This is a genomic window from Lysinibacillus sp. A4, assembly GCF_024919535.1.
Taxonomy (GTDB): domain Bacteria; phylum Bacillota; class Bacilli; order Bacillales_A; family Planococcaceae; genus Lysinibacillus; species Lysinibacillus capsici.
The window spans coordinates 1-55,532 of the sequence record NZ_JANWTB010000017.1; the positions used below are offsets into that span (position 1 = coordinate 1).

Below are 55,532 nucleotides of genomic sequence, written 5' to 3' on the forward strand. Positions count from 1 at the left end.
AAGATGAGATTTCCCATTACGCAAGTAAGTAAGATCCCTCAAAGACGATGAGGTAGATAGGTTCGAGGTGGAAGTGTGGTGACACATGGAGCTGACGAATACTAATCGATCGAGGACTTAACCAAAACGTTTGAAACATTCAATGCACCGTTTATCCAGTTTTGAAAGAATAAATCTTTCAATTAAATACAAAGTCTAGTGATGATGGCAAAGAGGTCACACCCGTTCCCATACCGAACACGGAAGTTAAGCTCTTTAGCGCCGATGGTAGTTGGGGGCTTCCCCCTGTGAGAGTAGGACGTCGCTAGGCAAAAAAGTAACCACTGAGAAATCAGTGGTTTTTTTGTGTGTTTTGAAATTTGGAAAATGTTAAAGTTTAATAGAGTGATCAAAATATTCAAAGGGGTGTAATAGAATGGCAACAGGACAATATAGTAAGGTAATCAATATACAGAAAAATAAATTAGAGGGCTTTATTCATAATAAGGAACAATGGGCAGTTTTAATACCAGGTTACTTACATCACGAATTACTAAATGAAGATGATATGATCTGGGTCTTCCAAGGAGACTTTGGCATAATTCAGAAAGCTGTTAAAGTAAAACTTAAAGTACAAAAATCAGAAGTTCATCAAATACAGTTTGATTTAGAGGGTTTATCTGATCCGATAAATGGTAATGGCTCTTTTGAAATCATACAAGATCAAAATGATTCACTACAACTCACTGGTAATTTAACAATGAAAGCTAGTGGATTTTTAGCAGGAATGATGAATCCAGTATTAGATAATTTTGTACCTCGACTGGTTGAGCAATTAGTGGAAGCAATGGCCATTCAAGCATTACAAGATTAGTTATATGGAAATATTGGTGAACCGATTTTGACAGAGAACAGCAATAATCGGTTTTATTTTAATAAGTAAGTCTTACTGCTGCAAAAAAAGATGGTTTGGGTCTAGATGACTCTATTTTTGAGTGAGGCGTCAACGATAATGCCATCAAGCTGTGGTTAATTTTGATGAAAGGGTTTGTTTATTAAATAAAAAGTGGATTACCTAGCGGAGGGATAGCTTTTTTCTCTCCTTATAATTTCGTATAATTAAAAGAGAATCTAACGAAAATGGGTGTTTGTTTTGCAAAAGAAAAAACCAATTATAGAAGGGTTAGAACGTTTTCGACAGCAACAAAATATTTCTTTTCATGTCCCAGGTCATAAGCATGGCGAACTATCCCACCTTCCACAAGCATTTAAGGATGTAATGCGTTATGATGTAACGGAGTTATCTGGATTAGATGATCTACATTACCCTGAAGAAATGATATTAGAAGGCGAAAATTTATTGGCAGATACATATGGAGCAACAAAGAGTTTCTTTTTAGTAGGAGGGTCTACTGTTGGCAATTTAGCAATGATTTATGCTACTTGTAACAAAGGCGATACCATTATTGTTCAGCGTAATGCACATAAATCAATTTTCCATGCTATTGAACTTGTTGGGGCTAAGCCAATTTTTGTGTCTCCGCTATGGGATGAACGGACAATGTCGGCGACACATGTAACTTATAGAGATTTAAAAGAAGCCGTAGAAAATTATTCAGAGGCGAAAGCAGTCGTTTTAACATATCCTACTTATTATGGGATGACTTCGAATGAAATACAGCAACAAATTGCTTATTGTCATGAGAGGGGAATACCTGTATTGGTTGATGAAGCACATGGCGCTCATTTTAATGCATGTACGCTATTTCAGCTATCTGCATTGACACTTGGTGCAGACGTTGTTGTGCAATCAGCTCATAAGACTCTACCTGCTATGACGATGGCTTCATTTATGCATGTTAAGTCGGAATTGATAGAGGCTGACAAAATACATCATTACTTACGCATGTTACAATCTAGTAGTCCATCTTACTTATTATTAGCATCATTAGATGATGCTCGCTATTATGTACAGACATATATGGAGAGTGATGGGGCATATATAATAGAAAAAAAGAATCAATGGGTAGATGCATTACGAGCAATTGGAACATTAGAAGTAATTGAAGTAGATGATCCACTTAAAGTATTGTTACGTGTTAATGGTTATAGTGGCTTTCAATTACAGGAGGCATTAGAGGCAAAGCATGTGTATGGAGAACTTGCAGATGCCAATCAGGTTTTATTTGTGTTACCTTTGCTGAAGCAAGGACATACCTACCCATTTGCTGAAATCAGGGTTCGTATAAAAGAGGCTATAACAACGTTACTAAACACAGCTAAATCAGATAGCATAACGGCCTCTCAAACAGCCTATCATTTTGTACCGATTACTGAGCCTGTATATACTTTTAATGAGGTTGCATCATTAAAGAAAGAATGGTTACCATATATGCGTACAATGGGGCGAATTTCAGCGAATATGATCATTCCTTATCCACCTGGTATACCATTATTAGTACCAGGAGAAAGAATAACAGTAGCTAAGTTAAGTCAATTGGAAGAGCTACTAGCAGCAGGTGCAACATTCCAGGGGAATCATCGTTTAGCAGAAAAAATGATTCAGGTTATTAAATAGTTGGAGGCAATAACAGCATGAATAGCAATTTATTTATTACATTTGAAGGACCAGAGGGAGCAGGGAAAACAACGGTCATTCAAATGATAGCAGAGCGATTAACAAAAAATAATATTGAAGTTCTAGCAACAAGAGAACCAGGTGGAATTGAGATTGCGGAAAAAATAAGAACGATTATTTTAAATCCTGCACATACTGCTATGGATGAACGAACAGAAGCATTGTTATATGCTGCAGCAAGAAGTCAGCATTATTTTGAAAAAGTACGTCCTGCATTAGATGCAGGGAAGTTAGTGATATGTGACCGTTTTATCGATTCCTCTTTAGCCTATCAAGGATATGCAAGAGGTATAGGTGTCAATGAGGTGCTTTCTATTAATGAATTTGCTATTGGAAAGAAATTACCTGACGTGACCATCCTATTTGATCTTGCTCCAGAGGTTGGCTTAGCGCGTATTCATGCAACTGGCAATCGGGAAGTAAACCGCTTAGATGTTGAAAGCTTGGCGTTTCATCAGAAGGTACGTGAAGGATATTTACAATTAGTAGAGCAGTATCCAGATCGAATACGTGTAGTCAACGCGGATCAAGATATTGAAAATGTTGTGGAAGATGTATGGTCATTATTATTGGAAGCAATGCAGTAAATGCATGAAGTTGTCTACAACAATGTGATATAATGATACTATCCATTAATTTATCTTCACTAAGAGGGCATCATTGGTAAAAGTACCTCTTAGGTCTGACACGCCTTCGTGTAGATACATTATGTGTTTAGGGAACCTTGTAGATGTCTCTTTTAAAACTTTCTTATAGAGTTTTTGTGTCAACATGATGATGTTCCTCTAGTTTAACAGAAGTTTAAACTTCCGATGAACTAAGATAAATATTTATAAGCTAAGGCTTAAGAATAGAATTGAAATCTATCTAGGTGAATTTTATAAAAGGGGTGAGTGCGAATGAAGTTAGTCGTAGCTGTAGTGCAAGATCAGGATAGCAGCCGCTTATCAAATGCTTTAACGAAAAATCAGTTTCGCGCAACTAAATTAGCGAGCACAGGAGGATTTTTACGTTCAGGAAATACGACATTTCTTATAGGAACTGAAGACTCTCTCATACCCAAACTTTTAGATATTATTCGGGATAATTGTCGGGCAAGAGAGCAAATGGTTGCACCCGTTTCTCCGTTAGGAGGAAATGCTGATTCCTATATACCTTACCCTGTGGAGGTAGAGGTGGGAGGAGCTACCGTATTTGTTTTACCGATTGAACAATTCCATCATTTTTAAAAAGTAGCCTCCGAAGCTAAAGCATTGATTATTTGTTACTATTAAACATTTTATTTAAAAGCGATTATGCCTAGGAGAATAGATGAAAATTGTGGGGGCGAAACCAGCTTGAAGATTAATCAAGATATACGTGTCGGGGTAAATACAAATCGCAAAGAGCCACTACAAAATAATAATCAAAATAACCGATTTGGAGATATGGTCGTCAAGCAAGGTAATAAGCTGCAAACAGAACAACTCACACGTTTGTTAGGGGATATATCTACTGCAGGGGACCGAGTAGCTAGATCACGTAATTTACGAGAACTTGCTAGGTTTAAAATGCTTGTTAAACGATTTCTACAAGAGACAGTAGAACATGGTATGGAGTTAAAACAATCACATACTTGGAATCGTTTTGGTGAAGGAAGACGTCTGAAAATCATTGAAACCATTGATACACGTCTTGTCGAGCTTGCACAGGATCTCTTAGACGAAGAAAAAGAAGCAATAGATCTTCTTGATAAAATCGGTGAAATTAAAGGCTTACTAATTAATTTATATATGTAAAACCCGTGTCTCGTTCTCATTTAGGCGCGGGCTTTTTTCAAATGTTGATGTGGCTACTCGCCATTAAAGTAAACAACTGTAATGTTTCTTTACAAGAAGTGCAAAAATAGTATCACCTTTTGTTATAGAGACAGGAAGGAATTTAAATGTATGGCCAAGAATGTTGAAGAGCTACTCACACTGCAACCAGTCGTAATGAAGCAGCTTCAAACAATATTTGACAAGAATAGATTAGCACATGCATATATTTTTGATGGCGAAAAAGGGACAGGCAAGGCAGATATTATGCACTTTTTTGTCAAATTAATGTTATGCGAGCAACCAAGTGGAAATGTTCCATGTGAAACATGTCGAAATTGCAAACGTGTAGATTCGGGAAATCATCCAAATATTCATCAAATTTATCCAGATGGTCAATTCATAAAAATTGATCAGATGCGAGAACTTATCGGAGAAATGAAAATGGTGGGTGTAGAAGAAGGACGTAAGATTTATGTGCTTCATCATGCAGACCGTCTTAATACAGCCTCTGCAAATATGATACTTAAATTTTTAGAGGAGCCAGAAGGAGAAGTAACTGCCATATTACTAACTGAGCAAATGCAGTCAATTCTTCCAACTATCCGTTCTCGTTGTCAACATATCAAATTTCAAAAAATGCCACGTCATGTTTTGTTGAAGCATTTACAGGAAAATAATATTTCTCATTCAATGGCCTCAACAGTAAGCATGATGACAAATGAGCTCGAAACAGCGATATTTTTAGCAAATGATGAGCAGTTTGCACTCGCTCGAAAAACAGTGTTAAAATTAGTAGAGGCCATTCGGCAAAATGTACACGAAGCATTGCTTATTGTGCATGAAGAGTGGTTGCCTCACTTTAAAGAAAAAAGCGAGATGGAGCAAGCATTGGATTTACTACTATTTGCTTACCGTGATATAGTGTCAATAAAAGCTAATCCCGAGGCAGCTTGTACTTATCCAGACATGTTACCATTATTTAAAGAAGTTGCGTTATATTCCACTTATGAAAGATTATCAAATCAGATGGAATCTATTTTACAAGCACGCGCCTCTTTACAGCGTAACATGAATAGGACGTTATTGATGGAGCAGTTAATGCTAAATCTGCAGGAGGGATATACATTTGTATAATGTAGTAGGAGTCCGCTTTAAAAAGGCGGGTAAAATATATTATTTTGATCCGGCATCATTTCTACTAGAGGATAGTCAATATGTTATTGTAGAGACAGCCCGCGGTGTAGAGTATGGAAAAGTAGTTGTTCCTCAAAAAGTTGTGGGTGATAATGATGTTGTATTACCACTAAAACAAGTACTCAGACCAGCAGATGATCGTGATCGTATACAAGTAGAGGAAAATGCAGCGGAATCAAAGCGTGCATTTGAGCTCGCTAGTACTAAAATTATAGAGCATAATTTAGAAATGAAACTTGTAGATGTTGAATATACATTTGATCGTAATAAAATTATTTTTTACTTTACAGCTGAAGGACGAGTTGATTTTAGGGATCTAGTAAAAGATTTAGCCTCGGTTTTTAGAACACGTATTGAACTTCGTCAAATTGGTGTGCGTGATGAAGCCAAGCTTTTAGGTGGTATCGGTCCATGTGGTAGAATGCTTTGTTGTTCTACATTTTTGGGTGATTTTGAGCCCGTTTCGATTAAAATGGCTAAAGATCAAAACCTATCATTAAATCCTTCAAAAATATCTGGCCTTTGTGGACGTTTAATGTGTTGCTTAAAGTATGAAAATGATGAATATGAAGAAGCAAAAGAGGGCATGCCAGATGTTGGTGAGATAACAATGACACCAGATGGCCGAGGGAAAGTAGTAGGGCTAAATGTGCTGGAAAGACTTATTCAAGTATATTTACATGAGCAGGAACGCACAGTTGAGTATACACTAGAAGAACTGCTAGCATGCGAAAAAAATCTTATTTAAGATAGAGAATTTAACGAGGTGGCTTGGGTGAAGGACCGTAATTTCTTAGATACCGTTATGGAGTTCGAACAACAGCTCGAAGCAATGCAGGAGCAATTTGGTGCATTGAAACAATTTGTAGCGTTAATGATGGAAGAGCATAAGGCGCTTGAAACAGAAAATCATCACCTACGTACACGTCTAGAAGAACTACTTTCTAATACAAACTCCGTACAAGCTGCTGAAGTAAAGAAAGAGAGTCCGCTAGATATTGGTGAGGGATATGATAACTTAGCTCGCCTCTACCAAGAGGGCTTCCATGTTTGCCATGTTCATTTTGGAAGTTCACGTAAGGGTGAGGATTGTCTGTTTTGTCTATCATTTTTAAATAAACAAAATGTGTAATAAAAGGCTGATTCCCGCTACGGTGGTGTCAGTCTTTTGTTTTGTAGCGTAGGAGGAGTAAGCATGGAAAAATGGCTAAAAGGTGACGAGCGGTTAGATTATTTGTTGGCTGAGAATTTACGTATTATTCAAAGTCCCTCTGTCTTTTCGTTCTCATTAGATGCAGTATTGCTTTCGAAGTTTGTCAGTATTCCTTATCATAAGGGAAAAATTGTTGATTTATGCTCAGGAAATGGTGTGATCCCACTTTTTTTAAGTGCACGTACAAAGGGACAGATAACAGGAGTAGAAATTCAGCCACGTTTGTTTGAGATGGCAGAGAGAAGTATCCGTTACAATCAGCTAGAACAGCAAATTCAAATGATTCTTGGAGATGTTAAAGAAATACCGAAACAACTTGGCATTGAAAAGTATGATGTGGTTACCTGTAATCCACCCTATTTTTTAGCACATGAAGCAAGTGATAAAAATCTTAGTGAGCATCATGCCATTGCACGCCATGAATTGTATTTAACATTGGAAGAAGCGATTCAATCAGCAAGTAAATTATTAAAGCAAGGGGGCAAGGCCGCATTTGTCCACCGACCAGGGCGATTATTAGATATTGTGACAGCTATGCGAGCAAATCGCATAGAGCCTAAACGGATGCAGCTCATTTATCCAAAGGAAGGAAAAGAGGCGAATACATTATTAATAGAAGGAATAAAAGATGGCAAGCCTGATTTAAAAATTCTGCCGCCGTTGTATGTTTATGATGCCAATAATGAATACACGACAGAAGTGAGAGAAATTCTTTATGGAAAAGAGCAATAATCACTACTTTTATGTGTTAGAGTGTGCTGATCAAACTCTTTATGCAGGGTATACAAATAATATAGAAAAACGTGTTGCTGTACATAACGCTGGTAAAGGAGCAAAATATACAAGAGCTAGAGGTCCAGTGAAATGTATTTACAAAGAAATATTCGAGACAAAGCAAGAAGCAATGCGTGCTGAATATGCCTTTAAGCAATTAACAAGAACACAGAAAATTAATTATATAAGGAGGGGTGAATCGTGAAATCACAAAAAAGTACAATACACGATCAGACAGGTTGTTTATATCTGGTAGGAACACCTATTGGTAATTTAGAGGATATGAGTGTGCGTGCACTTCGCATTTTAAAAGAAGCAGATATAATCGCTGCAGAAGATACTAGAAACACCAAAAAGCTGTGTAACTACTTTGAGATTGACACACCACTAATCAGCTACCATGAGCATAATATAGCTGTAGGTGGAGAAAAATTATTAACATTACTACAAGAAGGAAAAACAATTGCATTAGTAAGTGATGCAGGTTTACCTTGTATTTCTGATCCAGGTGCAGATATAGTGGAAAAAGCAATTGCCCAAAACTTTTCTGTTGTACCAGTACCAGGGCCTAATGCAGCAATTTCAGCATTAATTGCATCTGGGTTATCGCCACAACCATTTTTCTTTTATGGATTTTTGAATCGCGGAAAAAAGGAACGTCGCCAGCAATTAGAACAATTAAAAAAACGCCAAGAAACGATTTTACTATATGAGGCACCACATCGCTTAAAGGATACATTAAAAGATATGGAAGCTATACTCGGAGAACGTCGTATTGTTTTAGCTCGAGAGCTGACAAAGAAGTTTGAAGAGTTTTTACGAGGTACTTTGTCTGAAGCTGTAGAATGGTCACAAACTGAAGAAATACGAGGAGAGTTTTGTATTGTTCTTGAAGGTAATAGCTGTGTAGAAGAGGAAGATCGTGAAGAAGCCTATTGGCAAAACATGTCCATTGTTGAACATGTGGATTTCATTATCAATCAATCGAATGTATCTTCAAAAGAGGCCATTAAAGAAGTAGCTAAGTTAAGGCAAGTGGCAAAGCGAGATGTTTATAATGAATATCATAGTGAATAATAGTAAAGAGTTACCTTATTAGGGTAGCTCTTTATTTTTATTTGTTAATGACACCGAAACTTAAAAGTTGAAAAGTAATAATTTTGAGACACAATTTTAAATTGATAATAATTGTAAATAATAGTAATCTTAAAATAGAAAGGTCTGACATGGACATTATAAGGGCTTAAGAATTTGGTTATATTAATAAACAGAAACACCTAAATCACTGTTTTGATTTAGGTGAGTAACTAATTATTTTTTTAAGTTAGATTGAATTTCTTTAACTAACATTTCAGCGCCTTCTGGACTTAAAATTAATTTGCCTCCAACTAGACGGAAGTTATCATCTGAAACTTCACCAGTAACAGCACATGTCATATTAGGCATATATTTTTTTAAGATGATTTTATCATCATCCACATAGATTTCTAAAGCGTCCTTTTCAGCAATACCTAGCGTACGGCGTAACTCGATAGGAATTACTACACGACCTAACTCATCGACTTTACGAACAATCCCTGTTGATTTCATAATAGATTTCCTCCTAATTTATAAAAGTTATATTGGTATTTCGTCAAATTTCGACATTATTTCGTTGTCTGATAGTTATCATACCAAGTAATGCCATAAACGTCAATTAATTAATGCACTAATATTATGGTTTTTAAAAAAAATTTTTGAGAAGAATGCAGGTATTTTAATTTTTTTAAAAGGTTTTTAATAAATATTTTTGTTAATAGTAAAAAAGGTTCTTATTTAAGTCATTTAATGGATTAAATATATTATTCGACATTTTTCGCGTTTAATAAACTTTCATTGAAACGAATTTCGTACTTCGTTAGAATAGAAAGTATATTGTAAAACAATGGAGGCAGTTCTTGTGAGTGAACAACAAAAAACATTCTATATAACAACACCCATTTACTATCCAAGTGGGAAATTTCATATTGGTACGGCATATACAACAGTAGCATCTGATACTATTGCACGCTATAAACGTTTAAAAGGTTATGATGTACGCTTTTTAACAGGAATGGACGAACATGGCCAAAAAATTCAAGAAAAAGCAGCAGAAGCGGGTAAACATCCTCAAGATTATGTAAATGAAATTGCCGATGCTGCGAAAAAACTTTGGGGTTTAATGGATATTTCTTATGATGACTTTATTCAAACAACGCAGGATCGACATACGAAAGCTGTCGAAAAGATTTTCCAAAAGTTTTTAGATAATGGTGATATCTATAAAGGTGAATATGAAGGTTGGTACTGTACACCGTGTGAATCATTCTTTACTGAGACTCAACTAGTTGACGGGAACTGTCCAGATTGTGGTCGTCCGGTGCATAAGGTTAAAGAAGAATCGTACTTCTTTAATATGAAGAAATATGCAGATCGTTTATTAGCTTATTATGAAGAAAACCTTGAATTCATTGAGCCAGAATCACGGAAAAATGAAATGATTAACAACTTCATTAAACCAGGGCTAGAGGATTTATCGGTATCAAGAACATCCTTCGACTGGGGAATTAAAGTACCAGGAGATCCAAAGCATGTTATTTATGTATGGGTTGATGCATTAACGAATTATATTACAGCCTTAGGTTATCTATCAGAAGATGAATCATTATTCAATAAATATTGGCCAGCAGATGTACATGTAGTTGGCAAGGATATTGTTCGTTTCCACACGATTTATTGGCCAATCTTCTTAATGGCATTAGATTTGCCATTACCGAAAAAGGTATTTGCTCATGGTTTTATTATGATGAAAGACGGTAAAATGTCTAAATCAAAAGGCAATGTAATTTATCCTGAAATGTTAATCGAGCGTTATGGTCTAGATGCCACACGTTATTTCCTATTACGAGAATTACCATTTGGCTCTGATGGGGTATTTTCACCAGAATCATTTATTGAACGTACAAACTTTGATCTGGCTAATGATTTAGGGAACTTATTAAATCGTACAATTTCAATGATTAATAAATATTTTGATGGTATTATTCCGACAGAAAATCTTCAACCGACAGAATTTGATGCAGCTTTAAAAGAGCAAGCTGAGTCGGTACGTATTAAATATGAAGAAAGTATGGAAAAAATGCAATTTAGTGTCGTTCTTGCTGACTTATGGACGCTTGTTTCACGCACAAATAAGTATATAGATGAGACACAACCATGGGTGTTAGCAAAGGAAGAGTCAGACAAGCCAAAATTAGGTGCAGTTATGCGAAATTTGGCAGAAAGCTTACACCAAATCGCTGTCATGTTGCAACCATTTATGACAACAACTCCTAAACGTATGATCGATCAGTTAGGATTAGATGACAAATTCTTAGCATGGGATACAATTGCAACATTCGGCAATACTATTCCAGCAAACATTAAAGTGGTAGAAAAAGGGATACCGATTTTCCCACGCTTAGAAAATGAGGTTGAGATTACTTATATTCGTGAGGAAATGCGTGGGTCTGTGAAAACACCACAGGATGAAGAAATTAAAAAGGTAGCAAAAACTGAAGAAAATCCAGAAATTCCTGAAATTACTATTGATGATTTTATGAAAGTTGATTTGCGTGTAGCTACTGTGACTGCATGTGAAACTGTTCCGAAAGCAGATAAATTATTAAAGCTACAAGTTGATCTAGGATATGAGCAACGTCAAGTAGTTTCAGGTATTGCGAAATTCTATACACCAGATGATTTAATAGGTCAAAAAGTGATTGTCGTAGCAAATTTAAAACCAGTAAAATTACGTGGTGAAATATCACAAGGAATGATTTTAGCTGGTGAGAAAGATGGAATTTTAAAATTAGCATCAGTTGATCCTAAACTTGAAAATGGTGCAAAAGTAAAGTAATGAACTTAAGGAAGGCCTGCTGAATATGAATTATTCAGCAGGCTTTTCAAATCTGTTAGAGAAATCGGGATTAAATTATTTTGATATAATTTATGATGCGTGAAAAACTTGGTTTTATGAGCCCGAAGAACTACTTGAAGTAATGTCGATTAAGTGGAATGTCACAATGTCGAATAGTTTGTAATGAAATTGTAATGATCACGAAAAATATGAAATAATAAATTTTAATAAAATCAATGTTAGGAGAATGAAGATGTTTATAGATACACACGTACATTTAAACGCAGATCAGTATGAGGAAGATCTTCAAGAAGTGATTGATAGAGCTCTTGAAGCTAAAGTAGAACGAATGGTAGTTATTGGTTTCGACCGTAAAACCATTGAGAGAACAATGCAATTAATAGAGCAATATGATTTTGTTTACGGTGTCATTGGCTGGCATCCAGTAGACGCTATTGATTGTACTCAACAAGATTTAGAGTGGATTGAGCAATTAGCTTCACATCCAAAAATAGTTGGCATTGGTGAAACGGGATTGGACTACTATTGGGATAAGTCTCCAAAAGACGTTCAACAGGAACTTTTTCGCAAGCAAATTCAATTAGCTCAAAAGATCAATTTACCAATCGTTATTCATAATAGGGATGCAACAGGTGATGTTGTACAAATTTTACGTGAAGAAAATGCTGCATCCGTAGGGGGGGTTATGCACTGCTTTAGTGGGAGTGTAGAAACAGCGCGTGAATGTATAGCTATGAATTTTATGATTAGTCTTGGGGGACCAGTGACATTTAAAAATGCACGTCTACCAAAGGAAGTAGCGACAGAAATTGCTCTTGAGCACTTGATGATTGAAACAGACGCTCCTTATTTAGCTCCACATCCACATCGAGGTAAACGCAATGAACCCGCTTTCGTGCCTTTAGTTGCTGAGGAAATCGCACGTTTGAAAGGGTTGACAATTGAGGAAATTGCACAAGCAACTACAGCCAATGCGAAAAATTTTTTTGGGATTGACAATTAACTAGCTTAGATGCCTCCAATACAGGGTTTGTGGTTGGCAAAAAACAAGAAGTCAATTTTCAGAGAAATACTTTCGGGTTGACAGTGCCAAAACTAGTCCGTATAATCCAACCTTGTATTAAGGAGGCGTTTTTTCATGTCAAATAATTCCATGAAAAACTTGTTCTTAGGATCATTGAGGAGTAAGCAAACAGTGATAAGAATTATTTCACTTGTCCTGTTTGTGTCTGTAATCTCTTTCGTGCTTTATCAAGGTACGAAAAAATCCGTTAAGCTTGAAGCAAATGGAGAAACAATCGAAGTATCAACACATGCCAAAACTGTAGAACAATTATTACAAAATCAAAATATAGATATAGCAGAGCATGACAAAATTTCACCCTCTCTGAACACCAAAATTGTTAATGGATTAGCAATTACATGGGAACAGGCAAAAGAAGTAACTATTTCAGTTGATGGAAATCAGTCAAAAGTTTGGACAACTGAAACACTTGTGAAGAACATTTTGAAGGAAGCAAATATTAAAGTATCTGAACATGACTCTTTAGCGCAAGGTCTAGATACTGAAGTAGGAGCAGAAAACAAAATCGATATTCAAAAAGCGTTTCAAGTAGCGCTTGTCGATGGCGTAAATAAAAGACAAGTATGGTCCACTTCGACTACGGTCGCTAACTTTTTAAAACAACAAGGAATTCAGCTAAATGAATTCGATCGTGTCGAAAATAACCTGGAGAACGTTATTACTCCGGAGAGTAAAATCACAGTAGTTCGCGTAGAAAAGGTTATCGATGTAGTGGAAGACTCTTTAGATTTCGCAGTTGAAAAGAAGCAGGATGCTTCATTGCAAAAGGGGAAACAAAAAGTAGTAGCAACGGGCGAGAAGGGTTCGGTTTCTCGTACGTATGAAGTTGTCAAAGAAAACGGTAAGGTTGTGGCAAAAAACCTGCAATCTGAGAAAGTATTAAAAGAGCCGAAAAAACAAGTGGTTGCAGTAGGCACAAAAACAATCGTTGCAAGTGCAGCAACTGTGTCACGTGGTTCTGCAGAGCCTGCTAACGGTAAAGAATTTTATGTAACGGCAACAGCATATACACCATATTGCAACGGTTGCACTGGTACATCAGCAACTGGTATAAACCTACGTTCAAATTCTGGCTTGAAGGTGATCGCAGTTGACCCTTCTGTTATTAAGTTAGGATCAAAGGTTTGGGTAGAAGGCTATGGAACTGCTATAGCTGGGGATACTGGTGGGTCAATTAAGGGTAATAAGATTGACATACTTGTACAAACAGATGCCCAAGCACGTAACTGGGGACGTAAGAAAGTGCGCGTTAAAGTATTAAATTAAAAAAATTGTAAAATTAATCAAAATGTTTTTTCACAAATGGAGCTTTCCTGTTTTGACTGGCGGGAAGGCTTCTTTATTATTTTTTAGCAAATGATGCGGTAAGGTATGTAGAGAGTAAGTTAGATAAGATAAGCTCATCTGGACCTAGTATTCCTGTACAAATTGTATAGAGCAGTTGTAAAATGGTCAGAAGATAAGGTAGATAGAAAAGAGGAGCCTTTTTGCAAATTAAAGAAATTATTGTTGTTGAAGGAAAAGATGATACGACAGCTATTAAACGTGCTGTACAAGCAGATACTATAGAAACAAATGGATCTGCAATTACTGAAGAAACGTTAAAGCGAATTCAGCACGCCCAAGAAAAACGTGGAGTTATTGTATTTACTGATCCAGACTATCCAGGACGTCGTATACGGGCCATTATCGAGGAGCGTGTAAAAGGGGTGAAGCATGCCTTTTTACCAAAAGCGAAAACGATTGCTAAAAACGGTAAAGGGTTAGGGATTGAGCATGCTGCTGATGATGATATACGTGAGGCACTACAACATGTCTATACCCTTTCACATGAGGGGCTAAACGAAGAGGTAATTACATTGGAAGATTTAATGACTGCTTGTTTAATTGGACATCCACAATCAAAGCAGCGTCGTGATAGACTAGGGGAAATCTTAAATATAGGTGCTACAAATGGTAAACAACTTCATAAAAGATTGAAAATGTTTCAGATTACAGAGGAGCAATTTGGTGCGGCTATCGCACAGTTAGATCAGGAGGAAAATGATGCATAAGGATATTGCTACACCAATTCGAACACAAGAAATTTTAAAAAAATATGGATTTTCATTTAAAAAAAGTTTAGGTCAAAACTTCTTAATTGACCCGAACATTTTAAGAAATATAGTGAGTCACGCTAATTTAACTGAGAATAGTGGCGCAATCGAAGTTGGTCCTGGAATTGGGGCATTAACGGAGCATTTGGCGAGAAGCGCTAAAAAGGTAGTTTCCTTTGAAATTGACCAACGTTTATTACCTGTACTAGAAGATACGCTTAGTCCATATAATAATGTATCTATCATTCACTCTGACATACTTAAGGCAGATGTGGAGAAAGTAATTGCAGATGAGATGCCAGGTATTGATGATATTATGGTTGTAGCAAATTTACCGTATTATGTAACGACTCCAATTTTACTGAAATTACTCAATGACCGATTACCGATCCGTGGTTTTGTAGTGATGATGCAGAAAGAGGTAGCAGACCGTATAACGGCTAAGCCAGGTACGAAAGAATATGGTTCTTTATCAATTGCAATACAATATTACGTGAAAGCAGATATTGCAATGACAGTTCCAAAAACAGTTTTCATGCCGCAACCTAACGTCGACTCTGCTGTAATTCGCCTTATCAAGCATGAGGAACCACCAGTAAAAGTAATAGATGAGGATTTTTTATTTGTTGTAACGCGTGCCTCATTCGTACAGCGAAGAAAAACAATCTATAATAACCTGCAATCTGGTTTACCTAATGGAAAGGCACAAAAGGATCAAATTTTACAGGCATTAGAGTTAGCAAATATTGAGCCAACTCGCCGAGGAGAAACACTTTCAATTCAAGAGTTTGGGAAATTAGCGGATGCACTGCATCCTGTTTTTGCAAAGTAAAAATTTTTGTTAACAATTTTTCGGATATGTAAAAAAATATATATTTTTTTATAAAAAATAAGTTGACAAGTTTTATAAGAGGCTGATAAAATATTATATTTTGTTGACATTTTTGGGCCTTTAGCTTATACTTGTTATTAGTGAGGTGTAAGCGAAAATGCCAAAAACTTTAGCGGACATTAAAAAGTCGTTGGATTGTCATTTGGGTAAACGTTTGCAATTAAAAGCAAACGGTGGTCGCAAGAAAACGGTTGAGTGTGCAGGGATACTACGTGAGACATATCGCGCCATCTTTGTAGTAGAGCTCGATCAAGAAGACAATACGTGCAAGCGCGTATCGTATAGCTACACAGATATTTTAACTGAAGCAGTAGAGATTACATTTTTAGACGAAGCAAAGGCTGCTGTCGCAAAATAGTTTCTAGTACTTATTTCTATATTTTAGAAACACTCATGTATATTAAAAATACATGAGTGTTTTGCGTTTTCACGGGCATACTAAATTCGTCAGTTGTTAAAGGAGGAGTTTATATGCCTAGAAAAGGTATCATGTCACCTCGTTTAAAAGAAGAGATCGCAAAAGAACTTGGATTTTATGATGTTGTGCAAAAGGAAGGCTGGGGCGGCATAAAAGCTCGTGATGCTGGTAATATGGTCAAACGTGCCATAGAAATGGCTGAACGGGCAAGTAGTGAGCAAGAGCGTAAGTAGGCTGTTTTTGCTAAAATAGTCATCTTATAAAGTTTCATTCAGCAGGGATGAAAATCCTTACTGACACAACAAATACAACTGACGAGAGAGAGCCGTTACTCCGAATAGGGTAAACGGTTCTTTTTTTCCATTTTCGTATTCTCAGTATGGTAAAATAAAATGAATAATCTTGCGCGAAAAAAAGAACTGTTTATACGTGTAGCTATAAGGAGGAAGAAAGATGCTTTATGTAAAGGCGCCTGCAAAAATTAATTTAACATTAGATGTACTTTATAAAAGACCGGATAATTTTCACGAAGTGGAGATGGTTATGACAACAGTCGATTTAGCTGATCGTATCAGTCTTGAATCTCGAGAAGATGGTGTTATTCAAATAATTTCAACAGATAATTTTGTACCAAATGACCATCGTAATTTTGCTTATCAGGCAGCGCGTCTCATTAAAGATACATATGGCATTAGACAAGGTGTATCCATTACGATTGAAAAGGAAATCCCCATAGCAGCAGGACTCGCAGGAGGTAGTAGTGATGCAGCTGCAACATTAAAAGGGCTAAATGAACTGTGGGATTTAGGTTTATCAATAGATGAATTAGCGGAACTTGGTGCTAAAATTGGTTCGGATGTTTCGTTTTGTGTTTACGGAGGCACGGCACTCGCTACAGGACGAGGCGAAAAAATAAAGGAATTACCAGCTCCACCTAATTGTTGGGTTGTACTAGCTAAGCCTAAAATTGGTGTGTCGACAGCAGAAGTTTATGGGGGTCTTAAGGTTGAAGGACTGCAACACCCCAATACACAGCAGATGATACAAGCTATAGAGACAAAAGATTATGAGCTATTATGTTCTTCATTAGGAAATGTTTTGGAAACTGTAACATTTAAGCTACACCCAGAAGTTGTGATGTTAAAGGAACAAATGAAGCGCTTTGGGGCAGATGCCACGTTAATGAGTGGAAGCGGTCCAACTGTATTTGGGCTAGTGGATAGTGAAGCTCGTGTAAGTCGCGTTTATAACGGTTTACGTGGTTTTTGTGAGGAAGTTTATGCAGTACGAATTTTAGGTGAGCGAAATACGCTTGCTTAGAAACGCAAATTTGTGTTAATTTTACCTATAAATATTCGTGTTTAGGAGAGGGTCGCATGAAATGGAAGCGTAGTGAACGACTAGTTGATATGACGTACTACTTACTAGAACATCCACATCAGCTGATCCCGCTAACTTATTTTTCAGAACTATATCAATCTGCTAAGTCATCCATTAGTGAAGATTTAACGATTGTAAAAGAAACATTCGAAGAAAAAGGAATCGGGTTATTGATGACAGTGCCGGGTGCTGCAGGAGGAGTAAAATATATTCCGAAAATGTCCGAGGCTGAAGTACGTTTAGTGATTCAAGATTTAAAAGCAGAGCTAGAACATTCAGATCGATTGTTACCAGGTGGTTACCTATTTATGACAGACTTACTTGGAAACCCAGATTTAATTAATCGTGTAGGAAAGGTCTTTGCTTCTGCCTTTGCAGATCAACAAATCGATGTCATAATGACAGTAGCAACTAAAGGGATATCCATCGCCCATGCCATTGCAAGACATTTAAATGTACCAGTGGTTGTTGTGAGAAGAGATAGTAAAGTAACAGAAGGTTCTACAGTAAGCATTAACTACGTATCTGGTTCTTCCAGAAGAATTCAGACAATGGTATTATCAAAAAGAAGCATGAAGAGTGGACAACGTGTGTTAATTACGGACGACTTTATGAAGGTCGGCGGTACTATGAATGGCATGAAAAACCTCTTAGAGGAGTTTGACTGTCAGCTAGCAGGCATTGCAGTGCTTGTGGAGGCTGAGCACGCGGACGAAACATTAGTAGATGATTATTATTCGCTTGTAAAGCTTCATGAAGTTAATGAAAAAGATCGAACAATTGCATTAAGTGAAGGTAACTATTTTTCTAAAAGGGGACATGACAAATGAAAGTAGTAGCAACAACAAATGCACCAGCAGCAATCGGACCATATTCACAAGGTATTATTGTTAACGGTATGTTTTATAGCTCTGGTCAAATTCCATTAACAGCTACAGGTGATTTAGTGGAAGGCGATATAACTGTACAAACAAATCAAGTATTTGCTAATTTAAAAGCTGTTTTAGCGGAAGCTGGAACTTCTTTAGATAATGTTGTGAAAACAACGGTCTTTATGAAAGATATGAATGACTTTGTAGCGATGAATGAAGTTTATGCAAATCATTTCGGTGATCATAAACCAGCTCGTTCAGCTGTAGAGGTAGCCCGTCTTCCGAAAGATGTAAAAGTAGAAATCGAAGTAATTGCAATCGTAAAATAAATAAAACTTATTAAGCTCACTAAAGAGAAACTTTATTCTTTTTAGTGGGTTTTTTTACGCCGACAAACAATTGTCAAAAATTACGTATATAAGAAAAAATATTATTCTAATAAGTATTCAAATTTTTTAGAAAATTTGATAGACTATGAAAAGGAAAATATTCGGTAATTGAGAATATGATATTTTCATTTAGGCATCTAAGAAGAGAGGTGGTGAGAAAATGGAAGTTACTGATGTGAGGTTACGTCGGGTACAGACGGATGGTCGCATGCGTGCGATTGCTTCCATTACACTTGATAATGAGTTTGTTGTTCACGATATTCGTGTCATTGATGGAAATACTGGTTTATTTGTAGCTATGCCTAGTAAACGAACACCAGATGGGGAATTTAGAGATATTGCTCATCCAATTAATTCTGATACTCGAAATAAAATTCAAGAGATCATTTTAAACGAGTATCATAACTCTAGTGAAGTAGAGGAAGCTGGTAAAGAGGAAGAATTAGAGGGAATCGGTGTGTAATAAATAGTAAATAACTTACTTTTTAAGTATATGTTACAAACTGATGGTAAAAAAGATAGGAAGAACTCTTCTAGTTGGAAGGGTTCTTTTTATTTTGATAAAAAGATAATATGAGCAATTTCAGGATATACTTCATGACATTCGAGCATAAGGTGCATTGGATTTAGGAATTCATGTTTTTGTCAATTCTACATGCCTTGAAAATAGATGAATTTTGCTATATAGTCATAAGAGAAAATGAGCGTATTGGAGGACTTACAGATGAGCAATGTTTTTGCTGTCATTTTGGCTGCAGGTCAAGGTACACGTATGAAGTCCAAATTATATAAAGTGCTCCATCCAGTATGTGGGAAACCAATGGTACAACATGTGGTGGATCATATTCAAACGTTAGATGTGAATCGCATTGTAACGGTTGTCGGACATGGTGCTGAAAAAGTGCAACAACAGCTTGGTGATAAAAGTGAGTATGTGCTGCAGGCTGAACAACTAGGTACAGCGCACGCTGTGCAACAAGCAGAGGCCATTTTAGGTAATGAAGAAGGTACAACGTTAGTTGTATGTGGAGATACACCACTAATTCGTCCTGAAACGATGCAAGCGCTATTCGAACATCATCAAGCAACGAATGCTAAAGCAACTATTTTAACTGCAATTGCTGAAAATCCAACTGGCTATGGCCGTATATTACGTGGCAATAACGGACAGGTGGAGCAAATTGTTGAACAAAAAGATGCTTCAGCAGAGCAGCAATTAGTAAGAGAAATAAACACAGGCACATATTGCTTTGATAACAAATTATTATTTGAAACATTGAAGCTTGTGAAAAATGATAATGCTCAAGGTGAATATTATTTACCAGATGTCATTGAAATTTTACAAAAGCAAGGTGATATTGTTGAAGCATATGTCACTGATAATTTTGAAGAAACACTAGGTGTTAACGATCGCGTGGCTTTGTCACAAGCCGAGACATTAATGCGTACAAGAATCAACGAGAAGCATATGCGGAATGGTGTAACAATTATTCATCCTGAAACAACACATATTAGTGCAGATGCAGTTATTGGGCGTGATACAGTGATTCAACCTGGCTCAATGATTGAAGGTACTACTGTGATCGGTGAAGATTGTATTATCGGGCCAAACACTCAAATCATAGATAGCCGCGTTGGTGATCGTACAACTATACATTCTTCAGTTGTCCGTGAAAGCGCTATTGCAGAGGATACTGCTATTGGGCCATTTGCTCATATTCGACCACTTTCAGACATCGGTAGTCATGTGAAAATTGGTAACTTTGTAGAAGTGAAGAAAAGCAAGCTAGATCATGGCTCGAAAGTTTCACATTTAAGTTATATTGGCGATGCCGAGATCGGTAGTAACGTCAATATTGGTTGTGGTTCCATTACAGTAAACTATGATGGAAAAAACAAGTTCAAAACGATTATTGAAGATGATGTATTTGTAGGATGTAATACTAACTTAGTAGCGCCAGTGAAAGTTGGAAAAGGTTCATTTATTGCAGCAGGTTCTACAATTACAAAAGAAGTTCCTGAAGATGCACTTGCCATAGCTCGTGCAAGACAAGAAAACAAACCGAATTATGTAAGCAAATTAAATTCAAAATAATTATCAACTAAACAGGAGGCCATCATGCCGTATCATTATGCAAACTCACAATTAAAAATATTTTCACTTAATTCTAATAATCCATTAGCTCAAGAAATTGCGCAGGAAATGGGCGTAGAGTTAGGTAAATCTTCTGTTAAGCACTTCAGTGATGGAGAGATTCAAATTAGCATTGAAGAAAGTATTCGAGGTTGTGATGTGTTTATCGTGCAGTCTACTTCTGCACCTGTAAACGAACATTTAATGGAGCTTTTAATTATGGTAGATGCAGTTAAACGTGCATCTGCTCGTACAGTAAACGTTGTAATGCCTTATTATGGTTATGCACGCCAAGATCGTAAAGCAAAAGCGCGCGAGCCAATTACAGCTAAATTAGTGGCAAACCTACTTGAAACTGCTGGTGCAACACGTGTTATCGTATTAGATTTACACGCACCTCAAATCCAAGGTTTCTTCGATATCCTAATCGACCACTTAATGGCAGTACCATTACTATCTGATTACTTCAAATCTAAAGGTATTCCAGGCGATGAGATCGTTATTGTTTCACCAGATCATGGTGGGGTAACACGTGCTCGTAAAATGGCTGAACGATTAAAAGCACCGATTGCAATTATTGACAAACGTCGTCCGAAACCAAACGTTGCGGAAGTGATGAACATTGTTGGTAATGTTGATGGTAAAGTGGCAATCTTAATTGATGATATTATTGATACAGCAGGTACAATTACAATTGGGGCAGATGCGTTACGTGCTGCTGGTGCAAAAGAAGTTTACGCTTGCTGTTCACACCCTGTATTATCTGGTCCAGCAATTGAACGTATTGAAAACTCTGCTATTAAAGAATTAGTGGTGACAAATACAATTCAGCTTTCAGACGAGAAAAAATCTCCAAAAATTACAGAGCTTTCTGTAGCTAAATTAATGGCGGATGCTATTTCTCGCGTTTATGAAAATAAATCTGTAAGTACTTTATTTGATTAATAAATATCGTAAGTATAAGACCAATCTATTCTTTGAGTAGGTTGGTCTTTTCTATATAAATTGGACACTGTTTCATCAAGACCAAGAAATAGATGAGTGTTTTATGTGTGAGCCTTCTCACAAAGGGGTATAATAAGAATGTGACTTAATAATATTTACTCTACCTTAAACAAATAGAGCTAAGTATTATCATAGCCTACAACGAATTATTGTTGAGGCGTAAATAATTTTCTTGGAAGGGGAATAAAGAAGTATGAGTACAGTATTAAGTGTTACAAAGCGCGAAACTGGGCATCGTTCAACATTAACCCAACTTAGAAAAGGGGGAGCCATTCCTGCAGTTATTTACGGCTACAAAGTAGATTCAACCCCAATTTCTATTGCTGCAAAAGATTTCAAAAAGTCCATTCAAAAAAATGGGCAAAATAGTGTATTTTCGCTAGAGTTAGAGGGGAAAAAGGTGAATGCTGTTGTGTCAGAGATTCAGCAATGTTCATTGAAAGATGAAGTAAATCATATTGACTTTTTAGCCATTAATATGGCGGAAGAGTTAGAAGCTGATGTCCCGATTAAATTACTTGGACAGTCAGTTGGTGTGAGTGAGGGCGGTATTCTAATGCAGCCTAACTTAGAATTAAAAGTAAAAGTAAAGCCAACTGAGTTACCCGAATCAATTGATGTGGACATTTCATCGTTGCAAATTGGGGAATCCCTAACAGTAGCAGATATTCGCGATGCTACATCTGTTGAAATTATTAGTGAAGATGATTATATGTTAGTAACCATTGTGGCGCCTGTTTCTGTAGAGGAAGAGACTACGGAAAGTGAAGAAGAGCAAGAGTCAGTATAATAGTAAATGACGTAAGGCTAATAAGAAGGCTATAGCTTTCTTGTTAGCCTTATTTTTTTATGCCTATTAACAATTGTACAAAATGCTTTCTAGGTGTGCTATATGGTAAAATAATGACTATTAGATTTGAAAGAAGAGAGGTACTTATGAAAATTATCGTTGGTTTAGGAAACCCAGGTAAACCTTATGAGCATACAAGACATAATATTGGCTTTGATGTTATTGATGCGTTAGCAGAAAAATGGGGAACACCTTTAACAAATTCAAAATTTAACGGGATGTACACGACTGTACATCGACCAGAGGGAAAGGTTCTACTTGTTAAACCATTAACATATATGAATTTATCAGGGGAATGTGTTGGTCCGCTGATGGATTATTTTGACATAGAGGTAGAAGATTTAATTGTCATTTATGATGACTTGGATTTAGAGACAGGTAAATTACGTCTACGACAAAAAGGGAGTGCAGGTGGACATAACGGCATTAAATCGTTAATTCAACATTTAGGTACTCAGGAATTTAATCGTATTCGAGTGGGCATTAATCGTCCACCAGCGGGCATGAAGGTAGCAGACTATGTGTTAGCTAAATTTTCGAAGGAAGACCAAGTTCTTATGCAAGACGCCATTGTAAATTCTGTAAACGCTGTTGAAGCATCTCTTTCAAAGCCGTTTCTTGATGTGATGAATCACTTTAACACAAGCAAATAGATGGAAGTAATAAAATTTCTGTTAAAGTTTTTGGATAATTGGCATGGTGTAAGGTAAGTAATGAACTGCCTTACACTATTATTACAGCTAATATTTGTAGTGAATAGTTTTAGCTACAGGTAAAAATTAATTCTCTAATTTTCAAGTTATTGCAATGATGATGACAGTGAAAAGTGCATAATCCCTTTTATAAATGTCTATACTTTAAGTAGAAAGTTGCTTAAAGGAGGATGATTTGGAGATGTCAGTTCGCTATCGATGTCGGCATTGTGAAGTAGAAATAGGGACACTACCATTTGATGCAGATGATACAATTCGAAAGTTGCATATTTTCGAATTGGGAGAAGCGGATGATTATGTTGAGAAAGATCAACATGGTCAAACGACTGTGCACTGCATTTGTGAGCAATGTGAGGATTCGCTGAGACAATATCCAGATTATCACGCACTCAATAAATGGATTCAATAATTGGAAGGATGCTTTGACACACTTATGTGTGTTCAAGGCTTTTTCCATTTCATAAAACAGCCATTAATAGAGATATGTAAAAAAACACTAGAATAATAGAAATAAAAATATAGAATTTATGCTGAAAGGAGCTTTTGACTGTGGAGGTTTTACGACAGCTTGTGTCGCAAGATAAACATATTACATCATTTTTAAAGGAAATTCAGAGCGGTCAAACTGCATCACAGCTTATAACAGGTTTAACAGGAAGCGCACGCCCAGTAATGGTGGATGTGTTATTTGAATATGTAAAGAAACCAATCTACATTATCTCTCCTAATCTATTGCAGGCACAAAAAATGGTGGATGAGCTTGCTGGACTATTAGGCGAGGAACATGTTCACTATTACCCTGCGGATGAATTTATTGCAGCTGATCTTTCTGTGGCTTCACCAGAACTTCGTGCGGAGCGAATCGCGACGCTCGATTGCTTAGCTAGAGGTGAGAAAGCCGTATATGTAATACCTGTGGCTGGTCTACGTAAAATAATGCAACCAAAAGAACATTGGCTACATTATTTTTTACAAACCGCATTAGGCGAAGATGTTGAAATTGATAAATGGTTGCAAACATTAGTAGAGATGGGCTATGTACGGAATTCAATGGTGACATCACCTGGAGAGTTCGCATTACGTGGAGGAATTTTAGATATTTATCCACCCTATTTAGAATCACCAATTCGTATTGAATTATTTGATACTGAGGTTGATTCCATACGAACATTTTCAGCAGATGACCAACGTTCTATAGATAAATTACAAAAAATTCGTATTCTTCCTGCTTCAGAGGTCATTCTTACGAAATCAGAAAGACAGGCATTAGCAAACCGTTTAGAAGAGGCATTAGCAGCCAGCCTAAAAAAGGTAAAAAAGCAGGAGACAAAGGAACTTCTGTATCAGCATATTCAATATGATATTGAGTTGCTACAGCAAGGGGATTTACCTGATTTTGTAAACAAATATGGTTCGTTATTATACGATAAAACAGCCTTTTTGGGAGATTATTTTGAACATGATGGTATCGTACTTTTTGACGAGCTTGGTCGTATTCAAGAGGTAATGGATGCATGGGAACGTGAAGAAGATGAATGGTTTTTATCTTTAATCGAAGAGGGGAAAATGGTTCATGATGTCAAACCTGCCTTCTCATTAAAAGAAATATTGGCGATGTTGTCACAACAAAAGCTTTCATTTTCATTATTTTCGCGAACATTTGCAGGGATTACGTTTACTAAAACAACCAACTTTTCTTGCAAGCCAATGCAGCAATTTCATGGACAAATGTCCTTGCTTCAAAGTGAGGTTGAACGCTGGTTACTTGGCAAATTTACAGTTCTCATCATAGCAAGGGATAAAGAACGAGTGAAAAGAGTTCAGCAAATGCTTGAAGAATACGATATTCATACAGCGATAGGTGAGCCAACAGAACCTGGTATTTATATTGTAGATGGTGGCTTGTCGAGTGGCTTTGAATTGCCCCTACAGCGTTTAGCAATTGTAACAGAAGACGAGCTCTTTAAACAGCAGGCAAAGAAAAAAGCACGCACACAAAAAATGACCAATGCTGAACGTATTAAAAGTTATACGGAAATTAAGCCAGGTGATTATGTTGTACATGTTCATCATGGGATTGGTAAATATATTGGTGTAGAGACATTAGAGGTTAATGGTACACATAAGGATTACCTGCATATTCGATATCGTGCAGACGATAAATTATATGTACCTGTAGAGCAAATAGACTTAATTCAAAAATATGTGGCGTCAGAGGATCGAGAACCAAAGCTACATAAATTAGGTGGCGCAGAGTGGAAAAAGGCGAAAGCAAAGGTATCCTCTGCTGTACAGGATATTGCGGATGATTTAATAAAGTTGTATGCAAAGCGTGAAGCAGAGAAAGGGCATGCTTTTACACCTGATAACGATGACCAGCGTAATTTTGAAGCGATGTTCCCTTATGAAGAAACAGAAGATCAACTACGTTCAATTGTTGAAGTTAAACGAGATATGGAACGTGAACGCCCTATGGACCGTTTAGTCTGTGGTGATGTAGGCTATGGTAAAACAGAGGTAGCCATTCGTGCCGCATTTAAGGCTATTCAAGATGGAAAGCAAGTGGCATTTCTTGTCCCTACAACCATTCTAGCCCAGCAACATTATGAGACTATTCGTGAGCGCTTTCAGGACTTTGCCATTAATGTTGGATTGTTATCTCGCTTCCGGACAAAAAAGGAGCAAACAGCTACTTTAAAGGGCTTAAAAGAGGGCCGAGTCGATATAGTTATTGGAACACACCGTATTTTATCTAAAGATTTAATTTTCCAAGACCTTGGTCTGCTAATTGTGGATGAAGAGCAACGTTTTGGTGTGACGCATAAGGAAAAAATTAAGCAGTTAAAGACAAATGTCGATGTCTTGACTTTAACAGCTACACCTATCCCAAGGACACTTCATATGTCCATGGTAGGGGTCCGGGATTTATCAGTTATTGAGACGCCTCCTGCTAATCGTTTCCCAGTTCAAACATATGTGATGGAGCACAGCGGTGCATTAGTACGAGAAGCTATTGAGAGGGAAATGGCACGTGGCGGACAAGTATTTTATTTATATAATCGGGTAGAGGATATGGCTCGAAGGGTTGAGGAGATTCAAGTGCTAGTCCCTGAAGCACGGATAGGCTTTGCTCATGGAAAAATGACTGAGTCAGAGCTAGAATCCGTAATTTTAGCCTTTTTAGAGGGCGACTATGATGTGCTTGTTACGACAACGATTATCGAGACAGGTGTGGATATACCGAATGTAAATACATTAATAGTCCATGATGCTGATCGCATGGGCCTAGCCCAGCTTTACCAATTGCGCGGGCGCGTTGGACGTTCTAACAGAGTAGCCTATGCATATTTTATGTACCAACGCGACAAAGTTCTGACAGATGTAGCGGAGCAACGTTTACAAGCAATTAAAGAATTTACAGAGCTTGGCTCAGGCTTTAAAATTGCGATGCGAGATTTATCTATTCGGGGCGCAGGAAACTTACTTGGAGCGCAGCAACATGGCTTTATTGATTCAGTTGGCTTTGATTTATATTCACAAATGCTTCAGGATGCCATCGCGGAACGTCAAACAGGCGTGAAAAAAGAAGAAAAGCCAGATATTGAAATTTTGCTGAGTATTGATGCGTATATTCCAGACGCTTACATTCCAGATGGTTATCAAAAGATCCAAATGTATAAACGAATTAAAGCCATGGATCAGGTGGAGGAGTATGACGAAATCATGGAGGAATTAGAGGATCGATTTGGCGATCTTCCAATTGAAACAGAGCGTTTACTTCGAATAGCACGAATGAAAGTTTGGGGTTTAGGTGCGGGAGTAGTATCCGTAAAGGAGAAGCAAAAGTTTATTACAATACTATTGTCAGAACAAGGGACGGCAAGTGTCGATGGCAGTAAGATTATTGAAGAATCGATGAAATTTGAGCGTGCTGTTGGTTTTGGTATGGATGGTATGCAGTTAAAATTAACAATAGATGAACGCAAGAGTGGGAAATATCAACCCTTTGATATGTTGGAAGAACTAATGCAAATGATTGATAAAGCAAAAAAGCAGCAATAGTAGTTAAAAGGCTATTCTTATCTTTTCCTGTAAAAGAGAAGAATAGCCTTTTTGATGTTGCTTCAGTAATTACCATCTCTTACGTATTTGCTCACAGGAATAATTGATTTTTTCCAATATTTTTTATGAATTAATTATAGAAACTTATTCCTTGGGTAATCTAATAAGGAGTTGATTGATGTAATACCGTTTTTGAAAAAAATTAATGGTTGTGAAATCCTTTTTCTTCAGTTTTTGCATAGATTGCTCAAATAAAAACCATACTATCATTGAATAAAAATTTCATTGTAGCGAAAGCGAGGCATTAGAATGAAGGCAACAGGAATTGTTCGTCGTATTGATGATTTAGGGCGTGTAGTTATTCCAAAAGAAATTCGTAGGACGCTACGTATTCGTGAAGGCGACCCGCTAGAAATTTATACGGACCGTGAAGGCGAAGTCATTTTAAAGAAATATTCTCCCATTAATGATTTGGGCGAATTTGCAAGAGAATATGTTGAAACACTTTATGAAACGATGGGCACACCAGCATTTGTCACTGACCGTGATGAAGTAATCGCTGTTGCAGGGATCGGGAAAAAGGAATATATAAATCGTCGCATTACGTCCTTTGCGGAAAGCTTTATGGACGAGCGCTCCACAAAAATAGAAAAAATGGAGACAACGATTGAAATTGTCCCTGGACAATATGAGCAAGTAAAATCCTATTGTGCGACACCTATTATGGTGAACGGTGACCCAATAGGCTGTATTATCGTCTTGTCTAAAGTACACTTTGTTGGTGAGGTAGAAGTCAAGGTAGTGGAAACAGCTGCAAACTTCTTAGCAAAACAAATGAATAGTTAATGCATGGAAAAGTTATTGCGATGACCTATAAGGCTGAACAATAACTTTTTTGCGTACATAAGGATGAATCATTATAGGAACTGTAGTGCCACCTTGCACGTCAAACTTTTAAGATATGCTATACTATTGGCATTGTTAAGAAGGAAAGAGGGCAATTTATGTCGCAACGTTTTGGTATGAAAAGCTACATGAAAGGTGCCGCCTTATTGACGATAGCAGCCCTTATTGTAAAAGTTCTTAGTGCCATTTACCGTGTGCCTTTTCAAAATCTAGTAGGTGATGAAGGCTTTTATATCTATCAACAGGTATATCCAGTTATTTCAATCTTCGTTGTTTGGACATCTAGTGGCTTTGCTATAGCCATTTCTAAAATGCTTGCAGACAATGATTGTATTGTTGATACAATAGAACGTGATGAAAGACGTCGCACTATAACACAGGTAGTTTTCAGGTATTTAACGGTATTATCACTACTGTTTTTTGCCATTTTATTTGGAGGTGCTGAAAAGATTGCCCATTTAATGGGAGATATTCAATTAGCACCACTTATTCGTACAGGCTCCTTAGTAGTATTGGTTATGCCGGCGCTGGCTATTTTAAAAGGTAGCTTTCAATCTAGAGCAATTATGGAGCCTATTGCTTATGCCCAAGTACTTGAACAAGCAGTGAGAGTAACTGTCATATTAGCAGGTACCTTTCTTATTATGACAACGACTAAATCTCTTTATGGTGCAGGAAGAATGGCTGTTATCGGTACAGTAATTGGAGAAATTACAGCCTTGCTATTACTTGCTTCTATCTCATATAAACGATTTGGTCTATTGCAAGTTAAACAGCATCTACAACGTAATCCAAGTTTACCTATCATTAAAGAGGTCACTTGGCTCAGCTTGAGTGTCAGTATGAGTGGTCTACTACTACTTGGCTATCAATTGGTCGATTCATTTACAATCTATTCTTCATTAATTGATAATGGCATGACTCCTACAATTGCAAAGGAAACGAAGGGTATTTATGATCGAGGACAACCGTTAGTTCAACTAGGTGTTGTCATTGCATCCTCATTGTCGTTGGCCATTGTGCCACTTGTCGCCCATTTGTCGAAAAAACAGGCGGGACGTAGTGCAGTGCCATTCATACAATTAACATACAAAGCATCCGTCCTGTTCGGCTGGTCTGCAGCACTAGGCTTAATGCTAGTTATGCCTTATTTAAATGAAATGCTTTTTAAAACCAATTCCTTATCGGAGGTATTGATTGTCTATGTATTTCAAATTGTCCCTTTGTCGATTATCCTTACATTTACAGCGATCTTACAAGGCTATGGAAAATTAAAAAAACCAGCTTTATTTCTCATAATCGGTTTTCTAGTAAAAATTATATTAAATGTACGTTTAATTGGTGGATTAGGTGTACTAGGAGCTGCCATCGCAAATGATATAGGATTATTAATAACAGCAGCCTTGCTAATTATTTATTTAAAAACATTGACTGGCATTCAATTAGCTTCAGGCGCATTTTATAAAAAAGTAGGTATAGCCTCCTTCAGTATGACAATCGTCGTTCTTATATGGTTACAGCTAGTATCGTCCTTGCTAAACCATTTGATGTCTTCACGTATGATAGCCATGGTGGCGGGTTTGACAGCAGTATCTATTGGGGCGTTTGTTATGCTAACAATTATTGCAAAGAAAAGAGTACTAATAGAAAAAGAATGGTATTTACTGCCGTTTGGACGTAGAATGGCTGTTTACCAACTTTGGCTAAATTCAAGGAAGTAGGTGTAATATTGAATACATTAACAATTATTGGTTTAGGTGCAGGTGACTTTAATCAGCTGCAAATGGGTGTTTATAAAAAATTAAAGGCTGCTAAAAAATTATATGTACGAACAGTGGATCATCCGGTTTTAGAGGAATTAGCAGCAGAGGGTGTGGGATTTGAAAGTTTTGACGACGTTTATGAAAAACACGATACATTTCAACCTGTGTATGCAGAAATAGCTGATTCTCTTATAGAAGCTACCGCTGTTGAGGATGTTATGTATGCTGTGCCAGGGCATCCACTAGTTGCAGAGCAAACAGTGCAATTACTTATTGCAGCAGCAAATGAAGGGAAAATTGAGTTAGTCATTGAGGGTGGTCAGAGTTTCTTAGATCCCATTTTTGGCGCATTAAAAATAGATCCAATTGAAGGCTTTCAATTACTTGATGGTACTAGCTTTTCAATGCATGACATTAACATGCGTCAGCATATCTTGATTGCTCAAGTATACGATACATTCAGTGCATCAGAAGTGAAGCTAACGTTGATGGAGAAATATGATGATGAGTATCCTGTGACAGTTGTGACAGCGGCTGGATCTTCACAGGAACAGATTGTCACAGTGCCACTCTATGAACTCGATCAAAGTGTAGAAGTAAATAATTTAACAACAGTCTATGTACCGCCTGTAAAAACACAGGAGGAGTCATTAAGAGATTGGACAACATTCCGTCAAATCATTGCAACGCTGAGAGGCCCAAATGGCTGTCCTTGGGATCAAAAGCAAACACACGAGTCATTGAAAAAATATTTACTTGAGGAAGCACATGAATACTTGGCTGCGGTTGATGCTGAGGATGATTTTGCTATGATTGAGGAACTTGGTGATGTGTTGTTACAAGTATTTTTGCATGCACAAATTGGAGAAGATCAAGGTTATTTTACACTTGAAGATGTGTTAGCTTCGATTAGTAAAAAAATGATTCGCCGCCATCCGCACGTTTTTGGGGATGTAGCGGTAGAAGACGCAGCTGGTGTTGTGGCTAATTGGGAGGCTATTAAAGCTGAGGAAAAAGGAACGAGCGATAAACCTTTACTAGACGAAGAATATAGAGCATCTTCGGCATTACAGACAGCCTACAATTATCAAAAAAGAGCTGCAAAAGTGGGCTTTGATTGGCCTGATGTGGAGGGAGCATGGGATAAATTTACCGAGGAATGGCAGGAATTTCGCCATGAGGTGACGAAAGGCTCTAATGCGTCCCGTCTTGATGAATTTGGCGATGTATTGTTCACATTAGTAAACTTAGCACGTTTCTATAAATTATCACCAGAAGAAGCCATGCTACATGCAAATGAGAAATTTGCAAAACGTTTTGGCTATGTTGAGCAACAGGTAAAGGCAAGTGGAAAACCATTTTCCGATTTTACTTTAGAACAATTAGATGCATTTTGGAATGAAGCAAAGCAACTAGAAAAGGAGTAAGATTATGAGATTAGATAAGTTTTTAAAAGTATCCCGTTTAATAAAACGTCGTACTTTAGCCAAAGAGGTGGCCGATCAAGGACGTATTACAATCAATGCAAAGATTGCAAAAGCAAGTAGTACAGTGAAAGCTGGTGATGAGCTTGCTATCCGATTTGGTCAAAAAATAGTAACAGCACGTGTAGAAGAAATACGTGAGACTGTGAAAAAAGAAGATGCAGCAAAAATGTTTACCATTTTGAAAGAAGAACGACTTGAAAAGATTGAGCCTGAATTTATTGACGATGAGGAATAAAAGCTAAATTTATTTTCTAGCCCTCCTAATGTTGTCCCGCCTTTCTTTTTGTAGGTGAAAGTATGACACAACTTAAATAAAGTTGTCATGCTTTGAAGGTTGTCCGCATAAAGTGAACAGAAGCTAGGACGACTAAAGGAGGAAAAAAATGACGCTACATCAAGAAAGTAATCGTTACACAATTCCATCTGGAGAGCATATTTTAACGATTCGTAATCGTAAAAGAATGGACATGACTTCTGTAAAATCAATTGAACGCTTTGATCAGGAAGAGTTTTTCATTAAGACGTCCCAAGGGCATTTGTTAATCCGTGGAGAGGAACTGCATATCGTTCATTTAGATGTTGACAAAGGATTATTGACACTTGAAGGAACTGTAAAAACCTTACAGTACGACGAGGAGGAAAGTGGCTTCTCGAAAGGTTTCCTTCATAAGTTATTTGGATGATTGTCAGTGAACAATTTTATCAATTAATTGTCATGGTTTTGAGCGGTATAGCAGTTGGTTTCATAATTGATAGTATAAGGCTCATTGTTTTTTCAACTCCAAAAAGGTCAAGCCTTCGAAAGTGGATGATGGTTGTTGAGTTAATAACTTGGATTCTACTTGGAGGGTTGACATACTATTTATTATTTTGGCTAAAAGATGGCGCTTGGCGGGCTTACGACCCGCTAGCGCAAATAGCCGGAATTTTTTTGTATCAATCATTTTTTCAAACCTTTTTACGTTTCGTTGCTAGAATTTTGGTGAATATAACATGGAGACCTTTTTGGTTCATTGTACGTTTCATAATTACGGTTATTCGACAAATTTTGCAATTATTAATAAATATTGTTATGTTTGTTATAAGACCTTTTGTCAAAATTTATTCGTATTTGTCCTACACTTTTTTTAAAAAATTACGATATTTGAAGTATAATAAAAAGCAACAATAATTATCGGAGGTGCGGACATGACTAGACGTCATTCATCAAATGATGAATCCCAAAACTTCACTAAGCTTGATAATGACTATGTCCGTAACACGGATAGAGCTATAAATCGCAAACAACAGGCTCGAAAGCGTAAGATGCGTCGTATTGTCTTTTTTGCGATTGTACCAGTCATTATTATTGCTCTTCTCTTAAATGTGCTGTCACATCAGAATGAAACATTAGCAGCAAAAGAGAAATCCAAGGAAGAAGCGAATCAGCATCTCACTGAATTGAAAGAAGAACAAGATACATTAAATCTTAAAATCAAACAATTGCAGGATGATGAATATATCGCGAAGCTATTAAGAAAAGAGTATTATTTATCGGAAAAAGGTGAGATTATTTTCATCATTCCAGATAAGGAAGATAAAAAAGACGACTGAAAAGCTATGTATTGTTGACACTCTTTTATTGTTATATATAATGAAAAGAGAAGCTTATTGCAGTAAAAAGTTTGATTAAATTGATTACATGGCTCAAAAGAGTCGCTTAATTTTTAAGGAGGAGCATTTTTTTTATGTCAATTGAAGTAGGCAGCAAGGTACAAGGTAAAGTAACAGGAATCACAAATTTTGGAGCATTCGTTGAGCTGCCAGATGGCAAAACAGGCTTAGTTCACATTAGTGAAGTTGCTGACAATTATGTAAAAGATATCAATGAGCATCTAAAAGTTGGAGATGAAGTTGAAGTAAAAGTGATGAATGTTGAAGCGGACGGAAAGATTGGTCTTTCAATCCGTAAAGCAAAGCCTCAAGCTGAAAGACCAGAGCGACCAGAGCGTCCAGCACGTCCACGTCGTGATAATCGTTCCAATGATCGCAACGAACGCCACCAGCCAAAAGAAAATTTTGAGCAAAAAATGGCACGCTTCTTAAAAGATAGTGATGAACGTCTAGCAACACTTAAACGTGCTACAGAATCAAAACGCGGAGGTCGCGGAGCTAGAAGAGGGTAGTTTGCTGACTGTTTTAATCGTAGAAAAAGTGTATGAAATAGAGTTGGGAGTGGCTTTTTAAAAAGCTACTCCCTTTTTTAATATACCTATAAAGTAGAAGAAGGTCTCTTTTTCTTTTTTGTGGGTGTTATCGTTTTTTCATCGGTAGAACCAATGGATTCTTTCTTCACAGGATGGATAACCATTTTGACAAGTAAAGCAACACCATATACACTCACAGCTAGTCCACCAAGCAATAAGATTATTTGAACAAAAAACGGTAAGTTTATTAGAATTGAAATAAGAATAATCATTGAGCCACTTCCACAAATTAAAGCAGCTTTTGTTAATGCACTCAAGGGAATTAAACCTCCTAAAAACGTTATTTTTACTAGTATGCCATACTTTTATATTCTGTCACATAGCTTTACTTGAGCGGACGGATAGAATTTGCAAAGAAATAGATAGATGGTATAAATAGATGGATAAATTAAAAATAGGTATCTCAGAATCTAGTTCTGAGATACCTATTTGAGATGACCCCTACGGGATTCGAACCCGTGTTACCGCCGTGAAAGGGCGGTGTCTTAACCACTTGACCAAGGGGCCTACTATGGTGGCGGCCGAGGGGATCGAACCCCCGACCTTACGGGTATGAACCGTACGCTCTAGCCAGCTGAGCTAGGCCGCCAAATTTAGAAATGGAGCGGAAGACGAGGTTCGAACTCGCGACCCCCACCTTGGCAAGGTGGTGTTCTACCACTGAACTACTTCCGCATGTCGTTTAAGCAACAAGTTAAATAATACAAGCCAATCGTGCTAGTGTCAAGTAGGTTTATAAAAAATATTTAAAGATATTTCAGGTGTTTAACTAGAGAAGAATATTTTAGCGGATTTTTTGTTCTTACGTAGAAATATATCCTAGAGAAGAGTTAAATCAAACCATTAATAGTACGTGAAATCCCTTCAAACTAGGCTTTAAGATGAATAGTAAATGACTATTTTACGAATTAAATAATTGAATTTTCCGATATTAATATTAACTAAACGTCCTTTACTGTAGAAATTGTTGCCAATTCTCGTATTTATGAATAGCTATTAGTCGAAATATTTATATTTTTTTCTGTCAACGTCAGACAATCTTTCCACACATAATTTTTTATAATAACCAAAAGTGCGGAAAGGGGATAGTTAAATGACAAGTATTGAATGGTATAATACAACGAATGTAGATGACCAAAAAATAGGTTTGAAAAAGAAGCAGATCCTAATAGGCTCTCTCTTTTTTTTAACCGCCTTTTTCTTGGCTCAATCTGTTGTATTTGAAGCGGCTGTACCGTTCTCAGTTCCTTTTTGGGCCATTATTCGAACAAAATATAGGGAGTATGCCAAATTCGTATTATTTGGGAGTTTAGCGGGTTGCTTTTTCCTAGGCTTTGGACAAGTCCTAATTCTCGCTTTACAAATTATCCTGTATGAATGTATTATGCGTTTTCGTTACTGGCAACTGCCCCAAAGTATTGCGGTGTCTTTAGCTGTATTACTGGTACAAATAATGTGGCAAGGGGTGATGTATCAAGGCTTACCACCAGTGCTTGTACAATTTTATGTGGGCTGTGAAGCAGCTTTAGCTCTTATTATGACATTGTTTATGCAAGTATTATTTGTTAATTCGTATGAATGGTTTACGACGCATTGGACATATGAAAAGCTAGGTTCAGGATTAGTCGTCTTTGCAGCCATGCTTACTGGAATGCAAACGGTTGTAATAAGCTATTTTTCACTCCCTATTTTTTTACTGCAGCTCTTTATTTGTTTTGGCGCATTGGTTGGAAGTGTGCCGTTAGCAACTGTCATTGGAGCAGTGCTAGGAACGCTTATTGGTGTGGCCAAGCTTTCGTTTACCGGTATGCTTTCGGTGGCTACCTTAACTGGATTATGTGCGGGTATGGGAGCGAAAGGCGGTAGATTTGGCGTTGCTATTGGTAGTATTTTACCTAGTGTATTTTTTTTATTTTATGACGCCACATTGCCCTTGGATAGTGTTTATTTCACCTCAATTGCCATGGGTAGTATTTTATTTCTAACCATTCCAAAGAAATATTCAGATAAGGTAAGGGACAAGCTCTTTCCACAACGAGAGGAGGTTTTACTAGCTCGACAGAATTGGTTAACAGAACATGTAACATATAAATTAGAGCACTTTCAGCATTTTGTGCAATTCATGAAGGAACTTGTGTTTGATCGCTTTATGACAGCACCAGTTGAAGCTGCGAAGGAAGTAGCACCAATGAATACTTGTTTAAGTTGTTTCCGTTATGATCATTGTTGGGGTGCGCAAAATAATGGTATGGACAAGCTGATGACAGATTGGTTTCATATGAAAGGCGTAGGCAAGGAATCAGCTATTCATCGTGTTGAAGAACAAATCCGCTATAAATGTGTGAAGTCCACGAAAATCTTTGAGGAATTGGATACAGAACTTTATAGAGAACGAATCAACGGGCAATATTTCCATGGTAAAAAAATGATTGCCCTACAACTGCGTGATATGAGCAATCATTTAAATCAATTAATTGCTGAGATGAAGGAAGATACAATTTCTTTTGTAAGTGTTGAGAAGGACATTGTTGAACGCTTAAAGGAAGCCAATATTGAGTGCTTTCAACTTGATGTCCTAAGCAATAAGCCTGGGGCGAGAAAGATTGTTTGTGCATTAGCACCAGTGCGTGTCAACTGGGAGAAGGATACAACATTAGCTGAACGTATGATTTTGCCGATTCTTTATGAAATTTTTGATGAACCTTTTGAAATTGAAAAAGTAGTAGCCTGTGAAATACCATTTCGTCATGTTCAAATTTGCTTTAGATCAGCTATTAGCTTTGAAGTAGAGTATGATATATATAGCATGTCTAAAGATGCAACACTATATTCCGGTGATTCTCATGCTCTTTTCCAATTGCATCCAGGGTTATTTGCGATATTGCTGTCTGATGGTATGGGGCAAAGTAAAGAAGCACAACATGAAAGTAGAAAATTGATCCATTTAATGCGAGAGTGTCTAAATTACAATATGAATCCCGAAACTGCGATGCATACGCTCCATTATGTCATGGCATTAAAACAGCAAGATGATATGTATGCAACCCTTGATTTTGCACTTGTCGATTTACAGCACGGAGATTTGTGGTCGTGGAAGGCTGGTGGAATGTCAACCTACATTTTACGTGGTAAAGATGTACTGAAGGTTGAAAGTAATGCAGCACCTGTAGGATTCTTATCTATTTCAGCAGTCGAAGCTGAAAAAAGAAAACTGAAGGCAGGTGATGTTATTTTAATGCATTCAGATGGACTGTTCTCAAGTGTAGCTGATTGGGATGAACAAGAGGAAACATTTTTAGCTTTCGCACAGCAGGTAGCAAGTACAAATAAAACGATTCAGGAAAAGCTAACAACCATTATGCAATCATTCCAAGGTTATTTTGAAATAGAAGATGATTGTACAGTATTAATGCTAGAGGTGACACATGTTGTACCGACATGGGCTGTCTTTAGACCAGCTCAGTATTCAATGAGTAAATCATCTTAAACTAACAACGAAAAGGGGAGGAGAAGCGTTTGTCATTTGAATTAAAGGTCAAAACATTTATAGAAGAAGAGCAATTATTACAGCAAGGCGACCATCTTCTCATCGCCGTTTCGGGTGGGGTAGACTCTATGGCTTTACTTCATTACTTTATGCAAACACAGGAGCAGTGGAACATTCAGGTGGAAGCGGTACATGTTGATCATATGTTGAGAGGAGAAGCCTCTGCTGAGGATAGGGCTTTTGTTCAAAAATATTGTGATGCTAATGGTGTTTACTTACATGCCAAGGAAATTCCAATACCTACAATATTGGCACAGGAAAATGGTAATACACAGTTAATTTGTCGTAGGGAAAGGTATCAATTTTTCAAAGAAGTGCTGCAAAAAACAAATGCTAATAAGCTTGTAACTGCACATCATGCGGATGACCAACTGGAGTCAGTATTAATGGCCCTTACAAAAAATGCAACAATGAATAGCATGCAGGGCATACGTCCACAAAGAAATTTTGGAGGAAAATCATTAATTCGTCCGTTTTTAACGGTTACAAAGTCTGAAATAGGGGAATATTTACTTAGAAAAGGTTTAGATTATCGAGAAGATGCTAGCAATTCTAAAGATACCTATGTACGTAATCGTTTTAGACATCATGTGGTGCCTTTACTAGAGGCAGAGAATCCGCGAGTGACTGAACAGGTGACCCATTTCACAAAGCAATTGCAAGAAGACGATACCTTTTTAATGACATTGGCCCAAGATGTATTTTCCAAAATCATCATAAGAAATAATGAAAATACATATTGCATGGAAATTGAAGCATTTCAATTGATACCACTTGCTTTACAAAGGAGGCTCATTTTAATACTATTAAACTATCTTTACAAAGATTCAAATACGATACAAAGTTATGCCTTATTGACTTCAATTTTAAAGCTTTGTGATACAACAGCAGGGTATGCTGAAATTCACTTACCTGAAGATTTTCTAGCAGTTCGCCGTTATGGAAATTTAACGATTCAGAAAAAGGAGCCGTTAGAAGGCCTAGCTTCTCCTGAGAAACAGGTTATTACGACTGCTAATGGCTGGACAACACTGACAAATGGTGAGCGCTTACGCGTAGTCAATTTGCATGATTTATCGTCTGAATTGCTGACGGATACTGCACAACTTTTTTATTTTAACGCTAGCAAACTCCACCTACCGCTCTATGTTCGGGCACGCAGGGATGGAGATAGAATGCTGTTAAAAGGAATGGATCAGCCAAAACGCTTATCTCGCCTTTTTATAGATGAAAAGATTCCTTTAAATGAGCGAAATAGCTGGCCGTTACTGATTTCTCAATCTGATGAGGTGGTAGCGGTAATTGGTGTGCGTATGGGAATATTTTTTTCAACCACTCCGCAACCAAACGATGATACAGTGCTCATCGTAGACTAAGGTCTTTGTAAAATATTTCACCGAAATAGGGTGAAGATTTTTTGATACATCACGAGGAGGAATCGATATGTTACAAAACGACATCGAACAAATTATGATTACAGAAGAACAATTGCAAGAAAGAATTGCAGACTTAGGCGCGCAACTAACAGAGGAGTACAAAGATGCATTTCCATTAGCTGTTGGCGTACTTAAAGGGGCAATGCCATTTATGACAGACCTAATGAAACGTTTCGATTCTTTCATCGAACTCGATTTTATGGATGTGTCTAGCTATGGTAATGCTACCGTATCATCTGGTGAAGTGAAGATTTTAAAGGATTTGAATACAAGCGTTGAGGGACGTGACGTATTAATTATCGAGGACATTATTGATAGTGGTTTAACTTTAAGCTATCTAGTAGATTTATTTAAATATCGCAAAGCAAAGTCCATTAAAATTGTTACATTACTTGATAAACCATCAGGTCGAAAAGTGAATTTGTCTGCTGACTATGTTGGTTTCGAAGTACCAGATGGCTTTGTTGTAGGATATGGCCTAGATTACGCTGAAAAATATCGCAACTTACCTTATATTGGTATTTTGAAGCCTGAGGTATATTCTTTCTAAGATAGCAAAGACCAGCTATGAAAAGTAAAGGTCTCCAGCGCAAGTCACGTATTTTAGTTATGTTTAACATAATTCAAAATCTTGACACAATGTTTAGCTATATCGAGCCCGAGGAACAGGTACAATTACGCTGGGACATATAAAGATGGCCTAAAAACTGTTGTGATAACGGCAATAAGTGAACGAAACATTTTTTAAGTAGGGCTTTTCGTTGTATGATGAAATCATGATATGTTAAGATTTTACTTATAATTTTTCTGTTTGTAATGAGGAGGCTGGAGATGAATCGAATATTTCGATATACCATATTCTATTTACTGATTTTCCTAGTGATTATCGGTATTTTTGGTACTTTCAATGGTGGAAACTCACCAACGAAAGAATTAACTTATCATGAGTTTCAAGAAGCTCTAGATAAGAAAGAAATAACAAGTGCTACAATTCAACCTGATAAATCAGTTTACGTCGTTGAAGGAACATTGAAGGGGTATGAAAAAGGGGAAAGTTTTACTACAAACATCCCTCGTGAAAACCAATCTTTAATGGACCGCATCGATGAAGCTGCTAAGGATAAAAATAGTAATATTAGTTTTTTAGCAGCACCAGAAACAAGTGGATGGATTCAATTCTTTACAGGAATTATTCCTTTCATTATCATCATTTTCTTATTCTTCTTCCTAATGAGTCAATCTCAGGGTGGCGGTAATAAAGTGATGAGCTTTGGTAAAAGTAAAGCTAAACTGTATGATGATCAAAAGAAAAAAGTACGTTTTACAGATGTAGCAGGTGCTGATGAAGAAAAAGCGGAACTTGTTGAAGTGGTAGAATTCTTAAAAGACCACCGCAAATTCACTGAAATTGGTGCCCGTATTCCAAAGGGTATCTTACTTGTAGGTCCTCCAGGTACAGGTAAAACATTACTTGCACGAGCAGTAGCAGGTGAAGCAGGTGTTCCATTCTTCTCTATCTCAGGTTCTGACTTCGTAGAAATGTTTGTCGGTGTTGGTGCTTCTCGTGTCCGGGATCTATTTGAAAATGCTAAGAAAAATGCTCCATGTATCATCTTTATCGATGAGATTGATGCAGTAGGTCGTCAACGTGGTGCTGGTCTCGGTGGAGGCCATGATGAGCGTGAGCAAACATTAAACCAGTTATTAGTTGAAATGGATGGTTTTGGTGCCAATGAAGGAATTATTATCATTGCTGCTACAAACCGCCCGGATATTTTAGATAAAGCATTATTACGTCCAGGTCGTTTTGACCGCCAAATTACAGTAGGGCATCCTGATGTAAAAGGACGTGAGGCAATTCTTAAAGTACATGCACGTAATAAGCCTTTAGCAGATACAGTTGATTTAGCGGCTGTTGCTCAACGTACGCCAGGTTTCTCAGGTGCGGATTTAGAAAATCTACTCAACGAAGCGGCGCTTGTAGCGGCTCGAAAAAGTAAGCGCACTATAAATATGGCAGATATTGATGAAGCATCAGACCGAGTAATCGCTGGTCCTGCAAAAGCAAGTCGCGTATATTCTGCTAAAGAGAAGAAACTGGTATCCTTCCATGAAGCTGGCCACGTAGTCGTTGGTCTTGAGCTAGATGAGGCTGATACAGTACACAAAGTAACAATTGTTCCTCGTGGGCAAGCGGGTGGATATGCGATTATGTTACCGAAGGAAGAGCGCTTCTTTACGACAAAGCAAGAGCTTTTAGATCGTATTGCAGGTCTTCTAGGTGGCCGTGTAGCTGAAGAAATTGTTCTTGGTGAAGTTTCTACTGGAGCACATAACGATTTCCAAAAGGTTACAAGCATTGCCCGTGCTATGGTTACTGAATACGGAATGAGTGAGAATCTTGGAGCTATGCAATTTGGCTCAAGTCAAGGTGGTAATGTATTCCTTGGCCGCGACTTTAATTCTGACCAGAACTATTCTGATTCAATAGCCTATGAAATTGATAAAGAAATGCAAAAAATTATTGATACACAATATGAGCGTACTAAGCGTATCCTTACGGAAAATCGTCACCTGCTTGATTTAATTGCCAATACACTAATGGAAAAAGAAACATTAAATGCACAGGAAATTGAGCATTTACGTGACCATGGTGTGTTACCAGAACCAGAGGCTGCAGAAAAAATTGAGGAGAACACTCCAAAGATTGAAGCAAAGCCTACATTAGATACTATTGGCGAACCAGTTGTTGAAAAAGAACTACTAAGTAAAGAGTCAAATCCAACAACTTTGGATTTAGCAAAAGAACGTAAAGAAGCGAATGATGGACCTAAGGGTATCGATGAAAAACGTGATTAAAAATAGGGAAGACTGTTTACTAGTACAGTAAGCAGTCTTTTTCTTTGCCTTTTCTTACTAATAAGCATTAGGATAGAGTAGTAAAAAGACAAGCTGCATACAACTCTGCCATTTAGAGAGATGTAGTATTTGTTAGCCAAAACAGATAGGAGTGTACACACATGGGAAATGTTGTATTAAATAATGGTCTTAAAATGCCTTTGGTTGGTTATGGTGTCTTTCGAGTACCCGAAGGAGATGACCTAGCTGAAGCAGTCAAAACAGCTATAGCAAAAGGCTATCGTAGTATTGATACAGCACAAGTATATCGCAACGAAGAAAGTGTTGGACGAGGAATACGTGCAGCCATTGAAGAAGGCTTAGTAACTCGAGAAGAATTATTTATAACATCAAAAGTTTGGAACGATGGACTTTCCTATGAAGAAACACTCGCGGCATATGACAGCAGTCTAGAAAAAATTGGATTAGACTATTTGGATTTATATTTAGTACATTGGCCTGGAATAGACCAAAATTATATTGAGGTTTATAAAGCACTAGAAAAGATTTATCAAGATGGTCGAGTACGTTCAATTGGTGTTAGTAATTTCCACGTACACCATTTAGAAAGCCTTTTGAAGGAAACGACTGTCGTCCCTGTTATTAATCAAATTGAGTTCCACCCGCACTTAATACAGGAGGAAGTACGTGCCTACTGTAAGGATAAGGGCATACAGGTGGAGGCATGGTCTCCGTTGATGAATGGTTCTCTACTGGAAGAGGCATTGATTCAAGAGCTAGCATCTAAATATGGCAAAACGCCAGCACAGATTGTATTACGCTATGATGTGCAACATGATGTTGTTACGATTCCAAAAACGATGACACCTGCACGTATGGCTGAAAACCTAGCTGTTTTTGACTTTACGTTAACTGAGCAGGAAATGAAACAGTTAGATGCAATGAACGATGGACTACGTTGTGGTCCAGATCCAGAAAAATTTAATTTTAAATGATTTCTAAGAGAGGCTACCATATTTAGGGGGCCTCTTTTTAAAGAAGATTGATAACATTTTCAATTGATTTTGACAAACAATATAGGTATTGATCTCCACCTGTAGTAGAAGGTGTTGTACCTAAGACTATCTCTACAGTACAAACAACATCTGCTGAATCAAGATAAAAAGTATGGTATCATTTTCTAAAGTGTTTTATCCTCATTCAAGTTAGAGAGAATATTGTAATATGGGGATTGCCAAAGTTACAATGACGATATGGGAGGTGTCATTTTTGATTTTAGTTTTAGATGCAGGGAATTCAAATATTGTATTAGGTGTCTATGATGACAACGATCAATTAGCCTTCCATTGGCGTATGGTGACGGATCTCCATAAAACAGAAGATGAATATGCTATGCAAGTTCTTTCTTTTTTTAATCATGCAGGCATTTCATTTGAACAAATAACAGGCATTATTATATCCTCAGTTGTGCCACCAATTATGTTTTCACTAGAGGCGATGTGTCAGAAGTATTTTCGAAAAAAGCCTTTGGTAGTAGGACCAGGTGTGAAAACAGGTTTAAATATTAAATACGAAAATCCACGTGAGGTTGGGTCTGATCGTATAGTGAATGCCATAGCAGCTCTAGATTTATATAAGGCTCCTTGTATCATCGTTGATTTTGGGACAGCAACAACCTTTTGTTATTTGAACGAAAAGGGCGATTACATGGGTGGAGCTATTGCGCCAGGCATCACTATTTCTACAGAGGCTCTTTATACACAGGCTGCAAGATTGCCACGTATTGAAATCGTTCGACCTACACATATCGTGGGGAAAACGACCGTTTCTGCCATGCAGGCGGGAATTTTTTATGGCTTTGTCGGGCAAGTTGAGGGCATTGTTAATCGTATAAAAGCACAAAGTAAAGAGGAGCCATTAGTTATTGCTACAGGTGGATTAGCAAATCTAATCGCAGGGGAGACACAAATTATAGATGTTGTAGATCCATTTTTAACATTAAAGGGTTTATATAAGCTCTATAAACGTAACCAATAGGAAATGAGGGACATTCCATTTATGAGTGATTATTTAGTAAGAGGTTTAGGATTTAATGGACAGGTTCGTGTGTTTGCAGCACGTACAACAGCCACAGTAGGAGAAGTGCAACGCCGTCACGATACATGGCCAGTTGTATCGGCAGCTTTAGGTCGATCAATGACAGCGGCTGTTATGATGGGAGCCATGCTAAAAGGTGAAGAGAAAATCACTATTAAAATTGAGGGCAACGGTCCAATTGGCCCAATGGTAATTGATAGTAATGCACATGGAGAAGTGCGTGGATTTGTGACAAACCCTCATGTACACTTTGATTTAAACGAGCAAGGTAAGCTAGATGTTCGAGCAGGTGTTGGAACAGAAGGTGCTCTTACGATTGTTAAAGACCTTGGTTTAAGAGATATGTTTTCAGGACAAACACCAATTGTTTCTGGCGAAATTGCTGAAGATTTTACTTATTATTTTGCTACATCTGAGCAAGTACCATCATCTGTAGGTTTAGGCGTATTAGTTAATCCAGACAACACTATTCTTGCAGCCGGCGGATTTATACTTCAATTAATGCCAGGCTGTGAGGAAGAAACGATAACTGAAATTGAGCAACACCTTGCTACAATAGAGCCTGTTTCAAAAATGATTGAAAAAGGCTTTACACCAGAGCAAATTTTAGAAGCTGTATTAGGAAATGGACATCTACAAATTTTAGATTCCATGCCAGTTGAATTTAAATGTCAATGTTCAAAAGAGCGGTTTGGTGCGGCAATTTTAGGTCTAGGAACAGCAGAAATTAGAGAAATGATTGATGAGGACGGCGGTGCAGAGGCACAATGTCACTTCTGCTTAGAGACATATAGCTTTTCTAAAGATGAGCTAGAAGGGTTTATCGATGAGCTCAACGCGTAATCGTCGACCTTCAACCAATGTAACACCAAACCAAACTCCTTTATTGCAACGTCGTTTAAAGACAAAGCCTGCTTTAGCTGTCATAGCCGTATTGTTATTAGGAAATATATTATGGTTCATTAGTTGGTTGATCCCGAACAAAGGTCAGGAAATTGGTAGCGACGAACAAGTCGCTGCCATTGACGGGGATGTTATCACACGCCAAGAGTGGATGATTGCTATGGAAGAACGATATGGTAAAGAAACACTCCAAAATTTAGTAAATGAAACGGTAATGGAAAAAGCTGCAAAAACATATAAAATTAAAGTTACTGATAAAGAAATTGATCTTGAATTAGCGTTAATGCGATCTGCTCAAGATAAGTTTGATACAGCCATGCAAAATCTTTCGGCAGAGCAACTACGCCAAAAGATTCGATCACAGCTTATATTGGATAAGGTACTCACGAAAGATGTAGTGATAGAGGAAGAAAACGTTGAAAAGTATTATGAAGAAAATCAAGGCTTATATAATACAAAAACAAGCTATCGTACGAATTTTATTGAGGTCGATTCAAAAAAAGCTGCTGATGAGGCACTGGGTGAATTGAAAAATGGCTCTGACTTTACAGTGCTGGCACGAGAAATTTCTGTTGATAGTGCTTCAGCGAGTTTAGGAGGGGATATTGGTTTCCTTACAGAAAATCAGGAAAATGTAGACCCTGCAATTATTAATACTGTAAAATCACTAAAGGCAAATGAGGTAAGTAAAGCCTTTAAGTTAGATAATGGTCATTATGGCATTGTTCAAGTACAAGAGGTATTAGAAGGACAATCCTTTACATATGACGATGTGAAAGAACATATTGAGCGAGAATTAGCTTTAGAGCAATTACCGCAATCTGTAACGCCAGAAGCATTTTGGTCTGAATTTGATGCTACTTGGTATTATGGAGAGACTAAAAAAGAAAAATAATACATGAAAAGAGTCTGCAGGTTTTGCGGGGTACAATGAGTCTGATCAAACTTACAGGCATTCGTAGTGAATTACCCAATAAATGCAGGTTCTTTTTCTTTAGTGAGCATAAGATTTTTCCTTTTCAAAGCAATGATAAATATTCTGAAAATATTAGTTTTATTTTATTGACAATCGAATGGAAAAATTGATAAAATACAAAATAAGTAAAACCTATAAAAATAGTAGGGATTGGGAGTGGATTAGTAAATGAGTAGATTAGCAAACTCGGTAGCTGAATTAGTTGGTAAAACACCAATTGTAAAATTAAACCATGCAACAAGTGAAAATGAAGGTACTGTGTATGTAAAATTAGAATATTTTAATCCGGGAAGCTCAGTGAAAGACCGTCTGGCTTTAGCAATGATCGAAACGGCGGAAAAAGACGGGACATTAAAACCTGGTGGTACAATTATTGAGCCGACATCTGGTAATACAGGTATTGGTCTTGCAATGATTGCCGCTGCCAAAGGTTATAAAGCCATTTTAGTTATGCCAGAAACAATGAGCTTAGAGCGTCGTAATTTATTGCGTGCTTATGGTGCAGAGCTTGTATTAACGCCTGGTCCAGCAGGTATGAAAGGTGCAATTGCAAAAGCGGAAGAACTATCTGAAGAACATGGCTACTTCCTACCACAACAATTTACAAATCCTGCGAACGCGGTAATTCACCGTTTAACAACAGGCCCAGAAATTGTAGAAGCATTTGATGGCTTAACACTTGATGCTTTTGTAGCTGGTGTTGGCACAGGTGGTACAATTACTGGTGCGGGTGCGGTCTTAAAAGAAAAGTATCCAAACATTGAAATCATTGCAGTTGAACCAAAGGATTCACCAGTTCTTTCTGGTGGTCAACCAGGTCCTCATAAAATACAAGGAATTGGCGCTGGATTTGTACCAGCAGTTTTAGATACGGAAGTCTATTCTTCAGTATTCCCTGTTGAAAATGAGGTTGCTTTTGAAGTAGCACGTAAAGTAGCACGTGAAGAAGGAATCCTATGTGGTATTTCATCTGGTGCTGCAATCTATGCAGCAATTGAAGCGGCAAAACGTTTAGGTAAGGGTTCGAATGTCCTTGCTATTGTGCCTTCTAATGGTGAGCGTTATCTATCAACACCTTTATATCAATTTGAAGACTAATTCAATTTTTTATGTAAGGGCTCCTTTATAAAGGGGCCCTTTTTTAGTGTGAAAACTATGGCACTATGAAAATTATAAAAATATTCGCTTCTATGTAATAATCAAGTTAAGATGGAATCACATCATATGTTTAAAGGGGAAAATAACTTGAAAACAATACTTACAAAAACATTAACGATGGATGCAGATTCATTTTTTTATAGCTATAAAAGGCAGACAGAGACGCAGCAAGCGCATGTGTTTTTAGAGAGTGGACGTGGTGGACATTTTTCAATAGCTGCGTGGAATCCATTAGCTACCGCACGATCAGTAGAGGGTGGGCTTTTCGTAAATTGGAGAAATGGCCGACAGGAAGTTTTACAAGGTGAGTCCCTTGATTTACTAGAAGAGCTTGTGGCGGAGTATCAGGTTTCTTATAATACAGAGCTACCTGTTTTTCAGGGAGGGGCTATTGGTTTTGTGTCGTATGATTACGCTCGTAAAATTGAGGAGCTTCCTAATACGGCAACAGATGATTTACAAGTGCCAGATATCTATTATTATATCTTTGATTGCTGGGCAGTACATGATGTGCAAACGAATACAGTGACACTTATGAAGTTAGAAGAGAATGAGGTTAATTTGGAAGAATGGGCTAACATCTGGCAGGTTGCAGCACAGGCTGGATTAGATGCGCGCAAATTTGAGAAAACAACTGCTACAGAAGTTAAGAATGATGAAAATGAGTTGCTTGTTTCATTTGCAGGCGACGATTTTGAGGCAGCGGTTAAAAAAATACAAACGTATATCGCGCAAGGTGATGTCTTTCAGGTGAATTTATCTGTTCGTCAGTCTAAGAAACTCAATGCACCTGCAATAGATGTCTATGAGGCACTACGAGCGTTTAATCCGTCACCATATATGGCTTATATTGAAGCACCTGATTTTTCCGTTGTTTCGGGATCGCCAGAGTTACTAGTCAAGCGTCAAGGCAATGAGTTGTCGACGAGACCAATCGCAGGCACTCGACCAAGAGGAAAGTCCGAAGAGGAAGATTTAGCGTTGGCTCAAGAATTAATTGATAATGATAAAGAGCGTGCTGAGCATGTAATGTTAGTGGATTTAGAGCGCAATGATCTAGGACGCGTATCCACCTATGGAACAGTAGAAGTGGATGAGTTTATGGTCATTGAGCGCTATTCACATGTTATGCATATCGTTTCGAATGTGCGTGGAGAAATAGCAGAAGGTAAAACGAATGCAGATGTTATTCGTGCAATGTTTCCAGGTGGGACAATTACAGGAGCGCCAAAGATCCGCACTATGGAAATTATTGAAGAATTAGAGCCTGTACGACGTGGTTTATATACAGGCTCAATCGGCTGGCTAGGCTTTACAGGTGATATGGAGTTTAATATTGTAATCCGTACAGCGTTTGTAAAAGATGGGGTTGCGCATATTCAAGCTGGAGCAGGCATTGTCATTGACTCTGTTCCGGAAAGAGAGTATCAGGAATCTTTAAATAAAGCGAAAGCAATGTGGCAGGCAAAGGCAATGGCAGAGGAGCGAGTAATATGATTTTGATGATCGATAACTATGATTCATTTATTTATAACATCGTCCAATATTTGGGTGAATTTGGTCATGACATAGTAGTAAAACGTAATGATGTTATTACAGTAGAAGAAATAGAACAACTTGCGCCAGATATGATTGTTATTTCTCCAGGGCCATGTAGTCCAAATGAGGCGGGAGAAAGCCTGAACATTATTAAATATTTCGCGGGAAATATTCCAATTTTAGGGGTTTGTCTTGGACATCAGGCGCTTGCACAGGTGTTTGGTGGCCAAGTCATACAAGCGGAACGTTTAATGCATGGGAAGACTTCACCCGTGCTGCATGCCGAAGTAGGTTTGCATAAAGGCATGCCAAATCCATTCCAAGCAACTCGCTATCATTCTCTTATTGTAGAAAATGAGACATTACCAGCTTGTCTAGAAGTAACAGCTTGGACAGAAGAAGGAGAAATTATGGGTTTACGTCATAAGGAATATCCTATTGAGAGTGTACAATATCATCCAGAATCCATTATGACAGAGCAAGGAAAACAACTTCTTCGCCAATTTATAGAAATGTATGTAGAAGGAGTGAAATAGATGCAGTGCTGGATGAACGGAAACTATATGGCGGCCCAGGATTTGAGAATTTCGCCATTTGATCATGGATTTTTATATGGATTAGGATTTTTTGAAACGTTCCGAACATATGGTGGTCAGGTATTTTACTGGGAAGCACATATGGAAAGATTACAGCATGCTTTATCACAATATCACATTCATTTAAACTATCCTGAAAGTGTATTACTTGAGGCTGTGCAACAACTAAATCAACTTGCTGGCGGTCAGGATGGTTACTTCCGTTTAAATGTATCTGCGGGTCAACATAATATTGGATTACAGCCAACAGAATATAGGCAACCAAATGTCATCATTTTTCGCAAGGAACTTCAAGACACACCGCGTGGTACTGAAAAGTTTGCACAATGGCTTACCATACCACGCAATACACCTGAACAAGCATTTCGTGTTAAATCGCACCATTACGGCAATAACGTGCTTGGTCGCTTTGAAATGCCATCACTGGCTCAACAAGAAGGTTTCTTTTTAACAGAATCAGGCTATGTAGCTGAAGGTGTGACATCAAATATATTTTGGGTAAAAAATGATATACTATATACGCCTTCTTTGGAGACAGGTATTTTACCAGGAATTATTCGTGCATGGGTTATAGAAAAGGCTAAAGCGCTAAACCTTGACGTACAGGAAGGCTTTTATACAAAAGAGGATTTACTACAAAGTACGGAATGCTTCGTTACCAATTCAGTACAAGAACTTGTGCCTATTAGTAGCTTGGAGAACCAGCGATTTTTAGGCAATAAAGGACCTATTTATACCATTTTGCATAGCGCATTTGTTCAAGAAGTGGAACAAGGATAGAAGGAGCGTTTACATGCTAGAAAAATATACGAAACCATTAACGATTAATGGTATTACATTAGACTATAGACAAGAAACATTTGTTATGGGGATTCTAAATGTTACCCCAGACTCTTTCTCTGATGGAGGAAAGTATAACAATGTGGAGGCTGCTGTTACTCAAGCGAAAAAAATGGTGGCTGAAGGAGCAAAAATTATCGATGTAGGTGGAGAATCTACACGTCCTGGGTACGAGCGTATTTCAGATGAAGATGAAATTGCACGCATCGTGCCTGTTATTCAAGCGATAGCACAAGAAGTAAAGGTCATTATTTCAGTTGATACGTATAAAGCAAGTGTGGCGCGTGCCGCAATTGAAGCGGGCGCACATATCATCAATGATATTTGGGGAGCAAAGGCAGAACCAGAAATTGCTCAGGTTGCTGCAGACTTACATGTTCCGATCATTCTAATGCATAATCGTGAAAATATGGATTATGGTGTTGATTTTTGGACGACTGCAAAGGCAGATTTAGAAAAAAGTATTGCCATTGCACGGCAAGCGGGAGTTCCCGATCATCATATCATCTTAGATCCAGGTATCGGCTTTGCTAAAAATACTGCACAAAATATAGCTATGATGCAACACTTATCGGATTTAGTGGCTATGGGCTATCCCGTATTATTAGCAACATCACGTAAATCAATGATTGGTAATGTCTTGAACTTACCTGTTGAGGAACGTCTTGAAGGGACAAGCGCCACAGTGGTTTATGGAGTTGAAAAGGGTTGTCATATGATAAGAGTTCATGATGTAAAGGAAATGGTGCGGGCAACGTATATGACGGATGTATTAGTGGGTAAACGTTTGTTTAAGGAGGAAGCCTGATGGATTATATTCATTTAAAGGACATGCAGTTTTATGGTTATCATGGTGTATTAGCAGCTGAAACTACTCTAGGCCAACGCTTTCGAGCAAATGTTTCGCTTGCAGTAGACATGACAAAAGCCGGTGAAACGGATGATCTTTCTTATACCGTAAATTATGCAGAGGTATATGCGTTATGTCGGGATATTGTAGAGGGTGAACCGTTTAAGCTTATTGAGGCTCTTGTTGTGAAAATAGCAAATGTGATTTTAGCAACCTATCCTGATAAAGTAAAAGGAGTTCGTGTAGAGCTTATTAAACCAGACCCACCTATTCATGGTTATTATAAAGAAGTCTCTGTTGAGGTTACGAGGGGGGATTTCTAATGAAGGATGTCTATTTATCTATCGGAACAAATATGGGGGAGAGATATGAGAATCTTCGGCACGCAGTAGACCTTTTAAAGGATAAGAAGGAACTAGAGTTGATTCGTGTTTCATCTGTTTTTGAAACAGCTGCTGTAGGTTTTACGGATCAGGCCGATTTTTTAAATATAGCTGTTCATCTAAAAACAGCTATATCGTCTGTTGAGATGCTGAATATTTGCCAAGAAATCGAACGGGAATTAGGGCGTGTAAGAGAATTCCGCTGGGGCCCAAGAGTTATTGATCTTGACATTTTACTTTACAATCAAGAGAATATTGAAACGGAGAACTTAATTGTTCCTCATCCAAGAATGTACGAGCGAGCATTCGTCCTAGTACCACTTGTAGAGATTACACCATCACCATTCGATGAACAGCTACAACAAGCGCATGATCTGTTACAGCAAATGGATTGTGAAAAGGAAGGCGTAATCTTCTGGAAACCCTTTAATGAGCTGTCAGCGGTGAATTAAGTAATTGTATAGGAATGAATTATCAGCGTATAGCATTAATGATAGATAGAGAAAATAGGTAAAGCCTATAGAGGAGGAAGAAAAACGTTGGGTCAGTCAACAGAGAAGCCATTTCAAATTGGCGATATTGTCATGGACAACCGCGTAGTATTAGCGCCAATGGCTGGGATTTGTAACTCTGCTTTCCGATTAACGGTTAAGGAGTTTGGGGCAGGTCTCGTATACGCTGAAATGATTAGTGATAAGGGCATTGTCCAAAAAAATGAAAAAACATTAGGTATGCTTTATATCGATGAACGTGAAAATCCTCTTTCACTGCAAATCTTTGGTGGAGATAAAGAAACCTTAGTAGAAGCAGCGAAATATGTGGATGAAAATACGACTGCTGATATTATTGATATCAACATGGGGTGTCCTGTTAATAAAATTATAAAATGTGAAGCGGGAGCACGTTTACTACTTGATCCTAATAAAGTATATGAGATGGTAGCGGCTGTTGTGGATGCTGTTAAAAAGCCGGTTAGCGTAAAAATGCGTATTGGTTGGGATGAAGAACATATCTTTGCAATTGAAAACGCTCAAGCGGTTGAGCGTGCAGGTGCAGCTGCAGTAGCAGTTCATGGTCGTACACGTGTACAAATGTATGAAGGTAAAGCGAACTGGGATTACATTCGTCAAGTGAAGGAAAATGTCAGCATTCCTGTGCTAGGTAATGGTGACGTGGAAACACCTCAAGATGCTAAACGTATGCTGGAAACTACAGGTGTAGATGCAGTAATGATTGGACGTGCTGCTTTAGGTAATCCATGGATGATCTATCGTACGGTTCAATACCTAGCAACTGGTGAATTAAAAGAAGAGCCAAGTGTACGCGAAAAAATGGACGTATGTTTACTACACTTTGAACGACTTCTTCAATTAAAAGGAGAAGGAATTGCAGTACGAGAAATGCGTAAGCATGCATCATGGTATTTAAAAGGAATCCGAGGTAATGGTAAGGCCCGCAATGCTATTAACCAAACAGAAACTGCGGCAGAACTTCGGGTACTATTAAATAGTCTTGTACAGGAGTATGAAGAAAGCGAATCTAAATTGATTGTTCCAGAAGTCAAAGAATTAATTATATAGTTTTAATATGGGCGTCTCTATAATTTGATAGAGGCGCCTTTTCGGCAGCATCTTTAATTTTTAGAATTATTAATTATTTTATATTGGATTGAAAATAAATTGAAACAGATGATTACAGCACTAAAATTGTGTACAATAGAAATATTATGGACGTAAACGCGGACAATTTACTTAAGGAGTGAAACAAGTGTCAAATATAGAAGAATTAAATGATCAACTATTGGTGAGACGCCAAAAGATGACAACGATACTAGAAAATGGGCAAGATCCATTTGGAAGCCGTTTTGAACGTACACATTTATCAACAGAAGTACGTGAGCAATTTGCAGATCAAACAAAAGAACAGCTTGAGGAAAACCTTCAAGAGGTAATTATTGCGGGCCGTATTATGACGAAACGTGGTAAAGGAAAAGCTGGCTTTGCACATATTCAAGATTTAAATGGTCAAATTCAAATTTATGTTCGTCAAGATCATGTAGGCGAAGAAGCGTATGAATTATTTAAACAAGCTGATTTAGGAGATATCGTAGGTGTGCGTGGTAACGTGTTCCGTACACAAGTGGGAGAACTTTCTGTAAAGGCTGAGGAATTCACATTCCTTACAAAAGCGCTACGTCCTATGCCAGAGAAATTCCACGGCTTACAGGATGTTGAGCAACGTTATCGCCAACGTTATCTAGATTTAATGACAAATGAAGATAGCAAAAAGACATTTATCACGCGTTCAAAAATTATTCGTGCAATCCGAAATTATTTAGATAATGCTGGATACTTAGAAGTAGAAACACCAATGCTTCACACAATTGCTGGTGGCGCAGCAGCTCGTCCATTTATTACGCATCACAATGCCCTTGATATGGAATTATATATGCGAATTGCCATCGAATTGCATTTAAAACGTTTAATAGTTGGTGGTTTAGAAAAAGTTTACGAGATCGGACGTGTGTTCCGTAATGAAGGAATTTCAACACGCCACAACCCTGAATTTACAATGATTGAACTATATGAAGCGTATGCTGATTATCAAGATATCATGTCTCTAACTGAAAACCTTATTGCGCATGTTGCCCAAGAAGTTCTTGGTACAACTTCAGTTCAATATGGTGAAGATGAAATCAACCTTGCTGTAGGCTGGAAACGAGTTCATATGGTTGACGCTGTAAAAGAGGCAACAGGTGTAGACTTCTGGCAGCCGATGACAAAAGAACAAGCACAAGCACTTGCTAAAGAGCATGGAGTTGAAGTGAAGGATGTACACGAAGTAGGTCATATTATCAATGAATTCTTCGAACAGAAAGTAGAGGAGACGCTTGTACAGCCTACATTTGTGTATGGTCACCCAGTAGAAATCTCACCTCTTGCGAAGAAAAATCCAGAGGACGAGCGTTTTACAGATCGCTTTGAGTTATTTATCGTTCGTCGTGAGCACGCCAATGCCTTCACAGAGTTAAATGACCCTATCGACCAACGCCAACGCTTTGAAGCACAATTAGCAGAAAAAGAAGCAGGTAATGATGAGGCACATGAAATGGACAATGATTTCATTGAAGCATTAGAATATGGTATGCCTCCAACAGGTGGTTTAGGTATTGGTATTGACCGTTTAATTATGCTACTAACAAATTCACCATCAATTCGTGATGTATTATTGTTCCCAACAATGCGTCATATTACAAAATAAATTACGGCGTAGGCTCTTTATAGAGCTATTATAGAGCAGTCAATGGATTAAGAGGAGAATTCACGGGATAGGTGAGTTCTCTTCTTTTTGTTCAATGAAAAAAATTAAGTTGTTTAAACGTAGATTATATTTAGGTTATACTTTTATAGTTCTATGTTTTTAAATACAATAAGTATAAAAAAGAAGTATTTTATTGGGGGCTTATAATGAATTACAAAATTATTAACAAACAAGTATTTGAACAGGCACAATTACGTTCTGTTTCTGATGTTCCATTTACGGAGGAAGAGCTTGAGCATGGTATGAAATTAGTCGTTGCTAAAAAAGACGAGACACTTACTTTATATTTAGTAGAAATAGATGGCCATAAGAAATTTGATGTTCGTTGGGACGATTCTTCTGAAATCTTTAGTGGCTGGTATTCTGCATGGGATAACTTCTTGTGGTGCTTAAATATAGTTGACCCTCAAGGTAATGAAATAAGATAGGGACTATTAGAAATAAGCATGCGCTAAAGTACTTCTGCTTTAGCGCATGCTTATTTTCATTTAATGCATTTTAAAAAACCAACTAAGACCTAAACAACATAATTAGATTTTGTAGTTATTAGGAAGTAATTTTACACTAAATTTTATGAGTTATATTTAGCTTGAAAAGTAAGTAGTATTTTAATTTAAGATATTGAGATTTAATAGAAAGAGATGTATAGTAAAACAAATAATAAATAAGGAAAGATATTATGATTTACGATTCTCGTAAATACACAAAATAGCTTATTAAAGCAGGTTTATTAAATAAAATTAGATTTTGTGTAAAAAATGCTTGCGAAGTTTTTTCTAACGTGATAAATTATTACTTGTCGTTAAGACGATGCAATTTACAACATTGAACTTCAAAAACAATTTGAAAAAACATGTTGACATGAATAATTGATTATAATATACTTTAAAAGTTGTCTCCGATGATTTTGAAAAAAACATTTTAAAAAAGTGTTGACAACAAAGTAGAGAAATGTTATAATTTAAAAGTTGCTGTCGAGAGATGGTAGCTAAATGAACCTTGAAAACTGAACAAGCAAAACGTAATAAATAAAGTTTTAAGTAGCTAGTTTTGCTAGTGAACGAAACACAATTTTGGACATCAAACATGATGCCAGCAAAACAATTTGAGCTAATCAAATTTCTTTTATGGAGAGTTTGATCCTGGCTCAGGACGAACGCTGGCGGCGTGCCTAATACATGCAAGTCGAGCGAACA

General features: G+C 37.5%; 56 protein-coding genes, 3 tRNA genes and 3 rRNA genes. 57 read left to right on the top strand and 5 right to left on the bottom strand.

Going from position 1 to position 55,532, the window contains the following annotated elements:
* From NY607_RS22740 to rsmI, 13 genes are all read left to right on the top strand, one after another.
* Window positions 1–125: ribosomal RNA gene (locus NY607_RS22740) — 23S ribosomal RNA — on the top strand; the annotation flags it as partial.
* A 69-nt stretch (window positions 126–194) separates the two neighbouring features.
* Window positions 195–310, top strand: a 5S ribosomal RNA gene (gene rrf / locus NY607_RS22745).
* A gap of 105 nt (window positions 311–415) precedes the next feature.
* Window positions 416–853 carry an SRPBCC family protein gene (locus NY607_RS22750; RefSeq protein ID WP_259420414.1) on the top strand — a complete coding sequence of 146 codons (438 nt, stop codon included), beginning with the start codon at window positions 416–418 and terminating at the stop codon, window positions 851–853.
* A 279-nt stretch (window positions 854–1,132) separates the two neighbouring features.
* Window positions 1,133–2,557, top strand: a complete 1,425-nt coding sequence (locus NY607_RS22755; protein ID WP_483869384.1) for an aminotransferase class I/II-fold pyridoxal phosphate-dependent enzyme — start codon at window positions 1,133–1,135, stop codon at window positions 2,555–2,557.
* Between the two features lie 17 nt (window positions 2,558–2,574).
* Window positions 2,575–3,204 carry a dTMP kinase gene (tmk, locus tag NY607_RS22760; protein ID WP_259420415.1) on the top strand — a complete coding sequence of 210 codons (630 nt, stop codon included), beginning with the start codon at window positions 2,575–2,577 and terminating at the stop codon, window positions 3,202–3,204.
* A 312-nt stretch (window positions 3,205–3,516) separates the two neighbouring features.
* Entirely contained in the window at window positions 3,517–3,846 is a 330-nt protein-coding gene (locus tag NY607_RS22765) for a cyclic-di-AMP receptor (RefSeq protein WP_004229230.1), read from the top strand.
* Window positions 3,847–3,954: 108 nt separating this feature from the next.
* Window positions 3,955–4,395, top strand: coding sequence for a YaaR family protein (locus NY607_RS22770; RefSeq protein ID WP_131522709.1), 441 nt, complete (start codon window positions 3,955–3,957; stop codon window positions 4,393–4,395).
* A 150-nt stretch (window positions 4,396–4,545) separates the two neighbouring features.
* Window positions 4,546–5,550, top strand: a complete 1,005-nt coding sequence (gene holB / locus NY607_RS22775; protein ID WP_048395429.1) for a DNA polymerase III subunit delta' — start codon at window positions 4,546–4,548, stop codon at window positions 5,548–5,550.
* The gene (locus NY607_RS22780; RefSeq protein WP_048395431.1) at window positions 5,543–6,358 is read left to right on the top strand and encodes a PSP1 domain-containing protein; all 816 of its coding nucleotides are present in this window, start codon (window positions 5,543–5,545) and stop codon (window positions 6,356–6,358) included. The genes holB and NY607_RS22780 overlap by 8 nt, the downstream gene beginning before the upstream one ends.
* A gap of 27 nt (window positions 6,359–6,385) precedes the next feature.
* Window positions 6,386–6,742 (top strand): DNA replication initiation control protein YabA, encoded by a 357-nt coding sequence (yabA, locus tag NY607_RS22785; protein ID WP_004229222.1) that lies wholly within the window; start codon window positions 6,386–6,388, stop codon window positions 6,740–6,742.
* Window positions 6,743–6,805: 63 nt separating this feature from the next.
* Entirely contained in the window at window positions 6,806–7,555 is a 750-nt protein-coding gene (locus NY607_RS22790; protein WP_131522707.1) for a tRNA1(Val) (adenine(37)-N6)-methyltransferase, read from the top strand.
* Window positions 7,539–7,802 carry a GIY-YIG nuclease family protein gene (locus NY607_RS22795; protein WP_004229219.1) on the top strand — a complete coding sequence of 88 codons (264 nt, stop codon included), beginning with the start codon at window positions 7,539–7,541 and terminating at the stop codon, window positions 7,800–7,802. The genes NY607_RS22790 and NY607_RS22795 overlap by 17 nt, the downstream gene beginning before the upstream one ends.
* Window positions 7,799–8,674: a 16S rRNA (cytidine(1402)-2'-O)-methyltransferase gene (gene rsmI, locus NY607_RS22800; protein WP_131522706.1), complete on the top strand. Its 876-nt coding sequence runs from the start codon at window positions 7,799–7,801 to the stop codon at window positions 8,672–8,674. The genes NY607_RS22795 and rsmI overlap by 4 nt, the downstream gene beginning before the upstream one ends.
* A 234-nt stretch (window positions 8,675–8,908) precedes the next feature.
* Here the strand turns inward: rsmI and NY607_RS22805 are convergent, their stop codons facing one another.
* A complete protein-coding gene (locus NY607_RS22805) occupies window positions 8,909–9,187 on the bottom strand; it encodes a transition state genes transcriptional regulator AbrB (protein WP_004229214.1) in 279 nt (92 codons plus the stop codon).
* Window positions 9,188–9,521: 334 nt separating this feature from the next.
* Here NY607_RS22805 and metG point away from each other — a divergent pair, with 334 nt between their 5' ends.
* From metG to NY607_RS22930, 25 genes are all read left to right on the top strand, one after another.
* Entirely contained in the window at window positions 9,522–11,513 is a 1,992-nt protein-coding gene (metG, locus tag NY607_RS22810; RefSeq protein ID WP_396631602.1) for a methionine--tRNA ligase, read from the top strand.
* A 253-nt stretch (window positions 11,514–11,766) separates the two neighbouring features.
* Window positions 11,767–12,537: a TatD family hydrolase gene (locus tag NY607_RS22815; RefSeq protein ID WP_048395439.1), complete on the top strand. Its 771-nt coding sequence runs from the start codon at window positions 11,767–11,769 to the stop codon at window positions 12,535–12,537.
* Between the two features lie 135 nt (window positions 12,538–12,672).
* On the top strand, window positions 12,673–13,884 hold the full coding sequence (locus tag NY607_RS22820) for a resuscitation-promoting factor (protein WP_131522703.1): 1,212 nt from the start codon (window positions 12,673–12,675) through the stop codon (window positions 13,882–13,884).
* Window positions 13,885–14,105: 221 nt separating this feature from the next.
* Window positions 14,106–14,672 carry a ribonuclease M5 gene (rnmV, locus tag NY607_RS22825; RefSeq protein ID WP_131522702.1) on the top strand — a complete coding sequence of 189 codons (567 nt, stop codon included), beginning with the start codon at window positions 14,106–14,108 and terminating at the stop codon, window positions 14,670–14,672.
* On the top strand, window positions 14,665–15,546 hold the full coding sequence (rsmA, locus tag NY607_RS22830; protein ID WP_048395444.1) for a 16S rRNA (adenine(1518)-N(6)/adenine(1519)-N(6))-dimethyltransferase RsmA: 882 nt from the start codon (window positions 14,665–14,667) through the stop codon (window positions 15,544–15,546). The genes rnmV and rsmA overlap by 8 nt, the downstream gene beginning before the upstream one ends.
* A 157-nt stretch (window positions 15,547–15,703) precedes the next feature.
* The gene (veg, locus tag NY607_RS22835; protein WP_004229199.1) at window positions 15,704–15,964 is read left to right on the top strand and encodes a biofilm formation stimulator Veg; all 261 of its coding nucleotides are present in this window, start codon (window positions 15,704–15,706) and stop codon (window positions 15,962–15,964) included.
* A 113-nt stretch (window positions 15,965–16,077) separates the two neighbouring features.
* A complete protein-coding gene (locus tag NY607_RS22840) occupies window positions 16,078–16,257 on the top strand; it encodes a small, acid-soluble spore protein, alpha/beta type (RefSeq protein ID WP_004229193.1) in 180 nt (59 codons plus the stop codon).
* Window positions 16,258–16,477: 220 nt separating this feature from the next.
* Window positions 16,478–17,344: a 4-(cytidine 5'-diphospho)-2-C-methyl-D-erythritol kinase gene (ispE, locus tag NY607_RS22845; RefSeq protein WP_259420417.1), complete on the top strand. Its 867-nt coding sequence runs from the start codon at window positions 16,478–16,480 to the stop codon at window positions 17,342–17,344.
* Between the two features lie 56 nt (window positions 17,345–17,400).
* Window positions 17,401–18,234, top strand: a complete 834-nt coding sequence (purR, locus tag NY607_RS22850) for a pur operon repressor (protein ID WP_004229190.1) — start codon at window positions 17,401–17,403, stop codon at window positions 18,232–18,234.
* Entirely contained in the window at window positions 18,231–18,605 is a 375-nt protein-coding gene (locus tag NY607_RS22855) for a RidA family protein (protein WP_004229189.1), read from the top strand. The genes purR and NY607_RS22855 overlap by 4 nt, the downstream gene beginning before the upstream one ends.
* 220 nt (window positions 18,606–18,825) lie before the next feature.
* Entirely contained in the window at window positions 18,826–19,128 is a 303-nt protein-coding gene (spoVG, locus tag NY607_RS22860) for a septation regulator SpoVG (RefSeq protein WP_004229187.1), read from the top strand.
* 261 nt (window positions 19,129–19,389) lie between these two features.
* Complete coding sequence (gene glmU / locus NY607_RS22865; protein WP_237898994.1) at window positions 19,390–20,760, top strand: bifunctional UDP-N-acetylglucosamine diphosphorylase/glucosamine-1-phosphate N-acetyltransferase GlmU; 1,371 nt, start codon at window positions 19,390–19,392, stop codon at window positions 20,758–20,760.
* Window positions 20,761–20,784: 24 nt separating this feature from the next.
* The gene (locus tag NY607_RS22870; protein WP_004229183.1) at window positions 20,785–21,744 is read left to right on the top strand and encodes a ribose-phosphate diphosphokinase; all 960 of its coding nucleotides are present in this window, start codon (window positions 20,785–20,787) and stop codon (window positions 21,742–21,744) included.
* Between the two features lie 253 nt (window positions 21,745–21,997).
* Window positions 21,998–22,594 carry a 50S ribosomal protein L25/general stress protein Ctc gene (locus NY607_RS22875; protein WP_131522605.1) on the top strand — a complete coding sequence of 199 codons (597 nt, stop codon included), beginning with the start codon at window positions 21,998–22,000 and terminating at the stop codon, window positions 22,592–22,594.
* A gap of 146 nt (window positions 22,595–22,740) precedes the next feature.
* Window positions 22,741–23,307: an aminoacyl-tRNA hydrolase gene (gene pth, locus NY607_RS22880; RefSeq protein WP_259420418.1), complete on the top strand. Its 567-nt coding sequence runs from the start codon at window positions 22,741–22,743 to the stop codon at window positions 23,305–23,307.
* Window positions 23,308–23,548: 241 nt separating this feature from the next.
* A complete protein-coding gene (locus tag NY607_RS22885) occupies window positions 23,549–23,776 on the top strand; it encodes an anti-sigma-F factor Fin (RefSeq protein ID WP_016993788.1) in 228 nt (75 codons plus the stop codon).
* A gap of 140 nt (window positions 23,777–23,916) precedes the next feature.
* Window positions 23,917–27,429: a transcription-repair coupling factor gene (gene mfd / locus NY607_RS22890; protein ID WP_259420419.1), complete on the top strand. Its 3,513-nt coding sequence runs from the start codon at window positions 23,917–23,919 to the stop codon at window positions 27,427–27,429.
* A gap of 309 nt (window positions 27,430–27,738) precedes the next feature.
* Window positions 27,739–28,275 carry a stage V sporulation protein T gene (spoVT, locus tag NY607_RS22895; protein ID WP_004229174.1) on the top strand — a complete coding sequence of 179 codons (537 nt, stop codon included), beginning with the start codon at window positions 27,739–27,741 and terminating at the stop codon, window positions 28,273–28,275.
* Window positions 28,276–28,433: 158 nt separating this feature from the next.
* Window positions 28,434–30,056 carry a putative polysaccharide biosynthesis protein gene (locus tag NY607_RS22900; protein ID WP_259420420.1) on the top strand — a complete coding sequence of 541 codons (1,623 nt, stop codon included), beginning with the start codon at window positions 28,434–28,436 and terminating at the stop codon, window positions 30,054–30,056.
* An 8-nt stretch (window positions 30,057–30,064) separates the two neighbouring features.
* Window positions 30,065–31,525, top strand: a complete 1,461-nt coding sequence (gene yabN / locus NY607_RS22905; protein ID WP_131522608.1) for a bifunctional methyltransferase/pyrophosphohydrolase YabN — start codon at window positions 30,065–30,067, stop codon at window positions 31,523–31,525.
* 4 nt (window positions 31,526–31,529) lie between these two features.
* The gene (locus NY607_RS22910; RefSeq protein WP_131522609.1) at window positions 31,530–31,820 is read left to right on the top strand and encodes an RNA-binding S4 domain-containing protein; all 291 of its coding nucleotides are present in this window, start codon (window positions 31,530–31,532) and stop codon (window positions 31,818–31,820) included.
* Window positions 31,821–31,968: 148 nt separating this feature from the next.
* Window positions 31,969–32,268: a sporulation protein YabP gene (gene yabP, locus NY607_RS22915; RefSeq protein ID WP_004229167.1), complete on the top strand. Its 300-nt coding sequence runs from the start codon at window positions 31,969–31,971 to the stop codon at window positions 32,266–32,268.
* A complete protein-coding gene (gene yabQ / locus NY607_RS22920) occupies window positions 32,265–32,756 on the top strand; it encodes a spore cortex biosynthesis protein YabQ (protein ID WP_048395335.1) in 492 nt (163 codons plus the stop codon). Before yabP ends, yabQ begins: the two co-directional genes overlap by 4 nt.
* A gap of 17 nt (window positions 32,757–32,773) precedes the next feature.
* Entirely contained in the window at window positions 32,774–33,178 is a 405-nt protein-coding gene (locus NY607_RS22925; RefSeq protein ID WP_131522611.1) for an FtsB family cell division protein, read from the top strand.
* A 134-nt stretch (window positions 33,179–33,312) separates the two neighbouring features.
* Entirely contained in the window at window positions 33,313–33,750 is a 438-nt protein-coding gene (locus NY607_RS22930) for a S1 domain-containing RNA-binding protein (RefSeq protein WP_048395331.1), read from the top strand.
* An 86-nt stretch (window positions 33,751–33,836) separates the two neighbouring features.
* Here NY607_RS22930 and NY607_RS22935 read toward each other — a convergent pair whose 3' ends face one another.
* The 4 genes from NY607_RS22935 to NY607_RS22950 form a co-directional block, all read right to left on the bottom strand.
* Window positions 33,837–34,088 carry a hypothetical protein gene (locus NY607_RS22935; protein WP_131522612.1) on the bottom strand — a complete coding sequence of 84 codons (252 nt, stop codon included), beginning with the start codon at window positions 34,086–34,088 and terminating at the stop codon, window positions 33,837–33,839.
* A 178-nt stretch (window positions 34,089–34,266) separates the two neighbouring features.
* A tRNA-Glu gene (locus NY607_RS22940) sits at window positions 34,267–34,338 on the bottom strand.
* Window positions 34,339–34,343: 5 nt separating this feature from the next.
* Window positions 34,344–34,420: transfer RNA gene (locus NY607_RS22945), tRNA-Met, on the bottom strand.
* A gap of 11 nt (window positions 34,421–34,431) precedes the next feature.
* Window positions 34,432–34,506 (bottom strand) — tRNA-Gly (locus tag NY607_RS22950).
* Between the two features lie 418 nt (window positions 34,507–34,924).
* On the opposite strand from NY607_RS22950, the gene NY607_RS22955 reads away from it, so the two are divergent.
* From NY607_RS22955 to NY607_RS23045, 19 genes are all read left to right on the top strand, one after another.
* The gene (locus NY607_RS22955; RefSeq protein ID WP_259420421.1) at window positions 34,925–37,318 is read left to right on the top strand and encodes a SpoIIE family protein phosphatase; all 2,394 of its coding nucleotides are present in this window, start codon (window positions 34,925–34,927) and stop codon (window positions 37,316–37,318) included.
* Window positions 37,319–37,347: 29 nt separating this feature from the next.
* Window positions 37,348–38,754 (top strand): tRNA lysidine(34) synthetase TilS, encoded by a 1,407-nt coding sequence (tilS, locus tag NY607_RS22960; protein ID WP_237899008.1) that lies wholly within the window; start codon window positions 37,348–37,350, stop codon window positions 38,752–38,754.
* Window positions 38,755–38,821: 67 nt separating this feature from the next.
* Window positions 38,822–39,364: a hypoxanthine phosphoribosyltransferase gene (gene hpt / locus NY607_RS22965; RefSeq protein WP_259420422.1), complete on the top strand. Its 543-nt coding sequence runs from the start codon at window positions 38,822–38,824 to the stop codon at window positions 39,362–39,364.
* 281 nt (window positions 39,365–39,645) lie between these two features.
* Window positions 39,646–41,673: an ATP-dependent zinc metalloprotease FtsH gene (gene ftsH / locus NY607_RS22970; RefSeq protein ID WP_259420423.1), complete on the top strand. Its 2,028-nt coding sequence runs from the start codon at window positions 39,646–39,648 to the stop codon at window positions 41,671–41,673.
* A gap of 161 nt (window positions 41,674–41,834) precedes the next feature.
* Window positions 41,835–42,668 (top strand): aldo/keto reductase, encoded by an 834-nt coding sequence (locus NY607_RS22975; RefSeq protein WP_259420424.1) that lies wholly within the window; start codon window positions 41,835–41,837, stop codon window positions 42,666–42,668.
* Between the two features lie 274 nt (window positions 42,669–42,942).
* Window positions 42,943–43,710: a type III pantothenate kinase gene (locus tag NY607_RS22980; RefSeq protein WP_131522617.1), complete on the top strand. Its 768-nt coding sequence runs from the start codon at window positions 42,943–42,945 to the stop codon at window positions 43,708–43,710.
* Between the two features lie 21 nt (window positions 43,711–43,731).
* A complete protein-coding gene (hslO, locus tag NY607_RS22985) occupies window positions 43,732–44,613 on the top strand; it encodes an Hsp33 family molecular chaperone HslO (RefSeq protein ID WP_009373570.1) in 882 nt (293 codons plus the stop codon).
* Window positions 44,597–45,568, top strand: coding sequence for a peptidyl-prolyl cis-trans isomerase (locus NY607_RS22990; protein WP_131522618.1), 972 nt, complete (start codon window positions 44,597–44,599; stop codon window positions 45,566–45,568). The genes hslO and NY607_RS22990 overlap by 17 nt, the downstream gene beginning before the upstream one ends.
* Before the next feature lie 249 nt (window positions 45,569–45,817).
* The gene (gene cysK / locus NY607_RS22995; protein WP_259420425.1) at window positions 45,818–46,747 is read left to right on the top strand and encodes a cysteine synthase A; all 930 of its coding nucleotides are present in this window, start codon (window positions 45,818–45,820) and stop codon (window positions 46,745–46,747) included.
* Window positions 46,748–46,873: 126 nt separating this feature from the next.
* Complete coding sequence (pabB, locus tag NY607_RS23000; protein WP_131522619.1) at window positions 46,874–48,304, top strand: aminodeoxychorismate synthase, component I; 1,431 nt, start codon at window positions 46,874–46,876, stop codon at window positions 48,302–48,304.
* Complete coding sequence (gene pabA / locus NY607_RS23005; RefSeq protein ID WP_259420426.1) at window positions 48,301–48,882, top strand: aminodeoxychorismate/anthranilate synthase component II; 582 nt, start codon at window positions 48,301–48,303, stop codon at window positions 48,880–48,882. Before pabB ends, pabA begins: the two co-directional genes overlap by 4 nt.
* Window positions 48,883–49,722, top strand: coding sequence for an aminodeoxychorismate lyase (gene pabC, locus NY607_RS23010; RefSeq protein ID WP_259420427.1), 840 nt, complete (start codon window positions 48,883–48,885; stop codon window positions 49,720–49,722).
* Window positions 49,723–49,735: 13 nt separating this feature from the next.
* Complete coding sequence (gene folP / locus NY607_RS23015) at window positions 49,736–50,590, top strand: dihydropteroate synthase (protein ID WP_237899024.1); 855 nt, start codon at window positions 49,736–49,738, stop codon at window positions 50,588–50,590.
* A complete protein-coding gene (folB, locus tag NY607_RS23020; protein ID WP_004229125.1) occupies window positions 50,590–50,955 on the top strand; it encodes a dihydroneopterin aldolase in 366 nt (121 codons plus the stop codon). Before folP ends, folB begins: the two co-directional genes overlap by 1 nt.
* Complete coding sequence (gene folK / locus NY607_RS23025; protein ID WP_131522623.1) at window positions 50,955–51,467, top strand: 2-amino-4-hydroxy-6-hydroxymethyldihydropteridine diphosphokinase; 513 nt, start codon at window positions 50,955–50,957, stop codon at window positions 51,465–51,467. The genes folB and folK overlap by 1 nt, the downstream gene beginning before the upstream one ends.
* Before the next feature lie 87 nt (window positions 51,468–51,554).
* The gene (gene dusB, locus NY607_RS23030) at window positions 51,555–52,595 is read left to right on the top strand and encodes a tRNA dihydrouridine synthase DusB (RefSeq protein ID WP_004229121.1); all 1,041 of its coding nucleotides are present in this window, start codon (window positions 51,555–51,557) and stop codon (window positions 52,593–52,595) included.
* A 178-nt stretch (window positions 52,596–52,773) separates the two neighbouring features.
* The gene (gene lysS, locus NY607_RS23035) at window positions 52,774–54,276 is read left to right on the top strand and encodes a lysine--tRNA ligase (protein ID WP_193767458.1); all 1,503 of its coding nucleotides are present in this window, start codon (window positions 52,774–52,776) and stop codon (window positions 54,274–54,276) included.
* 206 nt (window positions 54,277–54,482) lie between these two features.
* Window positions 54,483–54,764, top strand: coding sequence for a hypothetical protein (locus NY607_RS23040; protein WP_131522625.1), 282 nt, complete (start codon window positions 54,483–54,485; stop codon window positions 54,762–54,764).
* 696 nt (window positions 54,765–55,460) lie between these two features.
* Window positions 55,461–55,532, top strand: a 16S ribosomal RNA gene (locus NY607_RS23045); the annotation flags it as partial.

What these genes read in the sequence shown, in the direction of transcription:
- NY607_RS22805 (WP_004229214.1), bottom strand. Translation starts at nt 9,187, where the DNA reads ATGAAATCAACAGGGATTGTTCGTAAAGTCGATGAGTTAGGTCGTGTA.
- NY607_RS22790 (WP_131522707.1), top strand. Translation starts at nt 6,806, where the DNA reads ATGGAAAAATGGCTAAAAGGTGACGAGCGGTTAGATTATTTGTTGGCT.
- NY607_RS22840 (WP_004229193.1), top strand. Translation starts at nt 16,078, where the DNA reads ATGCCTAGAAAAGGTATCATGTCACCTCGTTTAAAAGAAGAGATCGCA.
- NY607_RS22900 (WP_259420420.1), top strand. Translation starts at nt 28,434, where the DNA reads ATGTCGCAACGTTTTGGTATGAAAAGCTACATGAAAGGTGCCGCCTTA.
- hpt (WP_259420422.1), top strand. Translation starts at nt 38,822, where the DNA reads ATGTTACAAAACGACATCGAACAAATTATGATTACAGAAGAACAATTG.
- cysK (WP_259420425.1), top strand. Translation starts at nt 45,818, where the DNA reads ATGAGTAGATTAGCAAACTCGGTAGCTGAATTAGTTGGTAAAACACCA.
- folK (WP_131522623.1), top strand. Translation starts at nt 50,955, where the DNA reads ATGAAGGATGTCTATTTATCTATCGGAACAAATATGGGGGAGAGATAT.
- NY607_RS22925 (WP_131522611.1), top strand. Translation starts at nt 32,774, where the DNA reads ATGACTAGACGTCATTCATCAAATGATGAATCCCAAAACTTCACTAAG.
- veg (WP_004229199.1), top strand. Translation starts at nt 15,704, where the DNA reads ATGCCAAAAACTTTAGCGGACATTAAAAAGTCGTTGGATTGTCATTTG.
- NY607_RS22990 (WP_131522618.1), top strand. Translation starts at nt 44,597, where the DNA reads ATGAGCTCAACGCGTAATCGTCGACCTTCAACCAATGTAACACCAAAC.
- rsmA (WP_048395444.1), top strand. Translation starts at nt 14,665, where the DNA reads ATGCATAAGGATATTGCTACACCAATTCGAACACAAGAAATTTTAAAA.
- NY607_RS22750 (WP_259420414.1), top strand. Translation starts at nt 416, where the DNA reads ATGGCAACAGGACAATATAGTAAGGTAATCAATATACAGAAAAATAAA.
- pth (WP_259420418.1), top strand. Translation starts at nt 22,741, where the DNA reads ATGAAAATTATCGTTGGTTTAGGAAACCCAGGTAAACCTTATGAGCAT.
- ftsH (WP_259420423.1), top strand. Translation starts at nt 39,646, where the DNA reads ATGAATCGAATATTTCGATATACCATATTCTATTTACTGATTTTCCTA.
- pabC (WP_259420427.1), top strand. Translation starts at nt 48,883, where the DNA reads ATGCAGTGCTGGATGAACGGAAACTATATGGCGGCCCAGGATTTGAGA.
- NY607_RS22820 (WP_131522703.1), top strand. Translation starts at nt 12,673, where the DNA reads ATGTCAAATAATTCCATGAAAAACTTGTTCTTAGGATCATTGAGGAGT.
- NY607_RS22855 (WP_004229189.1), top strand. Translation starts at nt 18,231, where the DNA reads ATGAAAGTAGTAGCAACAACAAATGCACCAGCAGCAATCGGACCATAT.
- NY607_RS22765 (WP_004229230.1), top strand. Translation starts at nt 3,517, where the DNA reads ATGAAGTTAGTCGTAGCTGTAGTGCAAGATCAGGATAGCAGCCGCTTA.
- spoVT (WP_004229174.1), top strand. Translation starts at nt 27,739, where the DNA reads ATGAAGGCAACAGGAATTGTTCGTCGTATTGATGATTTAGGGCGTGTA.
- NY607_RS22975 (WP_259420424.1), top strand. Translation starts at nt 41,835, where the DNA reads ATGGGAAATGTTGTATTAAATAATGGTCTTAAAATGCCTTTGGTTGGT.
- yabQ (WP_048395335.1), top strand. Translation starts at nt 32,265, where the DNA reads ATGATTGTCAGTGAACAATTTTATCAATTAATTGTCATGGTTTTGAGC.
- metG (WP_396631602.1), top strand. Translation starts at nt 9,522, where the DNA reads ATGGAGGCAGTTCTTGTGAGTGAACAACAAAAAACATTCTATATAACA.
- tmk (WP_259420415.1), top strand. Translation starts at nt 2,575, where the DNA reads ATGAATAGCAATTTATTTATTACATTTGAAGGACCAGAGGGAGCAGGG.
- purR (WP_004229190.1), top strand. Translation starts at nt 17,401, where the DNA reads ATGAAATGGAAGCGTAGTGAACGACTAGTTGATATGACGTACTACTTA.
- NY607_RS22930 (WP_048395331.1), top strand. Translation starts at nt 33,313, where the DNA reads ATGTCAATTGAAGTAGGCAGCAAGGTACAAGGTAAAGTAACAGGAATC.
- ispE (WP_259420417.1), top strand. Translation starts at nt 16,478, where the DNA reads ATGCTTTATGTAAAGGCGCCTGCAAAAATTAATTTAACATTAGATGTA.
- folP (WP_237899024.1), top strand. Translation starts at nt 49,736, where the DNA reads ATGCTAGAAAAATATACGAAACCATTAACGATTAATGGTATTACATTA.
- glmU (WP_237898994.1), top strand. Translation starts at nt 19,390, where the DNA reads ATGAGCAATGTTTTTGCTGTCATTTTGGCTGCAGGTCAAGGTACACGT.
- pabB (WP_131522619.1), top strand. Translation starts at nt 46,874, where the DNA reads ATGTTTAAAGGGGAAAATAACTTGAAAACAATACTTACAAAAACATTA.
- NY607_RS22910 (WP_131522609.1), top strand. Translation starts at nt 31,530, where the DNA reads ATGAGATTAGATAAGTTTTTAAAAGTATCCCGTTTAATAAAACGTCGT.
- yabP (WP_004229167.1), top strand. Translation starts at nt 31,969, where the DNA reads ATGACGCTACATCAAGAAAGTAATCGTTACACAATTCCATCTGGAGAG.
- NY607_RS22815 (WP_048395439.1), top strand. Translation starts at nt 11,767, where the DNA reads ATGTTTATAGATACACACGTACATTTAAACGCAGATCAGTATGAGGAA.
- holB (WP_048395429.1), top strand. Translation starts at nt 4,546, where the DNA reads ATGGCCAAGAATGTTGAAGAGCTACTCACACTGCAACCAGTCGTAATG.
- NY607_RS22870 (WP_004229183.1), top strand. Translation starts at nt 20,785, where the DNA reads ATGCCGTATCATTATGCAAACTCACAATTAAAAATATTTTCACTTAAT.
- folB (WP_004229125.1), top strand. Translation starts at nt 50,590, where the DNA reads ATGGATTATATTCATTTAAAGGACATGCAGTTTTATGGTTATCATGGT.
- NY607_RS22875 (WP_131522605.1), top strand. Translation starts at nt 21,998, where the DNA reads ATGAGTACAGTATTAAGTGTTACAAAGCGCGAAACTGGGCATCGTTCA.
- NY607_RS22955 (WP_259420421.1), top strand. Translation starts at nt 34,925, where the DNA reads ATGACAAGTATTGAATGGTATAATACAACGAATGTAGATGACCAAAAA.
- hslO (WP_009373570.1), top strand. Translation starts at nt 43,732, where the DNA reads ATGAGTGATTATTTAGTAAGAGGTTTAGGATTTAATGGACAGGTTCGT.
- NY607_RS23040 (WP_131522625.1), top strand. Translation starts at nt 54,483, where the DNA reads ATGAATTACAAAATTATTAACAAACAAGTATTTGAACAGGCACAATTA.
- NY607_RS22795 (WP_004229219.1), top strand. Translation starts at nt 7,539, where the DNA reads ATGGAAAAGAGCAATAATCACTACTTTTATGTGTTAGAGTGTGCTGAT.
- spoVG (WP_004229187.1), top strand. Translation starts at nt 18,826, where the DNA reads ATGGAAGTTACTGATGTGAGGTTACGTCGGGTACAGACGGATGGTCGC.
- pabA (WP_259420426.1), top strand. Translation starts at nt 48,301, where the DNA reads ATGATTTTGATGATCGATAACTATGATTCATTTATTTATAACATCGTC.
- NY607_RS22885 (WP_016993788.1), top strand. Translation starts at nt 23,549, where the DNA reads ATGTCAGTTCGCTATCGATGTCGGCATTGTGAAGTAGAAATAGGGACA.